Origin of the sequence: Micromonospora sp. NPDC005215, assembly GCF_040607915.1 — a bacterium.
Lineage (GTDB): Bacteria > Actinomycetota > Actinomycetes > Mycobacteriales > Micromonosporaceae > Micromonospora.
The window spans coordinates 1-56,286 of the sequence record NZ_JBEXHQ010000048.1; the positions used below are offsets into that span (position 1 = coordinate 1).

Annotated in this window: 51 protein-coding genes and 2 tRNA genes (1 of these 53 only partly in view); 39 read left to right on the plus strand and 14 right to left on the minus strand. The window is 70.8% G+C overall.

Translation table 11 applies throughout. The features are described from left to right. The first annotated feature begins 168 nt into the window (after window positions 1-168). The 8 genes from ABZU25_RS27665 (at window position 169) to ABZU25_RS27700 (ending at window position 5,087) form a co-directional block, all read left to right on the plus strand. A complete protein-coding gene (locus ABZU25_RS27665) occupies window positions 169-600 on the plus strand; it encodes a RidA family protein (protein WP_355032288.1) in 432 nt (143 codons plus the stop codon). After that, entirely contained in the window at window positions 597-1,121 is a 525-nt protein-coding gene (locus ABZU25_RS27670; RefSeq protein WP_355032289.1) for a 3-hydroxyanthranilate 3,4-dioxygenase, read from the plus strand. Before ABZU25_RS27665 ends, ABZU25_RS27670 begins: the two co-directional genes overlap by 4 nt. Next, complete coding sequence (locus ABZU25_RS27675; RefSeq protein ID WP_355032290.1) at window positions 1,121-2,131, plus strand: amidohydrolase family protein; 1,011 nt, start codon at window positions 1,121-1,123, stop codon at window positions 2,129-2,131. The genes ABZU25_RS27670 and ABZU25_RS27675 overlap by 1 nt, the downstream gene beginning before the upstream one ends. 28 nt (window positions 2,132-2,159) lie before the next feature. Beyond that, on the plus strand, window positions 2,160-2,378 hold the full coding sequence (locus ABZU25_RS27680) for a type II toxin-antitoxin system VapB family antitoxin (RefSeq protein WP_347661496.1): 219 nt from the start codon (window positions 2,160-2,162) through the stop codon (window positions 2,376-2,378). Between the two features lie 163 nt (window positions 2,379-2,541). Then, entirely contained in the window at window positions 2,542-2,802 is a 261-nt protein-coding gene (locus tag ABZU25_RS27685) for a PIN domain-containing protein (RefSeq protein ID WP_355032291.1), read from the plus strand. A gap of 55 nt (window positions 2,803-2,857) precedes the next feature. After that, window positions 2,858-4,321: an amidase gene (locus tag ABZU25_RS27690; protein ID WP_355032292.1), complete on the plus strand. Its 1,464-nt coding sequence runs from the start codon at window positions 2,858-2,860 to the stop codon at window positions 4,319-4,321. Between the two features lie 75 nt (window positions 4,322-4,396). Next, the gene (locus tag ABZU25_RS27695; RefSeq protein ID WP_355032334.1) at window positions 4,397-4,693 is read left to right on the plus strand and encodes a hypothetical protein; all 297 of its coding nucleotides are present in this window, start codon (window positions 4,397-4,399) and stop codon (window positions 4,691-4,693) included. Then, window positions 4,680-5,087, plus strand: a complete 408-nt coding sequence (locus tag ABZU25_RS27700) for a DUF5130 family protein (protein WP_355032293.1) — start codon at window positions 4,680-4,682, stop codon at window positions 5,085-5,087. Before ABZU25_RS27695 ends, ABZU25_RS27700 begins: the two co-directional genes overlap by 14 nt. 61 nt (window positions 5,088-5,148) lie before the next feature. Here the strand turns inward: ABZU25_RS27700 and ABZU25_RS27705 are convergent, their stop codons facing one another. Beyond that, on the minus strand, window positions 5,149-5,712 hold the full coding sequence (locus ABZU25_RS27705) for a Uma2 family endonuclease (RefSeq protein ID WP_355032294.1): 564 nt from the start codon (window positions 5,710-5,712) through the stop codon (window positions 5,149-5,151). 84 nt (window positions 5,713-5,796) lie between these two features. Continuing rightward, window positions 5,797-8,346, minus strand: coding sequence for an aminopeptidase N (pepN, locus tag ABZU25_RS27710; RefSeq protein WP_355032295.1), 2,550 nt, complete (start codon window positions 8,344-8,346; stop codon window positions 5,797-5,799). A 219-nt stretch (window positions 8,347-8,565) separates the two neighbouring features. Here pepN and ABZU25_RS27715 point away from each other — a divergent pair, with 219 nt between their 5' ends. From ABZU25_RS27715 to ABZU25_RS27730, 4 genes are all read left to right on the plus strand, one after another. Next, window positions 8,566-9,192 (plus strand): disulfide bond formation protein DsbA, encoded by a 627-nt coding sequence (locus ABZU25_RS27715; RefSeq protein ID WP_355032296.1) that lies wholly within the window; start codon window positions 8,566-8,568, stop codon window positions 9,190-9,192. A gap of 99 nt (window positions 9,193-9,291) precedes the next feature. Next, on the plus strand, window positions 9,292-9,951 hold the full coding sequence (locus ABZU25_RS27720; protein ID WP_355032297.1) for a hypothetical protein: 660 nt from the start codon (window positions 9,292-9,294) through the stop codon (window positions 9,949-9,951). 79 nt (window positions 9,952-10,030) lie between these two features. Beyond that, entirely contained in the window at window positions 10,031-11,230 is a 1,200-nt protein-coding gene (locus ABZU25_RS27725) for a DUF1015 family protein (protein WP_355032298.1), read from the plus strand. Between the two features lie 88 nt (window positions 11,231-11,318). Further along, on the plus strand, window positions 11,319-11,786 hold the full coding sequence (locus ABZU25_RS27730) for a ribose-5-phosphate isomerase (protein WP_355032299.1): 468 nt from the start codon (window positions 11,319-11,321) through the stop codon (window positions 11,784-11,786). 9 nt (window positions 11,787-11,795) lie between these two features. Here the strand turns inward: ABZU25_RS27730 and ABZU25_RS27735 are convergent, their stop codons facing one another. Beyond that, a complete protein-coding gene (locus ABZU25_RS27735) occupies window positions 11,796-12,137 on the minus strand; it encodes a hypothetical protein (protein ID WP_355032300.1) in 342 nt (113 codons plus the stop codon). A 141-nt stretch (window positions 12,138-12,278) separates the two neighbouring features. Here ABZU25_RS27735 and ABZU25_RS27740 point away from each other — a divergent pair, with 141 nt between their 5' ends. Next, complete coding sequence (locus tag ABZU25_RS27740) at window positions 12,279-12,824, plus strand: hypothetical protein (protein WP_355032301.1); 546 nt, start codon at window positions 12,279-12,281, stop codon at window positions 12,822-12,824. 190 nt (window positions 12,825-13,014) lie between these two features. On the opposite strand, the gene ABZU25_RS27745 is transcribed toward ABZU25_RS27740, so the two are convergent. Further along, on the minus strand, window positions 13,015-15,156 hold the full coding sequence (locus ABZU25_RS27745; protein WP_355032302.1) for a M14 family zinc carboxypeptidase: 2,142 nt from the start codon (window positions 15,154-15,156) through the stop codon (window positions 13,015-13,017). A 240-nt stretch (window positions 15,157-15,396) separates the two neighbouring features. Between ABZU25_RS27745 and ABZU25_RS27750 the strand changes: the two genes are divergently transcribed. Both ABZU25_RS27750 and ABZU25_RS27755 read left to right on the plus strand, forming a co-directional pair. Beyond that, the gene (locus ABZU25_RS27750; protein ID WP_355032303.1) at window positions 15,397-15,906 is read left to right on the plus strand and encodes a SigE family RNA polymerase sigma factor; all 510 of its coding nucleotides are present in this window, start codon (window positions 15,397-15,399) and stop codon (window positions 15,904-15,906) included. After that, window positions 15,903-16,745: a hypothetical protein gene (locus ABZU25_RS27755; RefSeq protein ID WP_355032304.1), complete on the plus strand. Its 843-nt coding sequence runs from the start codon at window positions 15,903-15,905 to the stop codon at window positions 16,743-16,745. Before ABZU25_RS27750 ends, ABZU25_RS27755 begins: the two co-directional genes overlap by 4 nt. Before the next feature lie 45 nt (window positions 16,746-16,790). Here ABZU25_RS27755 and eccCa read toward each other — a convergent pair whose 3' ends face one another. Further along, complete coding sequence (eccCa, locus tag ABZU25_RS27760; protein WP_355032305.1) at window positions 16,791-20,813, minus strand: type VII secretion protein EccCa; 4,023 nt, start codon at window positions 20,811-20,813, stop codon at window positions 16,791-16,793. Between the two features lie 116 nt (window positions 20,814-20,929). On the opposite strand from eccCa, the gene eccD reads away from it, so the two are divergent. Further along, complete coding sequence (eccD, locus tag ABZU25_RS27765) at window positions 20,930-22,252, plus strand: type VII secretion integral membrane protein EccD (protein WP_355032306.1); 1,323 nt, start codon at window positions 20,930-20,932, stop codon at window positions 22,250-22,252. A gap of 25 nt (window positions 22,253-22,277) precedes the next feature. Here the strand turns inward: eccD and ABZU25_RS27770 are convergent, their stop codons facing one another. Genes ABZU25_RS27770 through ABZU25_RS27780 form a run of 3 tightly spaced genes read right to left on the minus strand, consistent with a single transcriptional unit; the run spans window position 22,278 to window position 23,662 of the window. Continuing rightward, window positions 22,278-22,637 carry a hypothetical protein gene (locus ABZU25_RS27770; RefSeq protein WP_355032307.1) on the minus strand — a complete coding sequence of 120 codons (360 nt, stop codon included), beginning with the start codon at window positions 22,635-22,637 and terminating at the stop codon, window positions 22,278-22,280. A gap of 20 nt (window positions 22,638-22,657) precedes the next feature. Beyond that, window positions 22,658-23,359: a hypothetical protein gene (locus ABZU25_RS27775; protein ID WP_355032308.1), complete on the minus strand. Its 702-nt coding sequence runs from the start codon at window positions 23,357-23,359 to the stop codon at window positions 22,658-22,660. A gap of 9 nt (window positions 23,360-23,368) precedes the next feature. Further along, window positions 23,369-23,662 carry a hypothetical protein gene (locus ABZU25_RS27780; RefSeq protein WP_355032309.1) on the minus strand — a complete coding sequence of 98 codons (294 nt, stop codon included), beginning with the start codon at window positions 23,660-23,662 and terminating at the stop codon, window positions 23,369-23,371. A 60-nt stretch (window positions 23,663-23,722) separates the two neighbouring features. On the opposite strand from ABZU25_RS27780, the gene ABZU25_RS27785 reads away from it, so the two are divergent. The 7 genes from ABZU25_RS27785 to ABZU25_RS27815 all read left to right on the plus strand — a co-directional run bounded on the left by ABZU25_RS27785 (window position 23,723) and on the right by ABZU25_RS27815 (window position 35,741). Continuing rightward, on the plus strand, window positions 23,723-24,583 hold the full coding sequence (locus ABZU25_RS27785) for a hypothetical protein (RefSeq protein ID WP_355032310.1): 861 nt from the start codon (window positions 23,723-23,725) through the stop codon (window positions 24,581-24,583). A gap of 66 nt (window positions 24,584-24,649) precedes the next feature. Further along, window positions 24,650-24,985, plus strand: a complete 336-nt coding sequence (locus tag ABZU25_RS27790) for a WXG100 family type VII secretion target (RefSeq protein WP_355032311.1) — start codon at window positions 24,650-24,652, stop codon at window positions 24,983-24,985. Window positions 24,986-25,004: 19 nt separating this feature from the next. Then, window positions 25,005-25,298 carry a WXG100 family type VII secretion target gene (locus tag ABZU25_RS27795; protein WP_355032312.1) on the plus strand — a complete coding sequence of 98 codons (294 nt, stop codon included), beginning with the start codon at window positions 25,005-25,007 and terminating at the stop codon, window positions 25,296-25,298. 164 nt (window positions 25,299-25,462) lie between these two features. Further along, entirely contained in the window at window positions 25,463-29,947 is a 4,485-nt protein-coding gene (locus ABZU25_RS27800; RefSeq protein ID WP_355032335.1) for a DUF6531 domain-containing protein, read from the plus strand. A gap of 12 nt (window positions 29,948-29,959) precedes the next feature. After that, window positions 29,960-30,571, plus strand: a complete 612-nt coding sequence (locus ABZU25_RS27805; RefSeq protein WP_355032313.1) for a hypothetical protein — start codon at window positions 29,960-29,962, stop codon at window positions 30,569-30,571. 212 nt (window positions 30,572-30,783) lie between these two features. Further along, on the plus strand, window positions 30,784-35,286 hold the full coding sequence (locus tag ABZU25_RS27810) for an RHS repeat-associated core domain-containing protein (protein WP_355032336.1): 4,503 nt from the start codon (window positions 30,784-30,786) through the stop codon (window positions 35,284-35,286). Then, window positions 35,277-35,741, plus strand: coding sequence for a hypothetical protein (locus ABZU25_RS27815; RefSeq protein WP_355032314.1), 465 nt, complete (start codon window positions 35,277-35,279; stop codon window positions 35,739-35,741). The genes ABZU25_RS27810 and ABZU25_RS27815 overlap by 10 nt, the downstream gene beginning before the upstream one ends. A 12-nt stretch (window positions 35,742-35,753) precedes the next feature. Here the strand turns inward: ABZU25_RS27815 and ABZU25_RS27820 are convergent, their stop codons facing one another. Together ABZU25_RS27820 and ABZU25_RS27825 are read right to left on the minus strand one after the other, a co-directional pair. After that, window positions 35,754-37,004, minus strand: a complete 1,251-nt coding sequence (locus ABZU25_RS27820; protein WP_355032315.1) for a DUF1501 domain-containing protein — start codon at window positions 37,002-37,004, stop codon at window positions 35,754-35,756. Between the two features lies 1 nt (window position 37,005). Next, the gene (locus tag ABZU25_RS27825; protein ID WP_355032316.1) at window positions 37,006-38,274 is read right to left on the minus strand and encodes a DUF1800 family protein; all 1,269 of its coding nucleotides are present in this window, start codon (window positions 38,272-38,274) and stop codon (window positions 37,006-37,008) included. 266 nt (window positions 38,275-38,540) lie between these two features. On the opposite strand from ABZU25_RS27825, the gene ABZU25_RS27830 reads away from it, so the two are divergent. From ABZU25_RS27830 to ABZU25_RS27855, 6 genes are read left to right on the plus strand one after another with little or no spacing between them, the layout of a single operon-like run. Beyond that, window positions 38,541-39,758 carry a glycosyltransferase gene (locus ABZU25_RS27830; RefSeq protein WP_355032317.1) on the plus strand — a complete coding sequence of 406 codons (1,218 nt, stop codon included), beginning with the start codon at window positions 38,541-38,543 and terminating at the stop codon, window positions 39,756-39,758. Then, window positions 39,745-40,926 carry a glycosyltransferase family 4 protein gene (locus ABZU25_RS27835; RefSeq protein ID WP_355032318.1) on the plus strand — a complete coding sequence of 394 codons (1,182 nt, stop codon included), beginning with the start codon at window positions 39,745-39,747 and terminating at the stop codon, window positions 40,924-40,926. Before ABZU25_RS27830 ends, ABZU25_RS27835 begins: the two co-directional genes overlap by 14 nt. Then, window positions 40,923-42,152, plus strand: coding sequence for a glycosyltransferase family 4 protein (locus ABZU25_RS27840; RefSeq protein ID WP_355032319.1), 1,230 nt, complete (start codon window positions 40,923-40,925; stop codon window positions 42,150-42,152). Before ABZU25_RS27835 ends, ABZU25_RS27840 begins: the two co-directional genes overlap by 4 nt. After that, the gene (locus tag ABZU25_RS27845; protein WP_355032320.1) at window positions 42,149-43,354 is read left to right on the plus strand and encodes a glycosyltransferase; all 1,206 of its coding nucleotides are present in this window, start codon (window positions 42,149-42,151) and stop codon (window positions 43,352-43,354) included. Before ABZU25_RS27840 ends, ABZU25_RS27845 begins: the two co-directional genes overlap by 4 nt. Continuing rightward, window positions 43,354-44,718: an oligosaccharide flippase family protein gene (locus ABZU25_RS27850; RefSeq protein ID WP_355032321.1), complete on the plus strand. Its 1,365-nt coding sequence runs from the start codon at window positions 43,354-43,356 to the stop codon at window positions 44,716-44,718. Before ABZU25_RS27845 ends, ABZU25_RS27850 begins: the two co-directional genes overlap by 1 nt. Continuing rightward, complete coding sequence (locus ABZU25_RS27855) at window positions 44,718-46,058, plus strand: O-antigen ligase family protein (RefSeq protein WP_355032322.1); 1,341 nt, start codon at window positions 44,718-44,720, stop codon at window positions 46,056-46,058. The genes ABZU25_RS27850 and ABZU25_RS27855 overlap by 1 nt, the downstream gene beginning before the upstream one ends. Here ABZU25_RS27855 and ABZU25_RS27860 read toward each other — a convergent pair. Beyond that, window positions 46,035-46,694 carry a hypothetical protein gene (locus ABZU25_RS27860; protein WP_355032323.1) on the minus strand — a complete coding sequence of 220 codons (660 nt, stop codon included), beginning with the start codon at window positions 46,692-46,694 and terminating at the stop codon, window positions 46,035-46,037. The two genes, ABZU25_RS27855 and ABZU25_RS27860, sit on opposite strands and share 24 nt — an antisense overlap. Here ABZU25_RS27860 and ABZU25_RS27865 point away from each other — a divergent pair. Both ABZU25_RS27865 and ABZU25_RS27870 read left to right on the plus strand, forming a co-directional pair. After that, window positions 46,684-47,259 (plus strand): hypothetical protein, encoded by a 576-nt coding sequence (locus ABZU25_RS27865; protein ID WP_355032324.1) that lies wholly within the window; start codon window positions 46,684-46,686, stop codon window positions 47,257-47,259. The genes ABZU25_RS27860 and ABZU25_RS27865 overlap by 11 nt on opposite strands. Before the next feature lie 488 nt (window positions 47,260-47,747). Further along, window positions 47,748-48,245 (plus strand): GNAT family N-acetyltransferase, encoded by a 498-nt coding sequence (locus ABZU25_RS27870; RefSeq protein ID WP_355032325.1) that lies wholly within the window; start codon window positions 47,748-47,750, stop codon window positions 48,243-48,245. Between the two features lie 110 nt (window positions 48,246-48,355). Here ABZU25_RS27870 and ABZU25_RS27875 read toward each other — a convergent pair whose 3' ends face one another. Further along, window positions 48,356-48,748, minus strand: a complete 393-nt coding sequence (locus ABZU25_RS27875; protein ID WP_355032326.1) for a hypothetical protein — start codon at window positions 48,746-48,748, stop codon at window positions 48,356-48,358. 360 nt (window positions 48,749-49,108) lie between these two features. On the opposite strand from ABZU25_RS27875, the gene ABZU25_RS27880 reads away from it, so the two are divergent. Together ABZU25_RS27880 and ABZU25_RS27885 are read left to right on the plus strand one after the other, a co-directional pair. Continuing rightward, on the plus strand, window positions 49,109-49,366 hold the full coding sequence (locus ABZU25_RS27880; RefSeq protein WP_355032327.1) for a hypothetical protein: 258 nt from the start codon (window positions 49,109-49,111) through the stop codon (window positions 49,364-49,366). Then, on the plus strand, window positions 49,363-49,746 hold the full coding sequence (locus tag ABZU25_RS27885; protein ID WP_355032328.1) for a hypothetical protein: 384 nt from the start codon (window positions 49,363-49,365) through the stop codon (window positions 49,744-49,746). The genes ABZU25_RS27880 and ABZU25_RS27885 overlap by 4 nt, the downstream gene beginning before the upstream one ends. 89 nt (window positions 49,747-49,835) lie before the next feature. Here ABZU25_RS27885 and ABZU25_RS27890 read toward each other — a convergent pair. Continuing rightward, window positions 49,836-49,909: transfer RNA gene (locus ABZU25_RS27890), tRNA-Gly, on the minus strand. A 329-nt stretch (window positions 49,910-50,238) separates the two neighbouring features. Between ABZU25_RS27890 and ABZU25_RS27895 the strand changes: the two genes are divergently transcribed. From ABZU25_RS27895 to clpX, 5 genes are all read left to right on the plus strand, one after another. Then, window positions 50,239-50,312: transfer RNA gene (locus ABZU25_RS27895), tRNA-Pro, on the plus strand. Between the two features lie 139 nt (window positions 50,313-50,451). Beyond that, complete coding sequence (gene tig / locus ABZU25_RS27900) at window positions 50,452-51,798, plus strand: trigger factor (RefSeq protein WP_355032329.1); 1,347 nt, start codon at window positions 50,452-50,454, stop codon at window positions 51,796-51,798. Window positions 51,799-52,048: 250 nt separating this feature from the next. Then, entirely contained in the window at window positions 52,049-52,690 is a 642-nt protein-coding gene (locus tag ABZU25_RS27905) for an ATP-dependent Clp protease proteolytic subunit (RefSeq protein WP_007464111.1), read from the plus strand. Window positions 52,691-52,700: 10 nt separating this feature from the next. After that, on the plus strand, window positions 52,701-53,363 hold the full coding sequence (locus tag ABZU25_RS27910; RefSeq protein WP_007464109.1) for an ATP-dependent Clp protease proteolytic subunit: 663 nt from the start codon (window positions 52,701-52,703) through the stop codon (window positions 53,361-53,363). A 211-nt stretch (window positions 53,364-53,574) separates the two neighbouring features. After that, the gene (clpX, locus tag ABZU25_RS27915) at window positions 53,575-54,870 is read left to right on the plus strand and encodes an ATP-dependent Clp protease ATP-binding subunit ClpX (protein ID WP_007464107.1); all 1,296 of its coding nucleotides are present in this window, start codon (window positions 53,575-53,577) and stop codon (window positions 54,868-54,870) included. A gap of 24 nt (window positions 54,871-54,894) precedes the next feature. Here the strand turns inward: clpX and ABZU25_RS27920 are convergent, their stop codons facing one another. Next, window positions 54,895-55,521: an XRE family transcriptional regulator gene (locus tag ABZU25_RS27920; RefSeq protein WP_355032330.1), complete on the minus strand. Its 627-nt coding sequence runs from the start codon at window positions 55,519-55,521 to the stop codon at window positions 54,895-54,897. A 41-nt stretch (window positions 55,522-55,562) separates the two neighbouring features. Between ABZU25_RS27920 and ABZU25_RS27925 the strand changes: the two genes are divergently transcribed. Continuing rightward, window positions 55,563-56,286, plus strand: partial view of an EamA family transporter gene (locus tag ABZU25_RS27925; protein WP_355032331.1) — the 5' portion only. 110 nt of this gene lie beyond the right edge of the window; only the first 724 of its 834 coding nucleotides appear in the window; the start codon lies at window positions 55,563-55,565; its stop codon lies beyond the right edge, outside the window.

A 56,286-nucleotide genomic window follows, 5' to 3' on the forward strand; every position in this document is an offset into this window, starting at 1 on the left:
ACCATCGCCCGCCGCAACCGGATCGGTGACCCAGTCCCACGCCGCACAATCTGCTGCAATCGCCGGCCCCGCCCGGCTCCGGGCGGTCAGGCTTGATCCCTCCGCCGGGCGGGCTGCCCGGAAACCCTGCCTTGTCGCGGTCCGCGTCTGCGTGTCGGGTGGTGGGTCATGAGTGTCGATGGCGCTCGGGTTGTCGCCGGAAAGGCCACGCCGCGGGGGGCTTTTCCGCACGTCAAGGTCGCGGGTGGGTTCGTCTTCGTCTCCGGTACGTCGTCCCGGCGGCCGGACAACAGCTTCGCGGGCGTGTCGGTCGACGAGTTCGGTACGACGAACCTCGACATCCGGGTGCAGACCCGGGCGGTCATCGAGAACGTGCGGGACCTGCTGCGCTCGGTCGGCGCGGACCTCACCGACCTCGTCCAGGTGACGTCGTACCTGGTCAACATGAACGACTTCGGTGGCTACAACGAGGTGTGGGCGGAGTTCTTCGACGCGTCCGGTCCGACCCGCACCACTGTGGCCGTGCACCAGTTGCCGCACCCGCACCTGCTCATCGAGATCCAGGCCGTGGCCATTCTGTCCTCCGGAGGTCAGTTGTGAGTGAGATCGCCGAGCCGTTCAGTTTCCCGGGATGGATCGCGGACAACCAGCACCTGTTGAAGCCGCCGGTGGGCAACCGGGAGATGTTCCCGGGCGGGGACGACTTCATCGTGATGGTGGTGGGCGGGCCCAACCAGCGCACCGACTTCCACGTGGACCCGTACGAGGAGTTCTTCTACCAGGTCAAGGGCAACATGCACATCAACCTGATGACCCCGGAGGGGCCGCGTACGGTGCACGTGCGCGAGGGTCAGATGTGGATGCTGCCGCGTAACACCCCGCACTCGCCGCAGCGGCCGGAGGCTGGCTCGATCGGCATGGTCGTGGAGCGGGTCCGCGAGGAGGGCACCCTGGAGACCTTCCAGTGGTACTGCCCCGAGTGCGGGCACAAGGTGTACGAGGTGGAGTTGCAGGTCCGCGACATCGCGGCCGACCTGCCGCCGGTCTTCCAGGCGTTCTACGCCGACGAGGCCGCCCGTACCTGCGCCAACTGCGGCACCCTGCACCCGGGCAGAGGCTGATGCCCGCAGGCGTGGTCGACGTGCACACGCACGTCGTACCGAAGGGGTGGCCGGACCTCGGCGCGGCGTGCGGCGGGTCCGGTTGGCCCTGGTTGCGCGTCGACTCCGAGCGCGCCGCCATGATCATGGTGGGCGAGACGGAGTTCCGCCCGGTCGGCGCCGAGTGCTGGGACGCGGCGCGCCGGCTGACCGACATGGACGACGACGGCGTGGACGTGCAGGTGGTGTCGCCGACGCCGGTCTTCTTCAGCTACGACCGTCCGGCCGACCAGGCGGTGAAGGTCGCCCGGATCTTCAACGACCTGACCCTTGAGGTCACCGCGGCCGGTGGCGACCGACTGGTGCCGTTCTGCCAGGTGCCCCTCCAGGACCCGGACGCCGCGTGCGCCGAGCTGGATCGCAGCCTGGCCGCCGGACACGTGGGCGTGGAGATCGGCAACCACGTCGGCGACCGGGACCTGGACGACGCGGGGGTGGTCACCTTCCTCCAGCACTGCGCCGAGGTGGGCGCGCCTGTCTTCGTCCACCCGTGGGACATGCCGGGCGGTCCGCGCCTGGACCGCTGGATGGCCCGGTGGCTCACCGGGATGCCCGCCGAGACACACCTGTCGGTGCTGGCGATGATCCTGGGTGGCGTCTTCGACCGGGTACCCGAGACGTTGCGGATCTGCTTCGCGCACGGTGGCGGCAGCTTCCCGTTCTGGCTCGGCCGCGCCGACAACGCCTGGCACCGCCGGGGCGACCTGGTCCGTGGCGCGTCCGCCGCACCGCCCAGCAGTTACGTCGACCGGTTCAGCGTCGACTCGGTGGTGTTCGCGCCGCCCGCGCTGCGGCTGCTTGTCGACACGATGGGGGAGGACCGGGTGCTGGTCGGCAGCGACTACCCGTACCCGCTTGGTGAACGCCCGGCCGGCGCGGTCGTTCGCGACGCCGACTTCCTCACCGACACCCAGCGTGACAAGCTGCTTTCTCGCAACGCGCTGCGCTTCCTCGGCGAGTCGGGTATATAACGATTGCCTTCCCGGATATACACCACACATGAAGACCGTTATCGATCTTGACGATGAACTGCTCGACCGGGCCCGCCGCGAGCTGGGCACCAAGAGCAAGAAGGACACCATCCATGCCGCGCTACGCCTGGTCGCCGAGCGGAGTGAGCGTGCGCAGGCCATCCGGGAACTACTCTCGGTCGACCAGGACTGGACCGGTCTGCTCGAGGACGACAAGACACCGCGCGGCGAGCAGGACGCCGCATGATCCTACCGGCCGGGCTCTACCTCATTGACACGTCGGCATGGAGTCGCCGACACCAGCCGATCGCAGGTAAGCGAATCACGACGATCCTCGAGGAACGGCTCGCCGCGACCTGCGTGCCGCTCGATCTCGAAACGGGCGAAGTGCCCGCAACTTCCGGGACGCCATGACGATGCGCGCACGCCGTGCGGAGCTGATGATCGACCTTCCGATCAGCCCGGCCGTCGCCACCCGGGCACATGACCTGCAACTGGCGCTGACAGCTCGTGGCCACCACCGGGCGGCCAGCCCCGTCGATGTCCTGGTGGCGGCCGCCGCTGCCGAATACTCCGCGACCGTCCTGCACTACGACCACGACTTCGACCTGATCAGCGACGTCGGCGGCCCCCGCAGTGAATGGGTGGCCCCCGCAGGCACGTTGGACTGACGGTCGACGACGTGTCGGCCCGCGGACGGCGGCTTCCAGCGGGCAGGATGACGGAATGGCCGAGCCGCACGATCTGACCGCGTTGGAGCAGGCCGCCGCGATCGCCCGCGGTGAGCTGTCCAGCGTCGACCTGGTCGAGCACCACCTACGCCGGGTGGCCGCCCTCGGCGACATCGTGGGCGCGTTCGTCACCGTCACCGAGGACCTCGCCCGGCAGGCCGCCCGCGCCGCCGACGCCGCGCCGACCGAGGCGCGCGGCCCGCTGCACGGTGTGCCGACCGCGATCAAGGACCTGACGCTCACCGCCGGGGTCCGCACCACCTTCGGTTCGGCCGCATTCATCGACTTCGTCCCGCCGGTCGACGCCGACGTGGTCCGGTTCATCAAGGCCGCCGGCCTGGTCAGCCTCGGCAAGACCACCACCTCCGAGCTGGGCTGCTCGCTCTACTCGGAAGGCCGGGTCGCGCCGCCGGCCCGCAATCCGTGGCAACTGGCGTACACCGCGGGCGGGTCCAGCGGCGGCGCGGCGGCGGCTGTCGCGGCCGGGCTCGTCCCGGTCGCCCAGGGGTCCGACGGCGGCGGCTCGCTGCGCATCCCGGCGTCGCTCTGCGGCCTCGTCGGTTACAAGCCCAGCCGTGGCCTCGTCTCCGGCGGGCCGCTCGGCTCCGGCGCGTTCGGCCTGCCCACCAGCGGCCCGCTCGGGCGGACCGTCACCGACGTCGCGGCGCTGCTCGACGTCATGGCCGTGCCGGTCCCCGGCGAGCCCTACCTGTCGCCAACCGCGCCGCCGGGCGGCTACCTGGCCGTCGCGCGCCACGCCGCGCCCGGCCCGCTGCGGATCGGCCGGTTCACCACGCCGATGCTCGCCGACGAGCCGGTGCACCCCGACTGCGTGGCCGCCGTGGACCGGGCCGCCGCGCTGCTCACCGCGGCCGGCCACGAGGTGGTCGAGGTGGCACCGCCGCTCGGGCCGGCGGCGTGGCCACTGTTCGAAATCCTCTGGTACGTGCTGGCGCTCGCCCCGGTGCCGCCCCAGCGGGAGGCGGAGCTGCTGCCGCTGACCCGACTGCTGCGCGCCCGCGGCGCCGAGATCTCCGCCGGCGCCCTGGCCGCCACCCTCGGGGAGTTGCAGGCGCAGGTCCGTGCCGGTGCCCGTCGCACCGCCGGGTACGACCTGCTGCTCTGCCCCACCCTCGCGGCCCCGCAGGCACCCGTCGGCTGGTTCACCGCCGATGGTGACCCGGCTGCCGATTTCGACAGGCAACGCCGCTTCTCGCCCTACTGCGCGATCTTCAACGTCACAGGCGATCCCTCCGTCTCCCTGCCGGTGGGCGCCACGACCGACGGCCTGCCCGTCGGGGTGCTGCTCACCGGCCGGTACGGCGACGACGCGCGGCTCATCGCTACCGCTGCGCAACTGGAGAACTCCAGTGGCGGGTGGGATCGGCACCCCGCAATCTGGCGGGCCGTCGACTCCGCTAACGTGAATGGTGACGGCGTCGGGCGGTCGACATCATGATCGTCCATCCGACCCGGTTGTTCGAGGTCGTCCTTCTTCCGCCTGGGGGCGTTGGGATTGTCTGTTACCGAGACGTTGCTGGTCTTCGTCGGCATCCCGTTGGCCGCGGTGCTGGTCATCGCCGGCCTGTCGTACGCCGGTAGCCGTGGGGGTGCCACCGGCGGTGGCGGTGGCGCGAAGCGCTACCGGCCGGGCCGGCCCTTCGACTTCACTCCGGTCTGGTTCCTGGGCCGTCCGGAGCAGCTGGCCGACTCGGCCGGCACCGCGCTGACGGCGGGGGCGCAGGCGCCCGCGCTGACCAGCCACAAGCTTGAGCAGGCCAGCGTCGACGCGCCGGCCGGTGGAACCGGAGGCGCAAGTGACCGTTGGTGAGAAGCAGGCCGGGTCGGAAAATCCGCCCGAGGTGCTGGACGGGCCCTTCTCGACCCGCCAGCTGCTGCGCATCGACGAGGCGCTGCGCCTGGCCGACCAGGGCACCGGCCTGGTCTTCTCGGTTTTCGTCGGCGGTCTCGACGAGCCGATCCGGGAGCACGCCCAGCGGCTGCACCGCCAGCTCGCCGACCCCGACAAGTCGGTGCTGATCGCGGTGTCACCCAACCAGCGGCAGTTGGAGATCATCACCGGGCGCTACGCGCGCAAGCGCATCCCCGACACGTACGCCAAACTGGCCGCGCTCTCCATGGCCGGCGCGTTCAGCGGCGGGGACCTGGCCGGCGGCATCATCAACGGCCTCGACCAGCTCGCCAGCCACGCCGGCAAGGGCTGAGCCCTCCACGTACGACGAAGCCCGGTCCGCCTTTCGGCGGGCCGGGCTTTTCGTGTCAGCGTCAGCGGGGCCAGGCAGAGGGATCGAGGCGCATCGGCCACGGCACGTCGATCTGCACTGGGTCGTCTGGACCGACCGTGCCGAGCAGGTTGTAGTGAACGCCCTTCACCAGCTCGTAGCGGTATATGACGGGGCCGAAGTCGCCGCGCTCGACCCGCCAGTAGGCGGGGATGCCGGCCTCAGCGTAGAGCGACGGTTTGGTGAACCGGTCATGCCGACGGCTGCCCGGTGACTCCACCTCGACAACAAGTGCCACATCCGCTGCTTCAATCCAGGTGCCGTCCCTTGGGGCTGTCGGCTTCAGCACCGTGACATCAGGGATGAGGTTGCCCTCGACTGCTCTGAGCCCTGCTTCCCGGATAACCCGCCATCCGGCCGGCGCCGTTGATCGAAGGGCCGCCCGTAGCTCATCCGCCAGTTCCTGATGCCCGTAACCAGGGGGTGGCGTCACGTGCAGGCTCCCGTCGATGATTTCGTAGCGGTTCCCGTCCTCAGGCAGGTCGGATAGATCCTGCTCGCTCCAGCCCCGCTCCGGTGGGTGCCACGGGTAGGTCGGCTGTGCCATCACGTCCACCTCCTTCCATCACGATAACGTCCGGGGCCGGCGCGGGCTCCCGCCCACGCCGGCCCCGGGCCGCGTACACGCTGCTCAGGCGCTCTCAGCGTCCTTCGTGCGGGCCTTGAGCGCCCGCACCACGCCGTCGCGGCCCTCGGCGACCAGCCGGCGCAGCGGGCCGGGATGCCCGTCACCGGCCAGCCACGCGTCGGTGGCCGCCACCGTGTCGTCCTCCACCAGGTAGATCGGGTACGCCAGCTGCGCGAACTCCTGCGCGGGCTCGCTGTCCCGGGTGGCCCACACCTGGCCGACCGCCGCGAAGTACCGCTCCCGGTAGGGCGCGATCAGGTCCACCTGCGCCGGGTGGGCGAGGCCCTGCAGGAGCGCCCGGTGCCGCCAGTTGGGCAGCGCGTCCGGGCCGGTGAGCAGCGCCCAGACGGTCGCCTTGTTCTCCGCCGTTGGCACCAGCGCGTGCGCGTACGCCGCCTCCCGTTCGCCGCTGGCGGTGCGGTCACCGGCCAGTTCCGCCTCGATCTCGGCGGGACCGGCCGCGCCGTTGGCCACCAGCGCGGCGAGGACCGACCAGCGCAGCTCGGTGTCCACTGTCAACCCGGCCGGCGCACCGACGCCGTCCAGCCAGCCGCGCAGCGTGGCCAGGTCCTCGTCGGAGCGGGCCGCCGAGGTGAACGCACGAGCCCAGGCCAGCTGGAACCCGCTGCCGGGCTCGGCGGCGGCGAGCGCGTCACGGGCGGTACGGCCCAGCTCGGCCCAACCGGTCGGTGCCCAGGCCGGATCGGCGTAGAGGGTGATCGCGGTGGTCGCCTGTCGCAGGGTCGCGGTGACCAGGTTGATGTCGGTCTCCGCGGGCAGCCCGGTCAGCGCCAGCGCGACGTAGTCGCGGGCCGACAGCTCGGCGTCGCGGATCATGTCCCAGGCCGCCGTCCAGCAGAGTGCCCGCGCCAGCGACGACTCGAAGCCACCGATGTGCTGCACCACCGTCGCCATCGACCGCTCGTCGAGGCGCAGCTTGGTGTAGCTCAGGTCGTCGTCGTTGAGCAGCAGCACGTCGGCGGCCCGGACGCCGCGCAGCTCGGCGAGGTCCGTCCGCTCGCCGGTCACGTCCACCTCGTGCCGCTCGCGGCGCACCAGCCGCCCGTCGGTCAGGTCGTACAGGCCCACGCCGATCCGGTGGGTCCGCAGCGTCGGGTACGCGGCCGGCGCCTCCTGCCGGACCGCCACCTGCTCGTACGTGCCGTCCGCGCCGATGGTCACCTCCGGACGCAGCGTGTTGACCTGCGCGGTCTCCAGCCACTGCGCGGCGAACTTGCGCAGCTCCCGGCCGGATGCGGCCTCCAGCTCGGTGAGCAGGTCGTCGAAGGTGGCGTTGCCCCAGGCGTGCTTGCCGAAGTAGGCCCGCAGCCCGGCCACGAACGGCTCTTCGCCCACGTACGCGACGAGCTGCTTGAGCACGCTCGCGCCCTTGGCGTAGGTGATGCCGTCGAAGTTGACCTCGACGGCCTCCATGTCCGGCATCTCGGTGTAGACCGGGTGGGTGGAGGAGAGCTGGTCCTGCCGGTAGCCCCAGTTCTTGCGGATGGACAGGAACGTCGTCCACGCCTCGGTGAACCGGGTGGCGTTGGTGTTGCACCAGTGGCTGGCCCACTCGGCGAACGACTCGTTCAGCCACAGGTCGTTCCACCAGCGCATGGTGACCAGGTCGCCGAACCACATGTGGGCCAGCTCGTGCAGGATCGTGTTGGCCCGCTGCTCGTACTCGAAGTCGGTGACCTGTGAGCGGAACAGGTAGTGCGACTCGGCGTGCGTCACGCAGCCGAAATTCTCCATCGCGCCGGCGTTGAAGTCGGGCACCCAGAGCTGGTCGTACTTCGGCAGCGGGTAACGCACGCCGAACTTCTCGTGGAAGAAGTCGAAGCCCTGCTTGGTGATCAGGAACAGGTCGTCGGAGTCCAGGTACTGCGCCATCGAGGCCCGGCAGAACGCCCCCAGGTCGATGCCGTCGTGGCTGTCGCGCACCTCGTGGTACGGCCCGGCGCACATCGCCGTGATGTAGGTGCTCATCCGGGGCGACTCGGTGAAGTGCAGCGTCTTGAGCCCCTCACCCGCGGGCTCCTCCCGCTGCACCGGCATGTTGGACACCGCCCGCCAGTGCGCCGCAACGGTGGCGTGCCAGGTGTAGACGCTCTTCAGGTCGGGCTGGTCGAAGCAGGCGAACACCCGCTGCGCGTCGGCCGTCTCGAACTGGCTGTAGAGGTACGTCTCGCCGTCCACCGGGTCGACCGTCCGGTGCAGACCCTGCCCGCTGTTGGAGTAACCGAAGTCGGCGTCGACCACCAGGGTGTTGTCGCTGTCCAACCCGGACAGGACCAGACCCTTCTCGGCTGACCAGTCGGAGAGGTCGACAGGCGTGCCGTTCAGCGTCGCGGACCGCACCGACTCGGCGGCCAGCTCGATGAACGTGCTCGCGCCGGGCTCGACGCAGCGGAACCGGACCTCGGTCGTCGACCGGAACGTGCGGCCCTCGGCCGCCAGCACGGCGCTCGACAGGTCCAGACTGATGTCGTACCCCGTCACGTTGAGCAGGCGGGCCCGCTCGGTCGCCTCGACCTGCGTCAGGTTGCGCACTCCCGGCACTGTTTGTCTCCATCCCACATCTCGCCGTACGCCCGGCGGCGCCCGTTCGCCAACCGCTCGTGGCGGCCAGCCCGATCCGAGTCTTCCATGTACGGGCAGCCCGCGGTGGCTGAGGTCACGCTCTCATTCCGGTGCCGCTCGAGGTGCTGCGGGGTGAAGATTCCCCTGAGACGCCGGACTGCCGGCGCCCCGTCGCGAAGGGACCTCACAGTGACCGATCGTGTCACCGCCGACATGTGGTTCGACCCGGCCTGCCCGTGGGCGTGGATCACGTCCCGCTGGCTGCTCGAGGTCGAGCAGGTCCGTGCCGTGGACATCCGTTTTCACGTGATGAGCCTCGCCGTGCTCAACGATGGCCGGGACGAACTGCCCGAGGACTACCGGTCCTTCCTCCGTACCGCCTGGGGTCCGGTGCGGGTCTGCATCGCCGCCGAGCAGCGGTACGGCAACGAGGCCCTGCGCCCGCTCTACACCGCGCTCGGCACCCGGATCCACCTCGGCAAGCAGGAGCGGAATCGGGAGCTCTTCGTCGCCGCGCTGACCGACGCCGGTCTGGACCCGGCGCTGGCGGCGGCCGGCGAGAGCACCGACTACGACGAGGCGCTGCGGGCCAGCCACGAGGCCGGCATGCGCCCGGTCGGGCAGGACGTCGGCACTCCGGTCGTCCACGCGCCCGGCCCGGACGGCAGCCCTGTCGCGTTCTTCGGCCCGGTGATCACCCCGGCCCCGAAGGGGGAGGCCGCCGGCCGGCTCTGGGACGGCGTCCTGCTGGTCGCCGGCACCCCGGGCTTCTACGAGCTCAAGCGCACCCGTGAGCAGGACCCGATCTTCGACTGAGCTGCGGCGGGCTGCCCTGTCGACGCCAGGCGTGGGCAGGGCGGCCCTCCGGGCGGCGCCGCTCCGCACCGCGTCCGCTCGGCGTGTCGTGGGTCGGCGGTGCCGGCCCCGTCACCGGGAGACTGGCTGGTCGTTGGCCTGCATGTCCGCCGCAGCGACCCGCAGGGCCGCACCCCGCAGTTCGTGGAGGCATTCCCGATGGCCAAGCACCGTGCGTCCGGTGACGATCAACTGACCCGGCCGGGGGTCATCGAGACTCCCGGCGCGGCCTACTGGTCGGTCGACGACTCCCGCTGGCCGGCGGTCCGCCCCGACCTACCCGCCCACGTGGTGGATCTGCTCGCCCCGCCCATCGTGGTCGGCGTGGCCCGGGTTCCGGTGACCTCCCGGCTGACCCCGGCCGAGCCGGCGGCACCGCTGGCCGATCCCGCGCCGCCGGTGGCACCCGCTCTCGAGCCCCTACCGCCGGTCGCGGCGGTGGCTGCCGCCGTCGCGTCGGCCCCGGTCCTGCCGTCGGCTGCCGCGCCGGCCGAACCCGCGCCGCCCCCGCCGGCACCCGCCGCCCCGCGTCCGGTGCCGACGCCGCCGCTGAGCCCGCGGCCCGTCCCGGCCCCGCCTCCCGAGCGTCCGGTGCCGGGGCCGCCCGCGTCGCCCCGCCGCGCCGTGAACACCGGGCCGGCCGCGACCGGTCGACGGGGCAACGCCGGACCGGCAGCGGCGGGCAGGCACCGCCGGGGCGCATCCGACCGCGCCAGCTGACCGGCTCGGCACTTTCATCTGGTGGACCCCGCGCGGGTCCCCGTCGGCGGCGACACCGCCGCCGGTAGCGTCACTGGGCATGACGGTCGTGCATCCGATCTCCCGGGCGTGGGTCACCACTGGTGGCACCGGCGCGCAAAACTACGACGAGTTCGCCGACGACGCGGAGATCACCGCGATCATCGAGGCGAACCCGCACAGTTCTCTCGGCATCGAAATGCCGCATCGCGCCCCGCAGAGCCTGGGCAAGTCGTTCCTCGACGCGCTGCCGGACGCGGTGGCCCGCCTGACCGAGGCGAAGGCCGACGGCAGCTACACCCCCGCCGAGCAGGTGGTGGTGCTCTACCGGATCAGCGCGCCCGGCGAGGAGTCGGCGTACGGGCTGTTCGCGATGGTGGACACCGACCAGATCTCCACCCGGGCCGACGAGCCGGGCCTGGTCATCCGCAACGAGGACGTCTTCATCGCCAAGGTGCGCGAGCGGGTGGCGTTGGCCGACGCGCTGGGCCACCTGCTCTCACCCGTACTCCTGCTGCAGACCGGGCGCGGCGACGAGCTGCACGCCGCCCTCGCGGCGGCGACCGAGACGGCCGGCGCGCCCGCCGCGACGGACACCGACCAGGCGGGCCGCACGCATGCCATCTGGCTGCTCGGCCCCGGCCCGGAGCAGACCACGCTGACCGCCCTCGCCGGTGGTGGGGAGCTGGTCGTCGCCGACGGTAACCACCGCAGCCTGGCCGCGCAGACCGGCGGGCTGCCGCGCTTTCTGGCCGTGGTCACCACGCCCGCGTCGGTGGCAATCCAGCCCTACAACCGGCTGGTCAGCGAGCTGACCACCACGCCGGCCGAGCTGCTCGACCGGCTGCGCGCGGCGGGCGCGGAGGTCGAGCCGATCGACGGCCCGGTCGAGGTCCCGGCGGCCGGCGGCACCGTGCATCTCCGCCTCGGCGACCAGGGGTACGCGGTGCGGCTGCCCGCCACGACCGCCGGCGACCTGGAGAACCTGGACCACGCCCTGGTCGAGCGGCTGCTGCTGCGCGACGCGCTCGGTCTGGACCCGGGCGACAAGCGGATCACCTACGTCGGCGGTGACTACCCGGCGAGCTGGCTCACCGGTGAGGTCGATGCCGGCCGGGCCGAGCTGGCGATCCTGATCGCGCCGGTGACCGTGGCGGACTTCGTCGCGGTGAACCTGGCCCGGGAGAAGATGCCCCGCAAGAGCACCTGGTTCACCCCGAAGGCGCGCGGCGGTCTGGTCGTCGCGGAACTGCCACGCTGAGCGGTCGCCCACCCGACCGTGTGACGAACCCGGCTCTCCGACGCCGCCCGTGCGGCGTCGGAGAGCGCGGCCTGAGAGACTGCGCGGTATGCGCGTCTACCTGGGATCCGATCACGCCGGTTTCGAGTTGAAGGTGCACCTGGCCAACCACCTGGCCAAACAGGGGTACGACGTGGTCGACGTCGGCCCGCACGGCTACGACCCGGACGACGACTACCCGACGTTCTGCCTGCACACCGGCGACCATGTGGTGGCCGACGAGACGGGCCTTGGTGTGGTCATCGGTGGGTCCGGAAACGGTGAGCAGATCGCCGCGAACAAGGTCGCCGGGGTCCGCGCCGCGCTGGCCTGGAGCGTGGAGACCGCCCAACTGGCCCGTCAGCACAACGACGCGAACGTGGTAGCTATCGGCGCCCGCCAGCACACGCTTGACGACGCCACCGGCATCGTCGAGGCATTCCTGAACACGCCGTTCTCCGGTAACGAGCGGCATGCCCGTCGGATCACCCAGGTGGCCGAGTACGAGCGGACCCGACAGCTGCCCGAGCTGCCCTGACCGGCCGGGTCAGCGCGGCGAGCGGGGCAACTCCTCGCGGGGCACCCAGTTGCGTCGGACGACCACCACCCGGGCCTCCGCCTCGGCCAGGTCGTCGTCGGTGGGTCGGGCCGCGTCCCGGGCCCGTAGCGCGGCGCTGAGCCCCACCTGGGACGAACCGGAGCCGACAAGCCCGCGCAGCCCTCGCTCGCCGTCGCGCTCGTCGCCGCCGGAGTGCCGGCGGCGCGGGGGCGGATCGTCACCGTCGTGCGCGCCGGTGGTGCTGGCCGTCGGGCTGTCGGTGCTCCGACCGGCCGGCTCCGGGTCGGGGTGGTGGCGTAGCCGTCGCCGTCGTCGGTCGGGGTCACCCATCAGCCGACCGTACCCTGCCCGGTGTGCGATTCGGCACTGTCGTGCCGGTCCGTGTCTCGGGCGGGGTCGGCGACCTGTTTGCCGGCTGGTTACCCTCGGAATCCAGGCGGTGCTGTTGCCGTCGGTCAGGGGGAGGACGAGATGGCAGACCAGACGCAGCCGTGGGCGGAGCGGACCGTGGAGGTGCCACCGCAGGCCGGCGTCGGGGTGCCGCCGCAGCGCGACGGGTTCCGCCGGGGCGTGGCTCCGGTGGGTCAGCCGCGCAGCCCGCGGACCGAGCCGTTCCCGGTGGTCGAGCAGGAGCCGACCGGCACGGGCTGGCCCGGTGAGCCGGCCCCGCGTCGGCCGCTGGGCTGGCGGATGGCGCAGCTGCGGCGCGGCGGTGAGTGGAGCGCGGCGGCTGGGCTGTTCGCGTTCGTGTGCTGGGGGATCTGGGCGCTCTCCGGCCAGGGTGACCTGAGTGGCCCGCTGCTGGTGTTGGTGCTCAGCCTGCTGGTGGCGATCGGCCTGTTCGCCCTGTCCCGGTTGGTCGGCCGGGTGGTGTGGGAGCGGCAGCTCGGACGGGTGCGGCGCAGCGCCCGAGGTGCCCACCTGGCGACGGCGGTGTTCCTCGTCGGCCTGGGTGTGGCGTGGCTCCAGCAGACCGAGTGGGTCGTCTCGGCCTGGAACTGGATCTCCTCGAACTGATCGTGGCCGCGTACGGGCGGGTCGGCTCGACGCCGCCCGCCCGTACGCCCGGTCGCGGCACGCCGCGACACCGGTCGTCTCCCCACCAGGCAAGGCTGCTGCTTACCCGGCCGGCCACTGTTCATCCGTGGCCGGCCGGTCCGACTGTCACCCCGTTCGGGGTCGTTCGATCACGGCACCGCCGGGAGGATCAGGCGGCGGGTTGGGCCGCCGCGTGGTCGCGTGCCACCCGGACCAGTTCCACCAGCCCGCCCGCGTACTCCTGCGACTCGCCGTGCGCCTCGTCGAACGGCGGCTGGAAGCCGACGCCCTCCCACTCGCCGGTCCCCGGGTTCCACCGGTCGTTGCCGACCTCGAAGTCCCAGGCGAAGATGCCCAGCTCGTAGTAGAGCTGGTCAGCCGAGTTGCCGGCCGCCGAGTAGAGCACGTCGGCGACCGGACCGGTCTGCGACGGCCAGGTGACGGTGCCGCGCTCCTGCGCGATGGCACCGACGATCCGCCGGGCGCTGTCGAGGAACAGCGTCGACTCGTCGATCGACGGCCGGGGCAGGGTGACCCTGCCGTCGGCCCGGTACGCCCCCGGCGGCCACATGAAGTACCCGCCGTAGGAGTGCACGTTCATCGCGAACCTGATGTTCGGGTGGGTCTGGGCCAGCGCGATCACGTTGCTGCTCTCCGCCTCGGACAGCTCGGCGGTGCCCGCGTAGGTGCCTGACAGGCAGTTGGCGCTGGCGCCCACGTACCCGTCGAAGTAGGACCCGACGGTGTAGTTGCGGTTGACGTCAACACCCCACGAGGTGCGGTTCTTCGGGTCCCGCGCCGGTCCGGTGCAGTGGTTGACCAGGTTCTTGCGCTGCATGTTGAAGTCGTTGAACGAGTAGTTCGCGCCATCCGGGTTGACCGTCGGGATGACGAAGATGTCGACCTGTTCCAGCAGCTCACGGGTGGCGGGGTCGGTCCGGGAGTTCGCCAGCATCCGCTCGGCGAACTCCAGCGTCACCAGCGGCGTGGCCCACTCCCGGGCGTGCTCCTGGGAGTACGCGAGCACGCCGACCCGGGAGCCGTCCCGGTGCACGCCGAGCCGCAGCGCCTGCACCGTCCACGGCCGGGCCGGCACCTCGCTGCCCTGCAACCCGTCGTCGAGCCGGGCCGGGCCGGCGACCGGCATGGGCAGCCCGGCCGAGCCGTCCTCGACGGTGGCCCGGAACCGGTTCGGCTGGCGGGTGTTGATCGCCGTGGCGACCTCGTCGGTGCTGCTCACCGTCTTGCCGGCGGTGTCGGTGGCCAGTGACACAGTGAGCACGCGATCGCGGTAGCCGACAGTCAGCGGCCGGTTGGGCCGGCCCGGGTCGACAGTGCGCACCTGCACGCCGTTCATGCCCTGGTCGCCGAAGCGGACCGACTCGACCACCACGGCCGCCACCGCCGGGTCCCCCAGGTACGCGACCGCGTTGCGCCGGTACCCCTGGGTCTTGTTCGGCAGGTCGATCACGTCCACCAGGTCCCGATACTGACGGGCCAACCGCTTGATCCGCGCCTGGATGTCGATCGGCGTCAGGTACGCGTCGATGAAGTCCTTCTGGTAACCGGCCGGCAGCGGCGGCGGTGTGGCGTTGGGCCAGAGCGTCGGGGTGATCACCCGGCTCACCCCACCGAGGCTGGAGGTGGCGCTCAGCTGCACCGGCCGACTCGGCACGGGTTGGGGGAGCGCGTAGTGGTACTGGTACTCACCGGAGTCCTCGAACCGGAACAGCGGGAAGGACCCGGTGGCGCCGTCGGCCGTTCGCCAACTGACGGTGATCTCCACGTCCGGGTCGTCGGTGGCGGTGGTCGCCACCTGGGCCTGGAGGAACGTCTGCCCACCCGTGGTCCACCAGTACGCCTGCTGGACCTGGAGGGTGTCCACGGCGGAGGCGGTGGTCCGCTGCCCGGCGGCCGGAGCGCGTAGTCCGGCCGCGGTGCGGGCCTGTGCCGCGCGGACGCTCTCGGCGTAGTGCCGGCTGCCGTCCCCGGCGCGCTGCACGATCTGCACGGCGGTCGCGCCCTGCGCGCTCAGTTCGGCGAGCTGGGTGCCGGTGAGCACCAGGTCGGCGAGGATCCGCCCGTCCCGGGCCCGGGGCCGGTTGGCCAGATCCGCGCCGGCGGCGACCAGCCGGTCGAGCTGTGCCTGATCGCGTAGCTGTACGCGGACCACTGCGGTTTCGGTGGCGCTCAGGGTGATCGGTGGAGCGGGATCGGCGGGTGCCGCGCTTCCCGGGCCTGGGTGGGACAGCACTGCGCTGAACAGGATCGCTGTGGTGGCGGCAGCTGTCCACCGTCGTCGGACGATCATGTGCCCTCCTGACGGACATCGGTGTACCTGGTCCTTACACCAGTGCACAGATCGACACCTGTCAAGGTGAGGCGGCGCGCCCGGCGTCTTCCCGGCGACGCCGAATCGGATTGGGCTGCCTGCCCGGCGTCGGGATTGTCGCTGTGCGGCGTTAATCCCTCTGACACGTACGCGGGTTCCGGAGCAACCTCCCGGGCCGGACCCCGCGTGACTATCTCAAAACGGGGATCGGAGGCCTGAATGAGCGATCGCGACGAGGCGTTCGCCGAGTACTTCGCGGCACGGTCCGCTGCCATGCGCGCCACGGCGTACCTGCTGTGCGCTGACTGGCACCGGGCGGAAGACCTGGTGCAGACCACGTTCGTCAAGCTCTACCGGGTCTGGCACCGGATCTCGCGGCACGAGGTGCTCGACAGCTACGTCCGGCAGATCCTGGTCCGGACGTTCCTCGACGAGCGGCGTCGCGGCTGGTGGCGGCGCGAACGGGTGGGGAGCGAGGACGCCGAACAGGTGATCGCGCCCGACTCGCCGGAGAGTCGGCTGGTGCTGCTCCAGGCCCTGGCCCGCGTCGCACCGCGCCAGCGGGCGGTGCTGGTTCTCCGCTACTGGGAGGACCAGTCGATCGAGGACGTCGCGGCGCTGCTGGACTGCTCTCCAGGGACGGTGAAGAGCCAGGCGGCACGCGGGCTCGACACGTTGCGCGGCCTCCTGGCACCCACCTACAGCGGGATCGAGATGGGGGAGCGATGAACGGACAAGAGTTGCGCGACGCGTTGCGCACGGAGATGGCGAGCGCCACCCCGCCACCACCATTGAGTACGGGTGCCACGCTCGTCGCGGCACGGCGGGCGCACTTCCGCCGACGCGCGGTGTGGGCGTCGCTCGGATCGGTGGCCGTCGTGCTGGCGGTCACCGGCTTCGCGGTCGTCGCCACTCCGGACGACCACGTCTACCAACCGGCGGGTCAGGGGCCACTGGCCCCTCCGGACGCGTCGGGAGACACCAAGGAGCCGTGGCCGACCGGGCCGGACGGTCAACCGCAGGAGGACCGGACCGCGCGGGCCGGATCCCAGTACGACCGGGGGGTCCACCTGCTCAACGAGGTGGTCTCCGTGGTGCCCGCCGGCTACACCGCGCCGGAGGACCCGGCGAACCAGCCCGCCGACCAGCGGATGTTGCGGACCCACCAGGCGCAGTTCGAGGCCAAGGTGGACGGCGTCGACAGGTGGAGCTACCTGACCTCGGTCGCCGTGGCCCAGGGTGATCGCACCGGACACGTGATCGTCGAGGTGCACGATGCCGGCAACCAGCTGCCGACCGAGCCGTGCGCCCTGGCCCGCGACTTCTGGGGCATGCAGGGCGAGTGCCAGGTCGAAACGGTCGGGGCGGCGCAGGTCGGCGTGGTGGTCCGACCGGGCAACGACGACCGGCTCGACCAGTGGTCGGCGTACCGGCACCCGGATGGCGTGGTGGTCTACGTGGCGCAGGGCGCGAAGCTCGACGAGACCCGGCCGGCGTTGAACACGTTGCCGTTCTCCGTGCCGCAGCTGGCCGCCCTCGCTGTCGACGAACGGTTCCACCTGCGGTGATCCGTCCCCGCCAGGGTTTCGGCCCGGGCGGGGACCGGCGTCCGCCTACTCGACGTAGGCCAACTGCACGAGAGTGGTGCGACGGCCACGACGCACCAGCCGCCCCCGGCCGGGTGGTTGGACCGAGAGGTGGGCCTGCGGCCAGAGCTGGCCCTCCTGCCGCTCGCCGGAGAGCAGCAGGCCGGCGCAGCCGACCTCCTTCATCCGCTGCGGCACCGGCTCGTGGACGGCCCGGCCGGCACCGCCGCTGCGCCGCGCCAACACCAGGTGGAAGCCGAGGTCCTTGGACTGCGGCAGGAACTCCAGAAACGGTGCCAACGGACCGGCACCGCCACCGGAGAGCAGGTCGTAGTCGTCGCAGAGCACCACGACTTCCGGTCCCTTCCACCACGACCGGTTGCGGAGCTGCTCGACGGTCAGGGTGTCCGGAGGTAGCCGGTTGCGAATCTCGCCGGCGACGCCCTGCACCAGCCCTTGGGCGGCGGTGGCGGTGCCGGCGTACGCGGCCAGATAGTCGTCAGGCACCGCGTCGAGCATGGTGCGCCGCAGGTCGATGACCGCGAAGACCAACTCCTCGTCGGTGAACTGCGCCGTCAGGTCCCGGACCAGCAGGCGGAGCAGGGAGGTCTTGCCGCTTGCCGAGTCACCGAAGACGAGCAGGTGCGGGTCGGTGCCGAACAGGTCGAGCATGGTGGGTCGCAGCTCCGCCTCGTCCAGGCCGAGCCGGACCCGCCCGTCGGCGGGGAGCCCGGTGGCCACCTCGCCGTACCCGATCATGGTGGGTAGCATCCGGATGGCCGGGGCCGACGGGCCGGTCCAGGCCGTCGCCACCCGGGACACCAGATCGTCCAGCCCCTTCGGCAGGGTGGTCACGTCGTCGCTGCCGTCGATGCGGGGCAGCGCGATGTGCGCGGTCAGGGCGTCCTGGGTCAGGCAACGGCCCGGGGTGTCGGCGCGTAGGTTCTCGGCGGCCTGCCGCTTGATGGTCGAGTCCAGCGGGTCGTTCAACCGGAACTCGATCTTCGAGCCGATCACCGCCTGGAGCTGCATCCGCAGGTCCGACCATCGACCAGCGGTCAACACCAGGTGTACGGCGTACCCGAGCCCCCGGGAGCCGATGTCCTGGACGAGATCGGCGAGATCCTCGAACTCCGTCTTCAGCACCGGATAGTTGTCGATCACCAGCACGACGTCGGCGGCGGCCAACTCGGGCAGCCGGCCCTCCCGGTGCATCCTCCGCATCGTGTCGATCGAGTCGATGCCGTGTGCGGCGAACAGCTCCTCCCGTTCGGCCATCAGCATGCTGACCTCGGTCACCGTCCGGCGAATCCGGTCCGGATCCAGCCGGCCGGCCACGCCGCCGACGTGCGGCAGCCCGGCCAGCGCGTTCAGCGCGCCGCCACCGACATCGACGCAGTAGAACGCGATGTCCTGCGGGGTGTGGGTCAGCGCGGCACCGGCCACCAGGCTGCGCAGCAACGTCGACTTGCCGGTCTGCGGCGCGCCGAGCACACAGACGTGCCCACCGGCGCCGGAGATGTCCAGCACGAACGGTTCCTGTTTCTGCTCGGTGGGCCGGTCGAGCAGGCCGAGCGGAATCCGCAGCCGCCCGCGCCGCTCCACCGGGGCCACCAGGCCGTACGCCGGATCGGTCTCCAGCGGGCCGACGACGGCGTCCAGCGGCAGAGCGGCCGGTAGTGGCGGCAACCAGATCCGGTGCGCCTGCCGCCCGTGCTCGCGCAACCGGTCGACCACCACGTCCAGGGTGCTCGGCGCCGAGACGCTCTCGTCGGCCTCGGCCGACTCCTCCGTCGTCAACGGCTTCGGCAGGTGCCGGGCCACGTTGTACATCAGGAAGACCGTCGGGTCGGGTGCGGCGTCCACCACCTCCTCGCCGGCCGGCGGCCGGTACGTGCCGGAGACGTACGCCGCCTTGAACCGCTCGAAGACAGTGGTGTCGACCTTCAGGTAGCCCGATCCGGGCAGCGGGGGCAGCCGGTACGCGTCGGGCACCCCCAGTACTGTGCGGCTCTCCTGCTCGTTGAAGGTGCGCAACCCCAGCCGGTACGACAGGAACGACTCCAGCCCACGCAGTCGGCCCTCCTCCAACCGCTGCGAGGCGAGCATCTGGTGGATGCCGATCGACCGGCCGATCCGGCCGATGGCGATGAACAACTCGATGAAGTCCGGTTTGGCGGTCAGCAGCTCACTGAACTCGTCGATGATCACCATCAGGTTGGGCAGTGGCGGCAATGGCCGGCCCGCGTCACGTCGCCTGTTGTACTCGGTGATGTTGGCCAGTTGTCCGGCGTCGAGCAGAATCTGCTGGCGGCGCTTCATCTCCCCCTGGATCGCGTCGTGCAGCCGGTCCACCAGGCCGGCGTCGTCGGACAGGTTCGAGATCATCGCCGAGGTGTGCGGCAGGTGTTCCAACCCGGCGAAGGTCGCGCCGCCCTTGTAGTCGACAAGCACCAGGCTGAGCCGCTCGGGCGGGTGGGTCATCGCCAGGGTGAGCACCAGTGTCCGCAGGACCTCGGACTTGCCCGAGCCGGTCGCGCCGACGCAGAGCCCGTGCGGGCCCATGCCGCCCAACGCGGCCTCCTTGATGTCCAGGTGCACCGGGTTGCCGTCCGTGCCCACCCCGAACGGCACCGTGAGGAAGTCCGAAAGCATCCGGGGCGCCCACAGTGCACGCACGTCGTAACTCGCCTCGTCGACGATGCCGAGCAGCCCACGCAGATCGACTGTCGCCTCCAGCGGGGCGTCGTCCACAGTGTCGGCCACCAGCCGCAGCGGCGAGACCCGCCGGGACAGCAGCTCCATCTCCGCAAGGTCGAGCTGGTCGACAGTGCCGGCGGGCGCGCCGCGCAACCGCTCGCGCTCGGCCAGGATCGCCTGCGCCCGAGTGTCGGTGACCTTGCGCAGGTCCTGCACTGTGACCCGATCGTCCTCGCAGAGCACCCGCACGTCCACATGGGATGGCTCGTGCTGCTGGTCGTCGACAAGCACCACCACCGCCATGCCCAGGTCGTCGGGGGCGAGACCGGCTTCGAGGTGACCGAGCGGGTCAGCCCGCCCGGCGGAGATCTGGTCGACCACGACGACCAGCCGACCGCCCCGGAACCGGTGCTGCGGGTCGCCCAGTCGGCGGGCCCGGTTGACCTCACCGACGCGCCGGGACAGCTCCGCGGTGAGCAGTGCCGCCAGTGCCATCGGCTCGGAGGCCACCAGCCGCTGCGGGGCCGGCCCGTCGTACTCACTCGGGTGCAGGCAGTGGGGAAGCCACTTCAGCCAGTCGAACTCCGGCCCGGCGGTGCCGCCGAGCAGCCACGCGAGGCGTACGTCGTCCGGGGCGTGCAGGGTGGCGAGCTGCGCCACCAGCACCCGCACCAGGTTGCGGGTGGCGGCCGGGCTGCCGACGACCGAGACCACCCCGGTGACCGGCACCGCGACCGGCATGCCGTCGAGCAGTCGGTCCCGGTCCACCACCAGCCGGGCGGCGGCCAGGGTGACCGGGTCCAGGTCGACCATCGGGTTGTTCTCGTCGGCCTGGAGGGTGACCCGGCGCCAGAGGCGATCCTGCCCGTGCCCGACCCGCAGCACCAGGAAGTCCGGGTCGGCCAGCCGTCGCTCCCACCGGCGGTGCGGGTCACGGAGCAGGTCCGGCAGCACCTCCGGGGCGGGGTGCCGGTGCTGCGCCGCGGCCCGCTGGGTGACCGCGTCCGCGCGGATCTGGTCGCGGATCCGGTCGACATACTCCAGGTACCGCTGCCGTTGTCGGGCGAAGCGGCGGGCCGCGCCGGTGCGTTGGGTGACGTACGCGGCGATCCCCCCGAACACCGTGGCGACCAGCATGCCGAGCCCGGCGATCATCATGATCGGGTTTTTGTTGGCCATCATCATGAGCAACATGCCGGCCCCGCCCATGATCGGGAGGAAGACCTGCATGACGCCCGCGAACCCACCGCCGCCGTCAGGCACCGCCGGTGGTGAGACCACGTCGAGCGCGGTCGGCTCCGGCTCCGGTGGTGGGACCCGGGCCGGTCGGTGGATCACCCGCTGCGTCATCGCGACCCCTTCCGGGCCGAACCGATCAGTGCCTCGGCCGGGTTACCGGTAGTGCTCCGACTGCCTAGAGTAGTACCGGTCGACACACTGAGCCGACCGTGCGGGGACGGAGGGTCATGGCAACCCGATTCACCCGAGTGACAGTGGTGGCCGGCGGGCGAAGCCTCGATATCAGCCTGCCTGCGGCCCGACCGGTGCTGGAGTTCGTGCCGCAGGTGTGCGAGCTGCTCTCGCTCACGCCCGAGGCCGCCGGGCGCTGGAAACTGTCCACTGTGGCCGCCGGCGGGTTGGACCCACGCCGCTCCCTGGACGAGGCCGGCATCATCGACGCCGAGACGCTCTACCTGACCCCACCCGAGCAGGCGCCCCTGCCGCCGTTGGTCGACGACGTGGTGGACGAGGTGCAGACCACTCTGGACGATGACGGCAGCGAATGGCGTGACGCCGCCCGGATGACGGGAAGTGCGGCACTGGCCGGTGTCGTGGTGCTGGCCCTCACGTACGCGCTCACCACCATGCCGGTGCCGGTGACCGCGGCCCCGGCCATGCTGTTCACGGTGGCCGCACTCACGGTGCTGGCTGGCCGCCTGCTCGGCGCGCCCGGAGGCACGCTCCTGATCGCCGCCGCCGTGCCGGCCTGGCTGGTCGCCGGCATCGCGGTGGCCCGAGCGGCCGACTGGCCCGAGCCGGCCTGGTTCACCGCCGGTGCCCTCGGTGCCGGCCTCGGTGCCGCCCTGTTCGTCCTGGCGGGGGAACGATGGTACGGCGTCGCCGCCGGCGGGCTCGCGGTGACGGTGCTCGGCGGTCTCGGCACCGCGCTGCTCGCCGCCGGGCTCGACCCGCAGCAGACGGCGGCCGTGGGGTCTGTCGTGGTCGTCTTCGCGGTGGGGCTGGCACCGCAGCTCGCGCTCAGCTCGGCCCGCCTCGTCGATCTGCTGCGCCGCCAGGAGGAGAGCCAGTGGGTCGGCCGGCACCTGGTCGCGGCGGCGGTCCGGCGAGGTCAGAGCGTGCTGTCCGGTGCCGTGGTCGGCGTCGCGCTGGCCGCAACCGCCGCCTGCGTCGTGCTGCTGACCGGCCCGGCCGGTGTCGGCGGGTTGCTCGGTGCGGTGCTGGGGCTGGTGTTCGCGCTGCGGTCGCGGGTCTTCACCCGCTTCGGTCAGGTGCTGCCCATGCTCGTGCCGCCGGTGACGGCGGCCACCGTGGCGGTGCTCGACGTCGTCCGGCTCACCGACGCCGACGAGGCGGTGCGGGCCTGGTTGGCCGTGGTCGGCGTCCTGGTGGTGGCGGGCGCGGTGCTCTGGGCCGGCCGTCCCCGGCTGGACGACGTCGGTGCCGCCCGGTTGCGGCAGCTCTTCGACCTGGCCGAGGTGCTCGCGGTGGTCAGCCTCGCGCCGTTGGTGATCGCGGTCTTCGGTGGCTTCGACTGGGCGGCCGGCTGAGCCGGGGGCCGGCCGCATCCGCTGATCAGCCGATCAGCGCGGTCGGCGCGGTGCGCGGCACGATCGCCGTGCTCTGCCCGGCCAGGTCCGCCGGCCCCGCCGATCGCACGAGGAACGGACGCGTCGCGTCCGACGCCGGCTGCGTGGCGACGGGTGGGGCCAGCCCTCGTTTCTGGCGCTGCTGGGCGAGCAGGCCGCCGATGCTGGTGATCGCCCAGACCGCGACCAGCAGCAGGGCACCGACAACCAGGCTCGCGATCACCGCCGCGTAGGGACGGCGCAGCTCGCGTGGGCCGCGCCGCGACCCGTGCAGCAGCGCGGCCTTGGCGGTCGCGGTACGCAGTGCGTGTGCCTCGACCACCACCCGGTCCCGCCCGTCAGCCACTGTCGCGCCCAGCCCGATCGTCAGTCATGGTCGTCGTCCCGTTCGGCCTGGTCGTCCCGCCTGGCCTCGTTGGCCGCCGCCACGTCATCCGAGTCAGCTGGCTTGATGCTCTGGGCCACCGCCACGATCACGTCGGTGAGCACCTGCTCCATCTCGGGGTGTGGCGTCGCGGCGCTGAGCACTGCCGTCCAGGTGGTGCCGGGCAACGGCAGGAACAGCTGCAACACCGTCGAACGGACCCGGGTCAGGCCGCCCGGCGGCACCGTGGACGCGGCGTCGCGGTGCAGCACCCCAGGCCCGGCCGGCGTCTCGACCTCCTCCGCCGTGCCGGTGCGCGGCAACGTCTGCCGGACCAGGGCCAGGCCGGCCGGCTGGGGCGCCGAGTTGAACCAGCCCAGGTGCAGCCCGGCGCTGCCCACCGCGCCGGAGGACATCCGGCCCAGTTGCACAAGGCTCAGCGACGCGCCGGCACGTTGACAGTCGGCGACGAGTTGCTCGACGAACTGGAGAACCGCCCGGCGCTCGGCGGCGCGTAGCCGCTGCCCGAAGAACCGGTCGTCGACCATCCGGGCGGCGTTGCGCTGCCAGGACTCCGGATTGGTGTCGAGCATCGCCCAGTCCGAGGGGACCCCGATGAACCACGCGAAATCCGGGTGCGGGGCATGGGGGTTGAGCTTCAGGTCGTGCGCGGGCAGCGGATCGAGCATGGAGACGTCGCTCACGCGGCACCCCTACGATTCGGTCGGACGCAGCGCGGCGGCGGTCTGGGTGTCGAAGTCGGCGACCATCTGGCCGATCGCGCTGGAGAGCCCGCCCCACTCGCCGATGTTGTTCATCAGCTCGAGCAGGCTGGTCTTCCATTCGTCACGGAAATCGGAGATCGCGCCCTGGATATCGGAATGGTCATCGGTCAGGCCGTCGCAGTCGACCACCCCGCGATGGTCCGTCTCCAACTGATCAGCAAGGGTGGTCAAATTTCCACCTAGGCTCACCAGTGTCGCGTAAGGATACTGAACGTACGTCATCCCGCCTCCCCGTCATCGCTCACCAAGGCTAACAACTCACGTCGATACGGGGGGACCCCGATGACCGAGTACCGACAGATTGGCCGGACGATGGTGCGAGCCCTCGACCCCCGCATCACCGCACGGGTCCGGGCCGAGCGGGAGCGGGGGGAAATCCTCTCCGCCCGGCTCCGGCCGTGCGTGATCGCCGTGGTCGGGCCGGGCTCGGGCACCGGCCGCTCGACCGTCGCGGCACTTGTGACGTCGGCGCTGGCCCGCCACCAGGGCACCAGGGTGCTCGCCGTGGACACCGGCCACGATGGGGGCCTGCACGCCCGGCTGGCGCTCCGGTCCGGTGGGTCCACCGAGGTGGTGCTGGCCGGTCTCGGCCTGCGTGGCGCCACCGCTGGTCGCCGGCCGGCCGTGGGTCACCGGTGGCTGCGGGAGCGCCTCGCGCTGGCCGAGCGGGCGATGCTGTTGGCCGGCCCCCCGGGCGACGCCGAGCCCCCGGTGACGGCAGCCGAGTACGGCACGGTCTCGGCCACCCTCAGCCGCTGGTTCCCCGTGCGGGTCGTCGACACCCCGCCGCTGACCGGGGATCCGGTCGTGCCGGCGGTGCTGACCCGTGCCGACCGGGTGGTGCTGGTGGCCCCGAACGACGAGCGCGGCCCCCGGTTGCTTGCCGACTCCCGGTCCTGGATCGCCCCCCTGCTGCGCGAGCCGTTCGAGCGGGTCGGCGTCCAGGTGCTGGTCGGCCAGGACGCCCAGCCGGCCGTTGCCGCGGCCGGGCAGTCGCCCGGTGACCTTCCGACCTTCGTCCTGCCGTTCGACCCGGCGCTGCGGACCGCCGATGCGCTGCGCTGGGCTGATCTCGCGAGCGGCACGCAGGAGATCATTCTCGACCTTGCCGCGCAGATTGTGCGAGATATGCGACTCAGGTAGCGCACAAAGGTCGTTGGGTGTCTATGTTCGAATGACTGTGGGTCGAGTTCACGGGAGGGGCTTCGGATGGGTGCGAAGTTTTCGATCACCGACAATGCGGTCAACCAACACTCGTCAAATCTAGACACTTCGGTCGCTGCGCTCAACAGTCAGGCGCGGTCGTTCATCAGCGCGATCGAGCCGCTGCCGGCGGTCTGGAAGGGCTCTGCGTACCAGAGCTGGGACCAGCTGACCCAGCGGTGGAACACGGCGATGGCCGATCTCAACAAGGCATTGACCGACATTACAAGCCGGGTCGGTTCGGCGGGACAGCTCTACGACACCTACCACTCGGAGCAGACCAGCCAGTTGCAGTCGACCATGGGGTCGGCCAACTGGGACAGCGCGAAGTTCCGGGGCTGACGGGAAGGTTACGGGGATCATGGGTGACGTCTTCAGTTACGACGAGTCGACCGCCGGGTCGGCTCAGGGCGACATTGCTTCGGTCGCCAACGGGGTCCAGGCAAGTCTCGATGATCTGACCAATTTCGTCACCCGGGTCAAGGCCAACTGGGAGGGCGACGAGATGGAGATCTACAACGGTATTCAGATGCAGTGGACCACTGCGGCGGACACCGTGAAGCAGATTCTCGACTCGGTGAAGGGCGCCCTCGGTCAGACCACGACGTCCGTGCAGGAGATGCGCGGCCAGGTGCGGGGGACTCTGCAGGGCTGATCCATTCGTGCGGCCGCGTCCGGGCGTCGATCGAGGTCCGGGCGCGTCGTCGTGGTGGTACGTGGTGCCGGCGAATGGTTGGCCCGCGTCGAGCTGCGGACTCGTAGGCGTGGACACGGGGAGGTCCGGTCGCGATGGCTGAGTTTCCGGCGCACTTGTTCAAGATGGATGGTGATCCGTCGGCGATTCGGTCGTCGGCGGGGCGGTGGGAGGGTTTTGGTTCGGCGGCGTCGCAGGCGGCGGCGCAGATCACGGGTTTGGATACGAGTCAGTTCGTGGGTCCGGAGGCGGATCTGTTCCGGGAGGGGCTGAACGCCCAGATGCCGGGGCATTTGCGGGTGACTGGTGATGCGTTTGGTCGGGTGTCGGCGGGGTTGGTGGCGTTTGCGGGTTCGTTGTCGTCGTTGCAGGATCGGATGCGTCCGGTGGCGCAGTGTGCGCCGGGTTTGTGGGCGGCGTTGCAGGCGGCGCGGGGGCGGTCCGATCGGGCGAAGCAGGCCGATGAGCGTCACGAGCAGGAGGTGGCGGATCGGCCGGTGCAGGAGGCTGCGGCGGCGGAGCCGGACACCTACCGCTCGGATGCCGGGGCGGCGGGTGCGGCGTTGTCGCAGGCCCAGCGGGACTGGGACGAGTGCGTGGCCCAGGCGGGGGCGTTGCGGGGTGAGTTGGCCACGGCGGTGCGTGATTGCGTGCGGGTGGTCAGTGACGCGAAGGGTTTGCGGTTCAAGGAGAATCCGAAGTGGTGGGATCTGAAGGGTCAGTTCACCAACTTCGTGCGGGACAATCAGGAGTTGTTGGCGCAGCTGTCGGGCGCGTTGAAGATCGTCTCTTTGGTCGCGGGGTTGTTGTCGTTCATTCCGATCCTCGCGCCGATCATGGGGCCGATCGCGATCGCCGCTGGTGCGGCGGCTCTGCTCATCGATGCCTCGCTGTATGCGGCGACGGGTAAGGGCAGTCTGACCAGTCTGTTGATCGATACGGTGTTGACGGTTGTGCCTATCGGGCGGCTCGCGGCGCTCGGCAGGCCGGTCCTGGCCTTGGCCAAGCGGGGGTTGCCGGCTTTGGCTCGGGGGTTGACGAAGGCGCGGGCGGCGCTGCCGAGTTTGCCGCGTCCGAGCATTCCGCTGGGGTTGCGTAAGTGTGCGGGTGATCCGATCGACGTGGCCAGCGGTGAGGTGGTGCTCGCTCAGACCGACGCCGCGTTGCCGGGCCTGCTGCCGCTGGTGCTGAACCGTAGTCATGTGTCGTCGTACCGGGTTGGCCGGTGGTTTGGGCCGTCCTGGGCGTCCACCCTCGATCAGCGTGTTGAGGTCGACGACGAGGGGGTCTGTTTCGTCGCCGAGGACGGGATGGTCCTTACCTACCCGACGCCCGTGAGCGGCGAAGCCCATACCTTGCCGGAGACCGGCCCCCGCTGGCCGCTCACCCTGAGCGCCGACGGATACCGGGTCGAGCAGCCTGAGACCGGTCGGGCGCTGCACTTCCAGGCGGTGCCGGACCTGCCCGAGCCGGCGGGTGAGGGCGATCCGGTTCGGGTGTTGCCCCTGGTTGCCGTCAGCGACCGTAACGGTCATCGGATTGATCTGGACTGGTCCGACGGGGTGGTTACCGAGATTCGGCACAGTGGTGGGTATCGGATCGCGGTGGACACGCTGCATGGTCAGGTGGCGGCGTTGAGCCTGCTGGACGCGGAGCCCTCCGGTGACGCCCGGACCCTGGTGCGGTTCGGCTACGACGAGGCCGGCCGCCTCGCCGAGGTGATCAACGCATCGGGTCGTGCGTTGCGGTTCGCCTATGACGACGAGGGTCGGTTGGTCCGCTGGCTGGACCGTAACGAGCAGGAGTACCGCTACACCTACGACGAGCAGGGCCGCTGTGTGGCCGCGACCGGTTCCGGCGGTTACCTGTCCGCCCGGCTGTACTACGACCCGGCCGCGCGGAAGACCGCGGTGGGCGACTCGCTCGGCCACACCACCATCTACGAGCTGACCGAACGCGGCCAAACGCAACGGGTTACCGACCCGCTGGGCCATGCCACGGCCTTCACCTGGGACCGGTTCGATCGGAAGCTGTCCGAGACCGATGCTCTCGGGCGGATCACTCGTTGGTCCTACGATGACGACGGCAACCTGGTCGAGGTCACCCGCCCGGACGGCAGCCGGGCGACGGCCGCGTACAACGAGCTGCGTAAGCCGGTCGTGGTCACCGACGTCGACGGCGCACTCTGGCGGCGCGAGTACGACGAGCGCGGCAACCTGACCGTGATCACCGACCCGATCGGCGCGGCCACCCACTACCGCTACGAGGACCCCGGTCACCTCACCGAGGTGACCGACGCCCTCGGCAACACCCTGCTGGTGACCACCGACCCGGCCGGGTTGATCAGCCAGCTCACCGACTCGGTGGGGGCGGTGACGAGTTACCGGCGCGATCGGGCTGGGCGGATCGTCGAGTTCACTGATGCGGTCGGCGGCATCACCCGTTTCGGCTGGACCGCCGAAGGCCAGCCCGCCTGGCGGCGCAGCCCGGACGGGACGAGCGAGGAGTGGACCTACGACCCGGAAGGCAACCTGGTCACCCACACCGACCAGACCGGGGCGACGACCGAGTTCGAGATCGGGCACTTCGACCTCATGGTGGCGCGTACCGGGCCGGACGGCGCGCGGTTGGCGTTCGGTTACGACACCGAGTTGCGGCTCACCTCGGTCACCAACGCGCAGGGACTCGTCTGGCGCTACGACTACGACCCGGCGGGTCGGCTGGTCGCCGAAACCGACTTCAACGGGCGCACCCAGTCGTACACCCTTGATGCCGCCGGCCAGGTCGTGGCCCGGACCAACGGCGCCGGGCAGGGCATCGAACTGGTCCGCGACCTGCTGGGCAACGTCGTGGAGAAGCGCACCGCCGAGGGAGTCACGACCTACGGGTACGACCCGCTCGGCGAGCTGCTGCACGCCAGCTCCCCTGAGGTTGATCTTCGGTTCGAGCGGGATCCGTTGGGTCGGGTGTTGGCCGAGATCCGGGACGGTCAGGTGGTCACCTCGACCTACGACGTGCTCGGCCGACGGACCCAGCGGCGTACTCCGTCGGGGGTGGAGAGTGCCTGGGAGTACGACGCCGGGCACCGGCCGGTCGCGCTGCACACCGGCGGCGCGACGGTCAGCTTCACCCACGACGCGGCCGGGCGGGAGACCCAACGCGCGGTCGGCGCTCTCGCCCTGACCCAGAGTTGGGACGCCAACCACCGGTTGCTCTCCCAGATCCTCACCGCGAACGCCGCGGGGCCGACAGCGGTCCCGGACCTGGTCGCCCACCGGGCCTACCGATACCGCGCCGACGGCTACCCGATCGACATCGCCGACCAGCTCACCGGCGAACGCCAGCTGGAGCTGGACCGGGCCGGCCGGATCACCGCAGTGCAGGCCGCCGACTGGACCGAGCGGTACGCCTACGACGACGCGGGCACCGTCGCCAGCGCAACCTGGCCCGGTTCGAATGACGCCGGCGCGGCTCGGGGCGAGCGGGAGTACACCGGCACCCTCGTCCGCCGGGCTGGAGACGTGCGCTACGAGTACGACGCGGCCGGTCGGATGACACTGCGGCAGCGCAAGGAGCGTTCGACAAAGCCCTCGACCTGGCGTTACACCTGGGACAGCGAAGACCGGCTGACCGGCGTGACCACGCCGGACGGCACTCGCTGGCGCTACCGGTACGACGCGCTCGGCCGTCGGGTCGCCAAACAACGCCTCGACGCCGACGGTGCCGTGGCCGAGCAGGTCGACTTCGCCTGGGACGGCCCATGCCTGATCGAGCAGACCCGCCGCGGCGGCGACGGCGACAAGACCAGCACCTGGGAGTACGCCCCCGGCACGTTCACCCCGATCAGCCAGACCGACGGCGCTGCCGATCAGGACGAGGTGAACCGCCGCTTCTACGCGATCGTCGCCGACCTGACCGGCACACCCACCGAACTGGTCGCCCCGGACGGCGCGATCGCCTGGCAACAGCGGACCACCATCTGGGGCATCCCGACCCAGGTCAGCAGCGCAGGGGCAGACTGCCCGCTGCGCTTCCCCGGCCAGTTCCACGACCCGGAGAGCGGCCTCAACTACAACCTCTACCGGCACTACGACCCGGCCAGCGCGCGATACGTCAGCAGCGATCCCATCGGCCTGCTCGGCGCCAGCGACCCGTACGGCTACGTCAGCAACCCCACGGATCTCGTCGACCCGCTCGGCCTCGTCCCATGCGCCCTACGGCCGGGTGGCCACGTCGTCAACGACGTCGCGCCGCACCGCAACCTCTCGCCCGGGGTCAACCGGGCCCCCGGTAACAAGAACAACGCGACCGACCTGCAGGTGCAGAGCCACCACATCATTCAGAACGAGTGGGCCGTCGTAAACAAGGTCCTCGACTATTCCCGCGGTGCCGCGCCAGCGATCCTGCTCCGTACGTCGAGCGGCGAGGCGCACGCGCTGATCAGTGCCGCCCAGTCGGCGCGGCGGAGGGTGGGGGGCTTCGCCACCAGCATTCAGGACGAGTTCCGCGCATCGTATCGAGAACTGTTGAACGCCGGTGTACCGCAGGACGTGGCCCAGAAGGCAATCAAGGACGCATTCAAGTATTTCAACCAGATCGGCGCCATCTAGGGGGAGCGTTTCGTGGACGACGATCGGAAGGCGATCTCCCAACGGGTCGAGGCGCAGATGGGCGTCCGGCCGCCGGAGGCCCTGCTCGATGTATGGACGGGCGTGCGGCCGGTGGACGACGAAGGCGACGTCTACATCTACGGTCCCGACGAGATCGCCGACCGCAACCTCGCGTACGAGGTCCCGGAGTACGCACCGGGCCTGCTGCTGATTGGCAGCGACGGCGGGGGAGACGGCCTGTTCGTCGCGACGAACGACCCCGATCCCGAGGTCGTCCTCATCGATCTCGGGGCGGTGGGCACGTCCGACGGCAGGCGCGCTGGTCGGTTGTCGGTCCTGGCAGCGGAGGGCTTCCGCTCGATCAATTCGGCGGAAGACGCCAGGATTGAGCCAGCGGCCGGGCCGATCGACGTCCTGGTCACCCACCGTCCCGGGGTGAAGGCACTGGTGGAGATCCGCAAACTGTTCCACCTCTCCCTGCCGATCAGCGCGCTCACCGCTGCGGACGCCCATTACCCGATGGTGGTCCTCACCGATGTCTACTACGGCAAGTACGCGGAGGCCATCAACCAGGTCAACCTGCGCTACGAGTGCCTGGCTGTTCGCCCACACGTCGCCGCGTGAGCGACACCAATGGGGCGCGTCCGGTTTGTTCCGTGCTTCCGTCGCCGTCTGATCTGGCGGTGCGGGCTGCCGCGCAGACTGTGCGAGATATGCGACTGAAGTAGTCACCAAAGTTCGTCGTGTGTCTATCTTCGACACGTAGTGCGGCTGGTTGGCGTGGACGCGGGGGAGGTCCGGTCGCGGTGGCTGAGTTTCCGGCGCATGTGTTCAAGATGGATGGTGATCCGTCGGCGATTCGGTCGTCGGCGGGGCGGTGGGAGGGTTTTGGTTCGGCGGCGTCGCAGGCGGCGGCGCAGATTACGGGTTTGGATACGAGTCAGTTCGTGGGGCCGGAGGGGGATTTGTTCCGGGAGGGGCTGAACGCCCAGATGCCGGGGCATTTGCGGGTCACGGGTGATGCGTTTGGTCGGGTGTCGGCGGGGTTGGTGGCGTTCGCGGGGTCGTTGTCGTCGTTGCAGGATCGGATGCGTCCGTTGGCGCAGCGTGCGCCGGGTTTGTGGGCGGCGTTGCAGGCGGCGCGGGGGCGGTCCGACCGTGCCGAGCAGGCGGATGAGCGTCATGAGCAGGAGGTCGCGGATCGGCCGCCGGAGCAGGCTGCGGTGCCGGACACCTACCGGTCGGATGCCGGGGCGGCGGGTGCGGCGTTGTCGCAGGCGCAGCGGGACTGGGATGAGTGTGTGGCGCAGGCGGGGGCGTTGCGGGGTGAGTTGGCCACGGCGGTGCGTGATTGCGTGCGGGTGGTCAGTGACGCCAGGGGTTTGCGGTTCAAGGAGAATCCGAAGTGGTGGGATCTGAAGGGTCAGTTCACCAACTTCGTGCGGGACAATCAGGAGTTGTTGGCGCAGCTGTCGAGTGCGTTGAAGATCGTTTCTTTGGTCGCGGGGTTGTTGTCGTTCATTCCGATCCTCGCCCCGATCATGGCGCCTATCGCGATCGGCGCCGCCCTGCTCGCCTCCGCGATCGACCTGTCCATCTACGCCGCCACCGGTAAGGGCAGCCTGAAGACGATCCTGATCGACGTCGGGCTCAATCTGCTGCCCGGGGTGGGCAAGCTGGCTCGGCTCGGCGCGGGCGCGCTCAAGGGCGGCCGAATCGCGCATGCCTTCTCCTCGGTCGCCGCGCGGGGTCGCAACATGGGCTCGGTGGCCCGTGCGGGGTTGGCGAATCCGCGGGCCAACGGGATCGAGGCGATCAAGCGGTTGGCCCGGCTGGACCCGATCGACATCGCCTGCGGCGACATGGTGCTCACCCAGACCGACGTCGAGCTGCCCGGTGCGTTGCCGCTGCTGCTGTCCCGCACACACCTGTCGTCGTACCGGATGGGGAGCTGGTTCGGCCGGTCCTGGGCCTCCACGCTCGACCAGCGCATCGAGGTCGACGACACCGGGGTCTACGTCGCGACCGCCGACGGGATGACGCTGATCTACCCGGTCGGCGCGGACGGTCGTCCCGACCGTCTGCCGAGCGAGGGGCCGCGTTGGCCGTTGGAGCAGGATCCGGCGGGCGGCACCTACCGGGTCACGAATCCGGTGCAGGGCTGGACGTGGCACTTCGGGTCGGTGCCCGGAAGCCTGCCGGCCCAGCTCCCGCTTGTCGCGCTGACGGACCGCAACGGTCACCGGGTCGACGTGCGCCACGACGACAGCGGCGCGCCGGTCGAGCTGGTGCACTCCGGTGGCTACCGGGTCCGGGTGCGCACCGAGGAGAACCGGATCGTCGGGTTCGACCTCGGCGGGGACGACACCGATACCGAGTTGGTCCGCTTCGGCTACGACGAGGCGGGTGACCTGACCGAGGTCGTCAACTCCTGCGGGCTGCCGCTGCGTTTCGACTACGACATCGACGGACGGATCACCCGGTGGGCGGATCGCAACGGCACCGAGTACCGCTACACCTATGACGAGGACGGCCGCTGCGTCGCCACCTCCGGCACCGGCGGCTATCTGACGGGGCTGCTGCGCTACGACACCGAGGCCCGCGTCACCACTGTGGTCGACTCGCTCGGCCACGCCACCGTCTACCAGCTCAACGAGCTACGGCAGGCCGAACAGGTCACCGATCCGCTGGGCAACGTCACGGCCTTCACCTGGGACCGGTTCGATCGGAAGCTGTCCGAGACCGATGCTCTGGGGCGGACCATTCGTTGGTCCTACGATGACGACGGCAACCTGGTCGAGGTCACCCGCCCGGACGGCAGCCGGGCGTCCGCCGCGTACAACGACGTGGGTCAGCCGGTTGTGGTCACCGACGTCGACGGGGCGGTCTGGGAGCGCGAGTACGACGAGCGCGGCAACCTGACCATGATCACCGACCCGGCCGGCGCTGCCACCCGCTACGCCTACGACGAGGTCGGTCACCTCAGCGAGGTGACCGACGCGCTCGGCAACGCCCTGGTGGTGGCGACCGATCCGGCCGGGTTGATCAGCTCGGTCACCGAGCCCACCGGCGCGGTGACGACCTACCGGCGGGACTCGGCCGGACGAGTTGCCGAGGTGATCGACCCGGTCGGCGGCACCACCCGCCTGGGCTGGACCGCTGAGGGGCGACTCGCGTGGCGGCGTGGCCCGGACGGGGCTAGTGAGGAGTGGACCTACGACCCGGAAGGCAACCTGGTCGCCCACACCGACCAGACCGGGGCCACCACCGAGTTCGAGATCGGCCACTTCGACCTACCAGTGGCACGTACCGGGCCGGACGGTGCCCGGCTGGCCTTCGCCTACGACACCGAGCTGCGGCTGACCACTGTCACGAATGCGCAGGGCCTCGTCTGGCGCTACGACTACGACCCGGCCGGGCGGCTGGTTACCGAAACCGACTTCGACGGCCGGACGCAGACGTACACGCACGACGCCGCGGGCCAGGTCGCGGCCCGCACCAACGGCGCAGGGCAGAGCATCGAGATGGTCCGCGACCAGCTGGGCAACGTCGTGGAGAAGCGCACCGTCGAGGGCATCACCACCTTTGGGTACGACCCGGTCGGCCGGCTGCTGTACGCCACCGCACCCGAGGTCGAGCTCCGCTTCGAGCGCGACCCGTTGGGCCGGGTGCTCGCCGAGATCCGGGACGGCCTGGCCGTCACGTCGTCCTACGACGTGCTCGGCCGGCGCACGCAGCGGCGTACCCCGTCCGGGGTGGAGAGTGCCTGGGAGTACGACGCCGGGCACCGGCCGGTGGCGCTACACACCGGCGGAGCGACTGTCAGTTTCGCCCACGACGCGGCCGGACGGGAAACCCGGCGGGCGGTCGGCAGCCTCGCCCTGACCCAGAGTTTCGACGCCAATCACCGGCTGCTCTCCCAGATTCTCACCGCGAGCCCCGCCGTCGACGGCGGCGTGCCCGACCTGGTCGCGCACCGGGCCTACCAGTACCGCGCCGACGGTCACCTGACCGGCATCGCCGACCAGGTCACCGGCGAGCGGCGGCTGGAGTTGGACCGGGCCGGCCGGGTCACCGCCGTGCAGGCCGCCGAGTGGACCGAGCGGTACGCCTACGACGACGCCGGCAACGTGGCCGGAGCCACCTGGCCCGGTGCGGATCACGACGGCGCGGCCCAGGGCGAGCGGGAGTACACCGGCACGCTCATCCGGCGGGCCGGGGACGTGCGCTACGAGCACGACGTCGCCGGCCGGGTCACGCTACGACAGGTCAAGCAACGGTCGACCAAGCCGCTCACCTGGCGCTACACCTGGGACAGCGAGGGCCGGCTGACCGACGTGACCACTCCGGACGGCGCCCGGTGGCGCTACCGGTACGACGCGCTCGACCGGCGGGTCACCAAACAGCGACTCGACGCCGAGGGTGGTGTGGTCGAGCAGGTCGACTTCGCCTGGGACGGCCCGCGTCTGATCGAGCAGACCCGGCACGGTGACGACGGTGACACGACCAGCACCTGGGAGTACGCCCCGGGGACATTCACCCCGATCGGTCAGACCGACGGCTTGGCCGATCAGGACGAGGTGGACCGCCGCTTCTACGCGATCGTGACCGACGTGGTCGGCACACCCACCGAGTTGGTCAGCCCGGACGGCGAGGTCGCCTGGCAGCAGCGGACCACCATCTGGGGCATCCCGATCCATGTCAGCGCCACGGGGGCCGACTGCCCGCTGCGCTTCTCCGGCCAGATCCACGACCCGGAAACCGGCGCCTCGTACAACTACCACCGTTACTACGATCCCGCCGCAGCCCGGTACCTCAGTGCTGACCCGCTCGGCCTTGCTCCTGGGTCAAACCCGTACAGGTATGTGGTCAACCCGTTCCGATTTGTTGATCCACTTGGCCTGTCGCCGTACCAGGCGGCTGGTAGGATCCCCATTTATCGGGGCACGTCGCGAGCCTTGGAGAACCACATTGTCAGTGAGACTGGAAAGGTGATGAGCGACGCGGCCCAGCGCGCATTCATGGAAAGTGGTGGCGTTGTCGACGACGCCGCGCGCGCGTCTCAGGATGCCCACCAGGCTGGCGTCCGGGCATGGGGCAGTGAGCAGAACTACGCGCAGGCGCATGCGGAGTTCGGCACGGAGATGGCGGAGATTGGCGAGCGCTCGATGGTATCTTTCACCAGCAACATCGATGCGGCAAAGAACTTTGCCGGACCGAACGGGCAGATCTATCAGGCGATGGTCAACCCGAGCGAAGTAATCTTCCAGTCTCTGCCGGGAGCCGGGGAGTCTGAGGTTCTGGTTCGCAATATGATCGACGTGCTGCCATGGCCGTGACCCTTGACCTCGGGGGCGCGCCATTCGTCTACTTCCCGGCGGGCGAGCCCTTGGCCATCCCCGGCGAAGTTGTCAACAGCGACCCGCTCGAGGACCGTTCGCTCATCGACCACCCGCGCCTTCGTCGGATCCTGGTGCGCGTGCATCCCTCGATGCCGGCGCTGCCCTACGTGCTGCACTGGAGCGATGGCTCGGATCTCCACGCCGTCGATGACCGGGTAATCAGTGGTGTGGTTGATGCGAAGGACTTCCACGGTGCGTTGGTGGCCGAGGTGCGTTCCGTCGTCTGCCGCAACTGTGCCGCGATACTTCGGGTGGCCGTGGCGGAAACGGCTATTTCGATATTGAGTGGCAACCTGGCTCCCCGAATCGCCGAGCACGAGTTCCGACGGAATTGCCCGGTATGCGGGGAGCGCTCCATCCCGCACGTCGTGGAGTACCTTGACGCTGCGTAGCGCGACCGGGCGTTAAGCACGGAACAGCGGCAGCGGCTCACCCCGGTAGCCGAGCAGATACTGCTCCGGGTCCGCCCCGAGCACCGTGTCGAGCACCGCCCCGAACACGTCCCGGAAGTCGGTAGTCGCCTTCAGGTCGCCCTGGTCCAGGTCGGTGAGGCTGGGCGGTTGACCGTGGAAGCCGCCGGCCACCCGCGCCCCGGCCACCAGCACCGGCCCGGCGGTGCCGTGGTCGGTGCCGTCGGAGGCGTTGGCGCGTACCCGTCTGCCGAATTCGCTGTAGACGACCACCGCGACCCGGCGGCCGGCGTCGCTGCCGGCCATCCGGTCCACGAAACCGGCCACCGCCGCGTCGAGTTGGCCGAGCAGCGCCTCCTGCGCGGCCCGTTCCCCGGCGTGCGTGTCGAAACCGCCGAGGCTGACCGAGTACACCCGGGTGGGTACCCCCGCCTCGACGCAGCGGGCGACAAGCGCGAGTTGCGCGCCGAGCGCGCCACCGCCGCCGGTGCCGGTGGCGGTGGCGACCGGGGTCGCGTCGGTGGGGCTGGCGGCCGGTGCCACCGCCGCCCGCACCAACCGGCCCATGTCGACCAGATCGGCGTACGCGGCGGCGGCCCGGGCCTGCATCGCCGACTCGCCGGCCTGCACTCGGCCGAGCGACGCCACCATGGCGGGCGCGACCCAGTCGGGCAGCTCCAACCCCTGGTAGCTGACGCAGGCGCCGACCCGCCGCCGTCCGACAAGCAGTGGCGGCAGTACCGGTTCGAAGCTGACCGCCGCCTCGACGGGGGCTTGCGTCTCGTCCAGCCAACGCCCGACCCAGCCGGTGTCGGCCGGGCCGCTCGGCGCAGCGGTCTGCCAGATGTCCATCGACCGGAAGTGGCTGCGGTCCGGTTTCGGGTAGCCGACCCCGTGCACGACGGCGAGCCGACCGGCCGACCAGAGCCCCTGTAGGCCGCGCATCGCCGGGTGCAGACCGTTGTCGCTGTCCAAGCGCAGCACCTGCTCCTCCGGGTACGCCAGCTCCGGGCGGGAGGCCCGGTAGGCCGGGTCGGCGTACGGGATGACGGTGTTCAACCCGTCGTTGCCGCCGTAGAGGGTGACCAGGACGACGGTCTCCACCGGACGCCGGGCGACGCGCTGCTCCGGGTCCGCGCTGTCGAGCAGCCGGGACAGGGTGATCGCGCCGGCGCCGGCGGCGAGGGCACCGCCGCCGGCCACCCCGGAGGCGAGCAGGAATCGTCGTCGGGTGAGTCGGTCCATCTCAGGTCACCTGGTATTCCGGGCTGACCAGCCCGAGGGTGAGCATCAGCCGGGAGTTGGTGGTGCCGCGCAGCACCTCGTACGTGCGGTCGGTCCAGGTGTCCACGCAGAGCAGGTGGGCCACCTCCTCCGGGGTCATCCGCTCCGGGCTGAGCTGGCTGGCCAGTTTGCCGGCCAGGGACAGTTTCAACCGGGCGGCGGCCGAGGTCAGCCAGGCCACCCCGGCCGGCCAGCCGCCGACACTGGGTGGGGCGAACGGGCGTTGCCCGAGGCCGCCGAGCCCGTCGAGCAGCCCGGTGATCGTCTCCGCCGGGAGGGTGGCCGGTCGCAACCCGAGTTGGCGCAGCGCGCCGACCAGCCATTCGACCGGTTGTTTGACCATGGTGGCGCGGGTGGTCGGGAACATCTCGTCGGCCAGCAGCACCCGCAGCATCGGCAGCGGCTCGGGGAAGGCGGCGACCATCTCCTCCCTTGTGTGTTCCGGGATCGGCTGGGTGTTGGAGGCGTACCGGTGCCAGAGCCGGGCGGCCACGAACCGGGGGCAGGACTCCTGTGTCAGCACCAGGTCGACCAGGTTGTCGGCGGTGAAGTGTCTGGTCACGCCGAGGATGCTCGACGCGCCGTCGTGGTGGCGTCGAGGGTCGAAGACCGACTGCCGCCCGGCGAGGTCGATCCGCCACCCGGTCAACGCCAGGCCGGCCTGTTGCACGTCGGATTCGGTGTAACGCCCGAGGCCGAGGGTGAACAACTCGAAGAACTCCCTGGCGAGATTTTCGTTTGGGGCTTCGCGGCTGTTCAGTTGGCCGTCCAGCCAGTAGACCAGGGCTGGATCGACGATCATCCGATGGGCCATGTCGCGAAAGTCCCGGGATTCCCGTAGGGCGAGGTGTTGCGCCAGCATCAGTTGCGGGCTCTTCACCTTGACGATCGAGGTGGCCCAGTGGCCGTGCCAGAAGAAGAGCAGTTTCTCTACGGCCTGGTGGTCGGCAACGGTCATCCGATCCAGCCACCACTGGGTGAGGGTGCCGGCCTGCGCTCGACGCAGCCCGTCGGCGTCGACCCGCTGCGCCGGGGTGGGCTCGGGTGTGCCGACGTACGGGTCGGGGCCGAGCGGTGGCATGGGTGCCCGGGTGGCGCCGATGTCAGGCCCCGTGGGGGTGGTCAGCGCAGCCAGGGTGGCGGTGAAGCCGGCCCGCCGCGCTGCCGCCAGCTCGTTGGCGGTTGGCCCGAACCCCGTTCGGCGCAGCAGCAGAGCCACGTCGTCGGTCATAACGACACCATTGTGGAACCCTCAACAGGGAAGCGGCGTTTCACCATCATCCGGAATTCCGCCCGTCGGCGACGGGTCGAGCCGCGCCCCGACGATACGTCCCCGACGGATGTACCGCATAGAGTGTGGACGATCGGTAATGGCGGCGGTGATCCGATGTCCGATTACTGACTTCTGTCGCCCGTGGTATGTATTTCGCTCAATATGTTCGCTATCATCGGCGGCTGCATCGCCGATCGTCCACACTCTCACGGGGGTACGAGGTGATGGATCAGCCGGTTCCACCCACCCTGCGCCAGTCGTCCGGTCAGTCGCCGGTCGCGCTCGCGGGTGCCACGGCGGGCACCGACACCTGGCCGGGCGTCCCGGGGCAACGCGTCGAGCCCCGCCCGGTCCCACCCGTCCAGACCGGACGTTCGGTCGCGCTGGTGCACGAGTGGTTCACCGCGACCGGCGGTGCGGAACAGGTCTTCCGGCAACTCACCGAGGTCTTCCCGACCGCCGAGCGGTTCGCGCTCTGGAGTGACGACGACGCCGACCCGCCACCGCTGCGGGTGTCGTGGCTGGCCCGGACACCGCTGCGCGGCAACAAGGCGGTCGCCCTGCCGTTCATGCCGCTGGTCTGGCGGACCCTCACCCGCGACCGGTTCGACGTGGTGATCTCCTCCAGCCACGCCTTCGCGCACACGGTCCGGCTCGGCAGTCCCGACCGCACCCGGTACCTCAGCTACGTCCACGCTCCCGCCCGCTATCTCTGGAACCCGGGGGTCGACGACCGCGCGTCCGGGCCGATGCTGGCCGTGCCCCGACGACTGATGCGGGCGCTCGACGTCGGGCTCAGCCACCACGTGCACAGTTACGCGGCCAACTCCGTCGAGGTGCGCGACCGGATCCGGCGGCACTGGGGGCGCGACGCCTGGGTGATCAACCCGCCGGTCGATGTGGACTTCTTCTCCGCCGCCCCGACCGCAGACCGGGCGCAACCGCGCGACTACCTGCTGGGCGTCGGGCGCTGGGTGCGCTACAAGAACTTCGACCTGATCATCGCCATCGCCGAGGAGGCCGGCCTACCCCTGGTCATCGCCGGCTCCGGGCCCGAGGAGGCCCGACTGCGGCGCCTGGCGCACCAGGCGAGGGTGCCAGTCACCATCGAGGTCCAGCCGGACCGCTTCCGGTTGCGGCAGCTCTACTGGGGCGCCCGCGCCCTACTCTTCCCCGTCCACGAGGACTTCGGCATCGTTCCGGTCGAGGCGCAGGCCTGCCGCACCCCGGTCCTCGGGCTGCGCCGTGGTGGCCTGCTGGAAACGGTCGTCGACGCGCAGACCGGCGTCCTTGTCGACTCGCTCGACCCCCGTGACTACGCTGCGGCGACCAGCCGGCTCGACGAGCTGGACCAGGCGCGGATGCCCGTGCAGGCCGAGCGGTTCTCGACACAGACCTTCGCCCGCCGGGTGACCGAGTGGGTCGAGCATGAGTGTGGCTGACCCGATGCGGGTGCTGCACGTCACCCACACCGCGCAACCCGGTGGGGCCGAGCTGGCCCTGGCCCGCCTGCTCGGTCAGCCGCACCCGTGGCAGGCGGCCCTGTACGCCCCACCCACCGGCGTCGCCTTCGACCAGCTCCCCGCCCAGGAGGTGGCGCAGGCCCGGGATCTGCCGACGCTACCCACCGGCGGCACCCGAAGTGGGGCGCCCCTGCTGGCGGCCCGCTACCTGACGGCACTGCGGGACGGCGCCCGGGTGCTGCGGCGCAGCCCACTGTTTCAGCAGGCCGACCTGGTGCACGCCAACACCGCCGCTGCGGCGATCATCTGCGCGCTCGCCGACCGAGCCGGGCGCCGGCCCCTCGTGGTGCACCTCCGCGGCCCGTTGACCGTCGAGAGCCTCGGCCCAATCGGGCTGCCCGCGTTCCGTCGGCTGGCCATGCGGCGCGCCGACGGGATCATCGCCAACTCCGGGTTCACCCTCGCCAGCGTCCCGCCGGGCCCCCGGGTTCCGGCCCAGCGGACGGTGATCCAGAGCCCCAGCGGGATCTCCGAGCGGCTTGCGCACCCCGAGGTTCGGCCCCAGGTCAGGGCCATCGGGATGGTCGGCCGGCTCCAGCACTGGAAGGGCCAGCACGTCTTTCTCCGCGCGTTCGCCGCGAGCCTGCGCGGCACCGACGTGCGCGCGTACCTCTGCGGTGCCCCGCTCTTCGGCGAGGAGGCCTACGAGACGCAGCTGCGGGACCTCGCCGCCACGCTGGGCATCAGCGAACAGGTCACGTTCCGCGGGCACGTCGACGACATCAACGGTTTCCTCGACTCGATCGACATCCTGGTGCACTCGTCGCTCGGGGCCGAGCCCCTGGGCCAGACCGTGCTCCAGGGGTTGGCCCGGGCGCTGCCGGTGGTGGCCACCGAGGGCGGTGGGCCGGGGGAGTGGATCCGCTCCGGGGTCAACGGAATGCTCGTCCCGCCCGGAGATCCAGACGCGCTCGCCTCGGTGCTGCGTACCCTGGTGGCCTCGCAGCGGCTACGGCATGACCTGGCGACCGCCGCCGCCCACACGCCGGGCCTGCTGTCCGACGCGGACTGCGTGGATCGGCACGCCGAGTTCTTCGAGACCGTCCGCCGCGCCCACCGGCCGGCCCGCGCCCGGGACGCCGCGTGAGCGCAGAGGCACTACGGATCGGGTACGTCCAGGTCCGCCCACCCGGGCTCACCGAGACCTTCATCCCCGCCGAGATCCAGGCGGTGCGGGCGGCCGGGGCGACGGTCGAGATGTTCGTGGCCAACCCGGACGGCAACCGTCGGGCCGAGCCGCGCCGGGCCGCCGTCCAACTGCTCCGCCGTCCCGGCGCGCTCCCGGCCGACCTGCGCCTGCTCGGGCTGCCGTCGCGGGCTGCCGGGGGACGGGGGTTGGCGCGTGGCCTGCTGGCCAGCGCCGCGGCCACCGCCCTCGCCGACGAGATCGCGCGCTTCGACCCGGACGTCCTGCACGCCCACTTCGTCAATCTGCCCACCGCTGTCGCCCTGCTGGTCGGGCGTCGACTCGACCGGCCGGTGACGGCGACCGCACACGCCGCCGACTTCCTGCTCGACCCGGACCCGGCCACTCTGCGTCGCCGGCTGGCCCGACTGCGGCACCTCTTCGTCGTCTCCGCGGCGACCGCCGGCCAACTCGCTGACCGCGGAGTGCCGATCGCGACGATTCCCCACCGGGTCGTCCGGGCCGGCGTCGACGCCCGACTCCTGGACACCCCGCCCACAGTGCCCGCGCCCACGCCGGGCACCCCGACGAGGATCGTCACCGTCGCCCGGCTGATCCCGAAGAAGGGGATCGACACCACAATCGACGCGGTGGCCCGGCTCGTCCAGGCCGGGCATCCGATCCGGTACGACATCTACGGCGACGGTCCACTGCGGGACCAACTGCGCCGCCGGATCGACTCGGCGGGGCTGGCCGACGCCGTGGTGCTGCACGGCGCGGTGCCGCATTCGGTGGCCACTGCCGCACTCGCCAGCGCGCAGGTCGCCGCCCTGCCCTGCCGGCCCGCCCCGGACGGCGACCTCGACGGCATCCCGGTGTTCCTGATGGAGGCGGCCAGTCAGGGCGTCCCCGTGGTCACCACAGCGGTCTCGGGCATCCCCGAACTCGTCGGTCCGGACAGCGGCTGGCTCGTCCCCCCGGACGACCCGGTCGCCCTCGCCGCCGCGATCCGGGCGGTGGTCGCCGAGCCGGTCACGGCCCAACGGCGCGCCCAGGTGCTGCTGCTCCGGCTCCGGTCGGAGTTCGCCCCGGCGGCGCAGGCCGACCGGTTGCTGTCGGTCTGGCGGGACCTGGCCGGCTCGACCCCGACCCGACCGACAGTGCCGTGCGAAGGCGGGCACCGGTGACCCTCAGCGTCGTCTCGTCGTACCTGCCGATCCCTCTCGACCGGGGCGATCCCGTCCGGGTGTCGATGATCTTGCGGGCGCTGGCTCAGGTGCCGGACTGCACCCTGCTGGTGGTCCGCCGCCCGGACACCACCGCCGACCAGGTGGAGCAGTTGCGCCAACTGCTCCACCCGATGCGGGTACGCACCTTCGCGGCCACGCCCTTCCGCTACGACCGCCTCGGTCCGGCGGGGCGATACGCACAGGCCCTCGCGTCCGGTCTGCCGCCGTGGATCCGGAGCCGCTACAGCGCCGACCTGCACGACGAGCTGCGGCGACGCGACGGTGCGGCGATAGCCCTCGGCGAGGCGGCCGGCGCCTACTTCCCCGGGACCCGGTTGCGCTGGCACTGGGACAAGGCCAACGTGCTCGCCGCCAGCGTCCGGCAGGAGATCGAAGCGGCGGGCGACCTCGCGTACCGGCTGCGCGCCCGTTACCTGACCGCCGTCTCGACCCGATTCGAGCGACGGGCGTTGGCGTCCTGCGCGACCGTCTCGGTGACCAGCGAGGACGAGGCCGAGCGGCTGCGCCGACACCACGGCCGGGCGGCCACCTTCGTGTTGCCCAGCTGCGTTCCGCTCCCGTCCGGCCATCAGCCTCAGCCCCAGGAGCGGGAGTTGGTCTGGCTGGGCACCTTCGCGTACGAGCCGAACCTGAGCGGCCTGCGGCGCTTCCTGGCCGAGGGCTGGCCGGCGCTGGTCCGGTCCGGTTACACCCTTACCCTCGTCGGCTCGGGTCTGACCGCGCCGGTCCGCGCCGAACTGGGTCGGCACCCCGGGGTCCGGGTGCGTGGTTACGTCGAGGATCTGCGCGCCGCCCTCGCCAACGCCCGCGCCGGGGTGGTGCCGCTGTGGAGTGGGGCCGGCGTCAAGCTGAAGACCCTCACCCTGCTGGCCCACGCGGTCCCGGTCTTCACCACGACGGTCGGTGCCGAGGGCGTGCCGGCGAGCCCCGCCGTCCGGATCGCCGCGGACCCGACCGCGATGGCCGCCGAGCTCCTCGCGACCACCTCGACCGCCCTGGACGCGATGGCCGCGGAGGCGACGCGGCTGGTGGGCCAGGAGTTCTCCGAGGCCCGGTTCGCGGAACGCCTCCGCACGGCGCTCGGCACCGGTGGTTACCTCGCCGATCGGGGTGCCGCCGGCACCGAACCCGCACGGTGATGGCCGTCGACCGGCTGGTCGCCTCCACCGCCGCCAACCTGCTGATCCCGGTCAGCGGGCTGCTCGTCAGCCCGTTCCTCTCCCGGGAACTCGGGCCGGAGGGGCGCGGGCTGTACGCCGCGCTCACCGTGCCGATCGTGATCTGCGGCTGGCTGGGCACCTACGGTCTGCAGGACGCGCTGACCTTCCACGTCCGGCAGAGCCGGCTGTCCCGGCGGGACGCGGCCCGGGTCAGCCTGTTGGCCGCCGTGCCGCTCGGTCTGGTCGCCGTGCTGCTACTTGGCGTGTTGAGCCTCTTCGTCTTCGACCGGGCGGAGGTCGACCGGCAGCAGTTCATGGTGCTCGCGCTGCTCGCGCCGCTGCACATCCTGGCGAACCTGGCGATCGGCGCCCTCACCGGTGCGGCGGACATCGGCGGCGTCAACCTGATGAAGGTCGTGCCGGCGGCGCTGCGGACGATCCTGCTGGTCATCGCCTGCGTGGCCCTCGACCTGAGCGCCTTCTGGGCCGCCGCGCTCTTCCTGACCGCGACGGCCAGCGGAGCGCTCGTCGGGCTGCCCCGGCTGCGCCGCCGCCCGGTGCCAGCGACGTGTACCGGACCAGCCGATCGGGCCGAGCCGATTCCCGTCCGGTCACTGATCCGGTACGCGCTCACCTGCCTGCCGGGGGTCCTCGCGGCGACCTCCAGCGCCCGACTCGACCAGGTCGTCGGCCTACCGCTGCTCGGTGCACGGGAACTCGGCTTCTACGCGGTGGCGGTCAGCGTGGCGGAACTGCCGACCGTCGTCGCGACCGCCGCCCGGACCGTCCTGATGGGCGGGGCGGGCAGCGAGGACCACGAATCGGTACTGCGGGTGGCCCGGGTCGCCGTGCCGGTGGCGGCGCTCGGATGCACGGTCCTCGCCGCGAGCGCGGGTCTGCTGGTGCCACGGTTCTTCGGCGCCGCGTTCGCCCCCGCCACGCTGCCCACCGTCATCCTCTGCGCGGGCACCGTCGTGTTCACCTGCGTACAGATCTTCAGCGCCCTGCTGCTCGTGCACGACAAGGCGGGCCGATCGTCGGTTGCCCTCGTCGTCGGCTCACTCACCGGCGTACTGCTGCTCGTCGTGCTGGCCCCGCTGGGCGCGGTCGGCGCGGCCCTCGCCAGCCTGGTGGGGTACGCCGTCGCGGCCGGCATCGCGGCCCGGTCGGTACGCAGGTTGCCAGCGGTGCCGTCACTGCGAGCGGTGACCGTGCCGTACGCCGCGGACCTCCGTCACCTGCGCGCCGGGCTCAGGCAGCGGTGGCGGGCTCGCCGGACCGGACCGCCCGAGGCACGGAACGCGGCCAATTCACAGTCAGCCGGCACAGGCGGGGGAGTTTGATGGGTACGGTGTCCAGCGGCCAGACGAAGGGTGCCCTGCTCCGGGCCAGCAGACTGATCCGACCCGACCCCGGCAACGCCGAGTGGCTCGGCACCGCGGGCGTCGTCGTGCTGCTGGTCCTCGCCTGGATCAGGGTGACCCTTCCCCAACTCGTCCAGATCCTGCGGAACGGGCGACCGGCCTTCAACTCCGCAGTGGAGTCGATGCCCCCTGCCGGCCGCGTCCTGGGTGACGTCACCACCGCGGCGTTCATCGGCCTGGCCCTCCTCCTCACCGCGTACGGGCTGCGGCAACGACGCCCGGATCGCGTGTGGGCGCTCGTCGTGGTCCTCGCCCCGCTGGCCGCCATCCACCTCGCGGGGCTGGTGAACGGGCAACCCCCCGGGCCGGTGTCCCTGGCCCTCCCGATCGCCGTTGTCGCCATCTGGGTGCTCCGACCCGGGGCGCAGGCGCTGGCCGCGATCGGTGTGCTCGGTGCGGCCACCGCTGTCGTCGCGATGCTGTTGGCGGTGGTGCGGCCGGACCTGGGGCTGCTCACCGGAGCCGACGCGGGCAACAAGGGTTGGGCGATCGGCGGGTTGCTGGCTGGCCCGTACCCACACTCGAACGTGCTCGGGCTCATCCTCGCCCTCAGTCTGCCGTTCGTGTTCGGCATCCGGCCCACGGCGTCACGTCGGGTCACCCTGGCGTTGATCCTTGTCGCGTTGCTCTGGACCGGTTCCCGGACCAGCCAACTCGCGGCCATCGTCGTCGTGTTGACCTGGGGGCTGCTCCGCTGGCGTACCGGTGGGCGGGTCGACCGGTCCGAACGGGGCCGTCGCCGGCGACTGTCGCTGCTGATCGGCGTCCCGCTGGTCGTCGCGCTCGGTCTGACCGTCTTCAGCCCGCTACTGACGACCGACCCGGCCGGTTTCACCAACCGGGGCCGGACGTGGCGTGCCCTGCTGAGCCGATGGACGGAGCGGCCGCTGACCGGCCACGGCCCGGAATACTTCGAGCGGCAGCCGGACCTGGCCGCGGCGCTCGGCGGCCGGTACACCCACGGGCACAACGTGCTCGTGCACCTGCTGGCCATCGGGGGGCTGCTCACCGTCGTGCTGTTCGCGGTGCTGCTGTACCAGGTCTGGCGGCGGTCGATGCTCCTGGCCGGGGCCGGCAACGTGGGGCCGGCGCTCTTCCTCGTCGCGCTGCTGTGGGTGTCCTGGCTGGAGGCATCGCACGTGTCCGTCACCCTCGCCGGGTACCTGACCTGGCTGCCGCTCGGTCTGATCGCACGAGCCGGGCTGCCCAGCCCCGCGCCCGAGCAGACGACCGGGTCAGAAGATCAGGACGTCCCGTAGGTAGTTGGCGACCCGGCGGAGCTGGTTGGCGCCACCGACCGGCGCGGTCATCCGCAGCACCAACTGTCTGTCGATGTCGCCGCTGCCACTGCGCCAGTACGCGACCACCACCAGCCCGTACCGCTGCGCGCCGTCGACGGTGAGGCTGCTGGTCTCGGCGTACGCCGAGGTGGGGCCACTGCGCACCCACTGCAGCCCCCAGGCCTCCTCGCCGGTACGCATCGCGGTCTGGCGTGGCCCGTCGCAGGGCGCCGGGCAGTCGCGCACGACCAGCTCACCGCCGAGCTCGGCTTCGCTGCCCGCCGGCGCGCCGCACTGGTGTCTGCTGAGCCCGGCGGCCCGCTCGACGGACCTGCACTGCCAGGTCGGCGGCACCTTCACCGGAAACGCCAGACCGTCCAGTCCGTTGAGGGTGAGGATCCGGTCAGTGGCGGCGAAGCGCACCCACTGGGCAGGCCACTCGCCCTGGGCCGGCGGTTCGAGCCCGGGGCTCAGCGGCGCGGAGGCCGGGGCCGGTGCGGGCAGTGCCGACTGACCCGCCGTGGGCTTCGGTTGTGGGGGATCCGTGCCGGGGTCGAGCAGCAGGACCAGACCACCACCGGCGACGAGGCCGAGCACCAGACCGATGACCGGCATGGCCCACCGGCCCGCGCGGGATCTTCTCGGCTCCGACGTCGGAGCCGGCTCCGGTTCGGCTTCCGGTGTGGGTTTCGGGCCGGTGGAGGTCGAGCGAGGCCGCCTGTCCTGCGCTGGCGACGGGACGGCCCACACCGGCATCGAGGCGTGCTCCGTCGGCGTCGGCGTTGGTGGCGTCGGCGTCGGCGTCGGTAGTGGTGGCAAGGCCGGTGGTGGTGGCAAGGTCGGTGGTGGGGGCAAGGTCGGTGGTGGGGGCAAGGTCGGAGTTGTCGGCTCGACGGCCGGCGGTGCCTGGTCGTCCGTCGACGTCGGCCGAGGGGCGCGCGGCGGCGCCGCCTGCTCGGCCGGGGGCCGCTGGTCGGCCGGCGGCGTCGGCGTCGCCTCGGTCCGTTTCGTCTGCGTGGCCTCAGCCGGTGGCTTCCGCGTGGCCTGTGCCCGTGGCGTCTGCTCGGCCTGTCGCGTCTGCTCTGCCCGCGGCGTCTGGCGCGGCACCGGTATCGATGCCTGCTGTGCGTGCTCCGTCTCAGCGGGCGGATCGTCCGGCTCGGCGGGAGCCGGCTGGTAGGTCATCCCGAGGGCGGCGAAAGTGCGCTCGGCCGTCGGCAGGAGATCTTCCGGGTACGCGACCCAGGGAGTGGTGGCGGAGAAGTCCGCATCGACCCAGAGCGGGCTGCCCGCCTCCGAACGAGCGATCGCGTGGCTGGTGGCCGCGAAGGCGTCCCGCCACCGTGACTCTCCAGCGATGCCGACGTCGAGCACCACCACCACGAGAGACTGCTGCCCACCATCGACGGCGGACCAGATGCCGCCAATCTGGCAGACACCCAGTCTCCGGATCCGTTGGTACGGACCAATTGGCTGCATGTGCGACCTCTTCCGCTTGCCCACGTGATGATATCCATGCCGACCCATCCGGACTGGCCCGGCGAAGCCCCGGAGCCGAGGAAGTCTCTGCCTGGATGACGACAGTCAGCGATCAGGTGGCCGTTGGTCGGCCGCCCCGGCGCGCACACCCCCGGACCATCCCGCACCCACCGGCGATAGCCTCGGCCCATGAGCTGGCTGCCCGATGACTTCGTCCACCCCGTGCACGTGCCAGTGCCCAACACGGCGCTGCACCTGCGGCCGATCCGGGAGGCGGACACCGCGCTCGACTACCCCGCCGTGATGGGCTCCCGGGAGCGCCTGTGGGAGATCTTCGGCCCGGCCTGGGCGTGGCCCCCGGAGACGATGACCTATGAAGAGGACCGCATCGACCTGCTGCGGCACGAAAAAGAGATCGCCGCGCACCAGTCGTTCAACTACGCGCTGTTGGACGAGGAGGAGACGGCGATCCTCGGTTGTGTCTACATCGACCCGCCCGAGCGCACCGGCGCCGACGGCGAGATTTCCTGGTGGGTGGTGAACGACCTTGTCGGCAGCGCGGCGGAGCGTGCGCTCGACGCGCTGGTGCCGCAGTGGATCGCCGCCGACTGGCCCTTCCGGCAGCCCCGCTGTCTGGGCCGCGATATCACCTGGCACGACTGGCTCGCGTTGCCGCGCGCCTCGTGACCCGGCCGAGGTGATTCGTGCCGGCGTCCTCGCGCGGGGTCGGGACGCGGCCGCGGCGGTCACCTGTCGCGTCCGGGCGCGGCGGCTCGACCGGCGTTCGGTCGATGACCTCAACGGCGTGCCGTGAGGGGCACGAGGACGAGGATGACGACGCCGAGCGCGGTGGCGCCGACAGCCCACCACCAGAAGAATCCCGAGAAGACCGAGGCGATCAGGAGCCCCACACCGAGGCCCGCCAGCAGGCCGAGGGCGAACAACGTCCGTGCGGGCAGGGCGAGGTGCGGCAGGCGTCGTACCACGAGCACCTCCAGCCAGGTGCCGCCCGACGCCAGCAGTGCCGCGCCGACCACGTCCACGGCCGACAGCCCGTGACCTTCGCTGAGGGCGACGAGGACCCTCCCCTCGTCGCCGGCGGGGACGAAGAGGACGAGCACGCCAGCGGCGACGAGGAGAGCGGCAATGGCGACCTGCCTGCGCGGGGCGCTATCGACATCGCGTGACATCGCCACAGTCTCGGCCATCCGCGACCGTCTTCACAGGAGCCGTATCGGCGAACCTCGAACCTCTGACACCTTGCCTGCGCCACATTCGGCCGAGCACGGGTTGGGCCTACACGTTCGTAGTGGACTGCCCCGACCGTGTTTCCGGCCGTTCAGCCTCGTGGTTCCTGGTTCGTGGAAGGCCAACGCGAAGAGCGGTACGGTCGGTCCGTGCGCGTCGAACTGCTGGTGCCTGCTCGCCGTCGGGGCGTCCGGGTGATGCGTGCCGGCGGGGCCGTGGGGCGTCCTTCGACATCGGGAACGGGATGAGGAATGTCGGCCAGTGATCACCGCGGGCCCGATGGTGGATCCGAAGCTATCTTCGTGAACGACGACGCACGGGTCGCCTGTACGGCATGCGAGCAGGACTGGCAGACCTGGTACCGGGTCCGTGCCGACGGCCGGGTGTTCCTGCTGTGCCCGGAGTGCGATTCGATCTGGCTGCCGGGCGACGATCGTCATGCGGGTCCGACGCGATATCTGGATGAGCTGTTCGGCCCGCAGCCGAAGTTCTTCAACGCCTGGGAGTTGATCGAGGAGTGCGAGCCGCCGTCGGCTGACCGGGAGCGGATGCGGAGTTGAGCCTCGATATCGCGGTGTGGACACCGGACGATGACGCCTACGCCGGTCGGAACGTCGTCGCGGATCCGGCGGGCACCAGCACCGGGGTGGGAGCCGAGAGCTTTCGTCACGAGCTGTGGGGTTCCGCGGCCGCTCGACGTCTCGGGGCGACGTTCCTGCCGCAACTCGCTGACATCACGATCGAGAACCGCGGGAATCTCGTGGTGCCGCCCGGCCAGCTCGACGCCTTCGAGCAGGAGTGCGTGCTCCTGGCCGAGAACGTCGAGCAACTCTCCGCCGGCACCGGATACGACGCGGATCGCATCCTGCACTGCCTGACCAACGTGCGGCACGCTGTGGAGCGCGCCAAGGCGGTGCACGGCGGCATCATCATCTGGTAGCCGTGTCAGGGACGGTCGTCGGGGCAGCGTCCCTGACGCGAGGGCGGCAGGATCGCGGTATGCGGCCTCTGACCTGGGCCGGAGGCCGTTGGAGCGGGCGACGAGAATCGAACTCGCGTAGTCAGTTTGGAAGACTGAAGCTCTACCATTGAGCTACGCCCGCGTGCACCCCGCCAGAACGGGGCGCCCGGACAGCGTACCCAATGCCTCTGCCGACCGCGCAGCCACGCCACCGCCCGGTGGCGCCGGGTTGTGCGCGCGTCGCGTCGCCACACCCCGAAGATCCACTTGACAAGCAGGGATGTGGTGGTCTCCCCCCGCCCGGATACCCGCGAGATCCGGGAAGGCGTGTGGATCTTGATCCCCAAGGCCGCCCGGTCGCCCACGGCGCGCAGGCCCGCGGGCGTTACGGGGTTTTAGGGAGATATGTCCGGGTGGGGGGTGCCCCGGCACCGCCGGAGTCGTGCCGACGGCATAGACTGCACGTCGCCACGGGGTGTGGCGCAGCTTGGTAGCGCACTCGCTTTGGGAGCGAGGGGCCGTGGGTTCAAATCCCGCCACCCCGACTGTCGTCTGCGGCCAGGCCGCCCCGGGTGCCGCCACCGTGCGGTTCCCGGGCGCTGCCGGAGCGTCAGGCCGGCTCGCCTACACTCGATGGGCTGAATCACGCCCAGACTCAACTGAGATCCGTCAAGGAGTACGCCTGTGAAGAGCACCGTCGAGACTCTGAGCCCGACGCGCGTGCGGCTCGCCATCGAGGTGCCGTTCGTCGAGCTCGAGCCGAGCCTCAAGAAGGCGTACCGGGAGATCGGTTCGCAGGTCCAGGTTCCGGGCTTCCGCCGGGGCAAGGTGCCGACCGCGGTGATCGACCAGCGGGTGGGCCGCGGCACCGTCCTCAACGAGGCGGTGCAGGAGGCCATCCCGGAGAACATCCTCGCCGCGGTGCGCGAGCACGACCTCAAGACGCTGGGGCGCCCCGAGGTCGAGATCACCGAGTTCAACGACGGTGACTCGCTCAACTTCACCGCCGAGGTCGACGTCCGTCCGGAGATCACCATCCCGGACGCGTCCTCCATCGAGGTGACCGTCGACGAGCTGCAGATCGACGAGAGCGAGATCGACGAGCAGGTGAAGAACCTGCGGGAGCGTTTCGCGACCCTCAAGACCGTCGAGCGGGCCGCCGTCGAGGGCGACTTCGTCCAGATCGACCTGAACGCCACAGTCGACGGCGAGGACGTGCCGGGCGGCCAGGCGAGCAACATCTCCCACGAGGTGGGCAGCAAGCAGCTCCTGCCCGGCCTGGACGAGGCCGTCGTCGGCCTCGCCGCCGGCGAGGACACCACCTTCACCACCCAGCTCGTCGGCGGCGACTTAGCCGGTCGGGACGCCGAGGTGGCGGTGACCGTGCGCACGGTCAAGGAGAAGGAGCTGCCGGAGCTGAACGACGAGTTCGCCCAGATGGCGAGCGAGTTCGACACGATCGAGGAGCTGCGCGGCGACCTGCGTGACCGGGTCACCCAGGGCAAGCAGGTCGAGCAGATCTACGCCGCTCGGGACAAGGCTCTGGCGCAGCTGGTCGAGGCCGCCGAGATCCCGGCGCCGGAGGGTGTCGTCCGCGAGGAGGTCGAGAGCCGCAAGCAGGCGATGATCGACCAGCTGGAGCGGATCGGCGCCTCCATGGAGGAATACCTCGCGGCCGAGGACAAGACCGAGGAGCAGATCGACACCGAGCTGACCGAGGCGGCGACCGAGGGCGTCAAGGTCCAGCTCCTGCTGGACACGTTGGCCGACGCCGAGGACGTGCAGGTCTCCGACGACGAGTTCGGGCACGAGATCGTGCACCGGGCGCAGCGCGCCGGGATGGCCCCCCAGCAGTACTACGACCAGCTGGTGCGCTCCGGCGCTGCCGCCGCCGTCTTCGGCGACGTGCGGCGGGGCAAGGCGCTCGCCGCCGTCATGGAGCGGATCACGATCAAGGACGCGGCCGGCAACGGGATCACCCTCGACGCCCTGCGTGCCGCCAACGAGGCCGAGCACAACCACGACCACTGATTGATCGTCGGGTGCGGCCGCCGTCCGCCGCTGTGCGGTGGACGGCGGCCGAATCCATTTCTGGGTACGCCCGGAAGTCAGCGTTGCCGGGTACGCCCGGAAGTCAGCGTTGCCGGGTACGCCCGGAAGCCCGCGCCGCGGGTGCCCCCGACACAGCTGCGCTGAGAGCGAACAGTGCCCCGACCGGGACTCTGCCGCCCCGCACAGCGGTTAGTGTCGGGAAAGACGGTACGGAGAGCGAAGGGCTGCCATGACCGACATGCACATCCCCAAGAAGTCGCTCCGGGCGATTGACGCGCGCGGTGGCGACTCCATTGGCAACCTCGACGACTCGGTCTACAACCGGTTGCTCAAGGAACGCATCATCTTCCTGGGCAGTGAGGTGACCGACCAGGTCGCCAACCGCATCTGCGCGCAGCTGCTGCTGCTCGCCGCGGAGGACCCGGACCGCGACATCAACCTGTGGATCAACTCGCCGGGTGGCTCGGTCTACTCCGGCATGGCGATCTACGACACCATGCAGTTCATCGACAACGACGTGTCGACCGTGGCGATGGGCATGGCGGCCTCGATGGGCCAGCTGCTGCTCTGCGCGGGCACCAAGGGCAAGCGGTACGCCCTGCCCCACGCCCGGATCATGATGCACCAGCCGTCCGGTGGTCTGGGCGGCACGGCGTCCGACATCGCCATCCAGGCGGAGCAGATGCTCTACACGAAGCGGATGTTCCAGGAGCGGGTCGCGCACCACACCGGCCAGAGCCAGTCGCAGATCGAGGCGGACTCGGACCGGGACCGTTGGTTCACCGCCCAGGAGGCCATGGACTACGGCTTCATCGACAAGGTGATCATCGGAGCCGCTCAGGTTCCGGATGGCGCCGGGACCCTGAGCTGAGGAGCTGACGATGACCGATCTGAGCTTGCCGCCCCAGTTCGCGGCCGTGCACAACCGTTACGTGCTGCCGTCGTTCGTCGAGCGCACGTCGTACGGGGTCAAGGAATCGAACCCGTACAACAAGCTCTTCGAGGACCGGATCATCTTCCTCGGCGTCCAGGTGGACGACGCGTCGGCAAACGACGTGATGGCCCAGCTGCTGACGCTCGAGGGCACCGACCCGGACCGCGACATCATCATGTACATCAACTCGCCGGGTGGTTCGTTCACCGCCATGACGGCGATCTACGACACCATGCAGTACGTCCGCCCGGACATCCAGACGGTCTGCCTCGGGCAGGCCGCCAGCGCGGCAGCGGTGCTGCTGTCGGCGGGCACTGCGGGTAAGCGGATGGCTCTTCCGAACTCGCGGATCATCATCCACCAGCCGGCCACCGAGGGCGGCTACGGGCAGGGCTCGGACATCGAGATCCAGGCCCGGGAGATCCTGCGGATGCGGACGCAGCTGGAGGACATGCTGTCCCGCCACTGCAACCGCCCGATCGAGCAGGTTCGCAAGGACATCGACCGTGACAAGATCATGACGGCCGAGGAGTCCAAGGAGTACGGGCTGGTCGACACGATCCTGACCAGCCGCAAGAAGGGTCTGCTGGCGACTCACTCCGCCAGCTGAGCAGTACCGGGTCAGAGGTTGGCCGGGGCGTCTAGTTCCCGGCCGACCTCTGACACACCCGTTTTGGGGGTCGGAGAATGCCCCGTCAGCGGGTAACGTCGGGTCCGTACCGCTTCGCCGGTTCGGCCGGTGGGGTGAACCAAACCGGGCGGCGCGCGGCGTCCGCAGGTCAGGGCCGGGTCTCCGGCCGATGAGTGCAGGGAGAACGTAGGTGGCACGGATCGGTGACGGCGGCGACCTACTGAAATGCTCCTTCTGCGGCAAGTCGCAGAAGCAGGTCAAGAAGCTCATCGCGGGCCCAGGGGTCTACATCTGCGATGAGTGCATCGATCTCTGCAACGAGATCATCGAAGAGGAGTTGGCCGAGTCCGGCGAGGTGAAGTGGGAAGAGCTTCCCAAGCCGATGGAGATCTGCCAGTTCCTCGACAACTACGTCGTGGGTCAGGACCAGGCCAAGAAGGCGCTCGCGGTAGCGGTCTACAACCACTACAAGCGGATCCAGGCCGAGGCGGCCAACGCGCCCGGCTCCGGCAGTGATGCCGTCGAGCTGGCCAAGTCCAACATCCTGCTGCTCGGCCCGACCGGTTGCGGCAAGACCCACCTGGCGCAGACCCTCGCCCGGATGTTGAACGTCCCGTTCGCCATCGCCGACGCCACGGCCCTGACCGAGGCGGGCTACGTCGGCGAGGACGTGGAAAACATCCTCCTCAAGCTGATCCAGGCCGCGGACTACGACATCAAGCGCGCCGAGACCGGCATCATCTACATCGACGAGGTCGACAAGATCGCCCGCAAGTCGGAGAATCCGTCGATCACGCGGGACGTCTCCGGCGAGGGTGTCCAGCAGGCCCTGCTGAAGATGCTCGAGGGCACTGTCGCCAACGTGCCGCCGCAGGGCGGCCGCAAGCACCCGCACCAGGAGTTCATCCAGATCGACACCACAAACGTGCTGTTCATCTGCGGTGGCGCCTTCGCGGGGCTGGACCAGATCATCGAGTCCCGCACCGGGCAGGGCGGCACGGGCTTCGGTGCCCGGCTCCGGTCGGTGTCCGATCGGTCGACCGATGACATCTTCAGCCAGGTCATGCCGGAAGACATGCTCAAGTTCGGGTTGATCCCCGAGTTCGTGGGCCGGTTGCCGGTGATCACCAACGTGCGCAGTCTGGACCGCAGCGCCCTGGTGCGGATCCTCACCGAGCCACGCAACGCCCTGGTCCGGCAGTACCAGCGCCTGTTCGAGCTGGACGGGGTCGAGCTGGAGTTCGACGAGCCGGCGCTGGAGGCGATCGCCGACCAGGCGATGCTGCGGGGCACCGGTGCCCGTGGCCTGCGGGCCATCATCGAGGAAGTGCTGCTCTCCGCGATGTACGAGGTGCCGAGCAACCCCGACGCCGCCCGGGTGTTGATCACTCGTGAGGTGGTCCTGGAGAACGTCAACCCGACAATCGTTCCGCGCGAGTTCACCGGGCGTCGGGCCCGGCGGGACCGCGAGGAGAAGTCGGCCTGATCCTTCCCACGCCACGCCGGCCGCTCACTCCTGACGCGGCCGGCGTGATCGCGTTCGGCGGTCCCATTCGCCCGACGGGGTGACGACCACCATCATCAGTCTGGCCGGGGCGTCGCTGTCGTTGCGGTAGCCGTGCTCCCGGTCGGCGTGTATCTCGATGGTCTCCCCGGCGCGGACGGGATGGTCCTGCCCGTCGACCCGGACGATCACCGTGCCGTCCAGGATGTGCAGCACCTCGCGGGTGCCGCGCGGGTGGTCGAGGGAACGGTGCGCCTCCCCGGGCACGAGCCGCCAGTCCCAGAACTCGACGAGATCCGGCTCGCCCAACCCGCTCAGCAGGCGGCCTGTGCCGCCGTGCTCGCCCTGCCAGAGCACTGGCGCCTCGCCGGCTGAACTGATCTTCACGGCCCGTTCCTCGGCCGGTTCGAGCAGTCGGGCGATGTTGACGCCGAACGCGTCGGCGACCCGGCACAGTGTGCCGACGCTCGGGTTGGTGCGCGAGCCCTCGATCTGCACGAGCATGCCCTTGCTCACCCCGGACCGGCCGGCCAACTCGTCGAAGGACCAGCCTCGGGCGGCCCGTAGTTCGCGTACCTGGCGGGCCACCGCGGCGGTAACCGCGCCTACCCGATCCGGTCCCGGCTCGGTCATTAAACTATCCCTCGCGGTCAGTATTGTGGTACGACAGACACATGATACCCATTGTCCTGGCCGCGCTGGCCGCCGTCGCGTTCGGTACGGCCGACTTCTCCGGAGGCAGGGCGTCCCGACACGCCGACCCGATCGCCGTCACCGTGATCTCCCAACTGCTGAGTGTCCCGCTGCTGGTCGTGCTGGTGCTGGTCGTGCCCGGGACCCCGCACGTCGGTGACCTCGGCTGGGGGCTTCTCGCCGGGGTGGCCGGCGCGGGCGGTGTCATGCTGCTCTACCGGGCTCTCTCCGGCGGGATGATGGTTGTGGTGGCGCCGGTCACCGCGATCACCGCCGCGGTGGTGCCGATCATCGCCGGTCTCTTCACGGCGTCCTTCCCGGGTGCTCTGGCGCTCACCGGTGCTGGCCTCGCGGTGCTGGCCATCGCCCTGGTCAGCCTGGGAGGAAGCGGCGGCCGGCGAGCCATCCCGCCGCGGCTGGTCGGGCTCGCCCTCGCCGCCGGGGCGCTGTTCGGTGTCTTCTACACACTCCTGGGCCAGGCCGACGAGAGCGCCGGAATGTGGCCGGTGGCGGCGGTTCGGGCAAGCTCGATCGCGTTCGGCCTCGCGCTGGCCCTCGGCACCCGGGCGCGGCTGCGCCTCGGGCGACGGGAGTTGGGCTGGGCAGCGGTCGCCGGTCTGCTCGACAGCGCTGCCAACGCGCTCTTCCTCGCCGCCGCTGCCCGTGGTCACCTGAGCATCGTCGCGGCGGTCGCCGCGCTCTACC

Excerpts from the sequence above, each read along its gene's own strand:
- ABZU25_RS27680 (WP_347661496.1), top strand. The coding sequence starts at position 2,160 with ATGAAGACCGTTATCGATCTTGACGATGAACTGCTCGACCGGGCCCGC.
- ABZU25_RS27740 (WP_355032301.1), top strand. The coding sequence starts at position 12,279 with ATGGCAGACCAGACGCAGCCGTGGGCGGAGCGGACCGTGGAGGTGCCA.
- ABZU25_RS27790 (WP_355032311.1), top strand. The coding sequence starts at position 24,650 with ATGGGTGCGAAGTTTTCGATCACCGACAATGCGGTCAACCAACACTCG.
- ABZU25_RS27690 (WP_355032292.1), top strand. The coding sequence starts at position 2,858 with ATGGCCGAGCCGCACGATCTGACCGCGTTGGAGCAGGCCGCCGCGATC.
- ABZU25_RS27815 (WP_355032314.1), top strand. The coding sequence starts at position 35,277 with ATGGCCGTGACCCTTGACCTCGGGGGCGCGCCATTCGTCTACTTCCCG.
- ABZU25_RS27755 (WP_355032304.1), top strand. The coding sequence starts at position 15,903 with ATGAACGGACAAGAGTTGCGCGACGCGTTGCGCACGGAGATGGCGAGC.
- ABZU25_RS27830 (WP_355032317.1), top strand. The coding sequence starts at position 38,541 with ATGGATCAGCCGGTTCCACCCACCCTGCGCCAGTCGTCCGGTCAGTCG.
- ABZU25_RS27735 (WP_355032300.1), bottom strand. The coding sequence starts at position 12,137 with ATGGGTGACCCCGACCGACGACGGCGACGGCTACGCCACCACCCCGAC.
- ABZU25_RS27730 (WP_355032299.1), top strand. The coding sequence starts at position 11,319 with ATGCGCGTCTACCTGGGATCCGATCACGCCGGTTTCGAGTTGAAGGTG.
- ABZU25_RS27800 (WP_355032335.1), top strand. The coding sequence starts at position 25,463 with ATGGATGGTGATCCGTCGGCGATTCGGTCGTCGGCGGGGCGGTGGGAG.
- ABZU25_RS27750 (WP_355032303.1), top strand. The coding sequence starts at position 15,397 with ATGAGCGATCGCGACGAGGCGTTCGCCGAGTACTTCGCGGCACGGTCC.
- ABZU25_RS27685 (WP_355032291.1), top strand. The coding sequence starts at position 2,542 with ATGACGATGCGCGCACGCCGTGCGGAGCTGATGATCGACCTTCCGATC.
- ABZU25_RS27860 (WP_355032323.1), bottom strand. The coding sequence starts at position 46,694 with ATGCCGGTCATCGGTCTGGTGCTCGGCCTCGTCGCCGGTGGTGGTCTG.
- ABZU25_RS27725 (WP_355032298.1), top strand. The coding sequence starts at position 10,031 with ATGACGGTCGTGCATCCGATCTCCCGGGCGTGGGTCACCACTGGTGGC.
- ABZU25_RS27850 (WP_355032321.1), top strand. The coding sequence starts at position 43,354 with ATGGCCGTCGACCGGCTGGTCGCCTCCACCGCCGCCAACCTGCTGATC.
- ABZU25_RS27875 (WP_355032326.1), bottom strand. The coding sequence starts at position 48,748 with ATGTCACGCGATGTCGATAGCGCCCCGCGCAGGCAGGTCGCCATTGCC.
- ABZU25_RS27855 (WP_355032322.1), top strand. The coding sequence starts at position 44,718 with ATGGGTACGGTGTCCAGCGGCCAGACGAAGGGTGCCCTGCTCCGGGCC.
- ABZU25_RS27905 (WP_007464111.1), top strand. The coding sequence starts at position 52,049 with ATGACCGACATGCACATCCCCAAGAAGTCGCTCCGGGCGATTGACGCG.
- eccCa (WP_355032305.1), bottom strand. The coding sequence starts at position 20,813 with ATGACGCAGCGGGTGATCCACCGACCGGCCCGGGTCCCACCACCGGAG.
- ABZU25_RS27795 (WP_355032312.1), top strand. The coding sequence starts at position 25,005 with ATGGGTGACGTCTTCAGTTACGACGAGTCGACCGCCGGGTCGGCTCAG.
- ABZU25_RS27820 (WP_355032315.1), bottom strand. The coding sequence starts at position 37,004 with ATGGACCGACTCACCCGACGACGATTCCTGCTCGCCTCCGGGGTGGCC.
- ABZU25_RS27920 (WP_355032330.1), bottom strand. The coding sequence starts at position 55,521 with ATGACCGAGCCGGGACCGGATCGGGTAGGCGCGGTTACCGCCGCGGTG.
- ABZU25_RS27745 (WP_355032302.1), bottom strand. The coding sequence starts at position 15,156 with ATGATCGTCCGACGACGGTGGACAGCTGCCGCCACCACAGCGATCCTG.
- ABZU25_RS27705 (WP_355032294.1), bottom strand. The coding sequence starts at position 5,712 with ATGGCACAGCCGACCTACCCGTGGCACCCACCGGAGCGGGGCTGGAGC.
- ABZU25_RS27785 (WP_355032310.1), top strand. The coding sequence starts at position 23,723 with ATGACCGAGTACCGACAGATTGGCCGGACGATGGTGCGAGCCCTCGAC.
- ABZU25_RS27780 (WP_355032309.1), bottom strand. The coding sequence starts at position 23,662 with ATGACGTACGTTCAGTATCCTTACGCGACACTGGTGAGCCTAGGTGGA.
- ABZU25_RS27825 (WP_355032316.1), bottom strand. The coding sequence starts at position 38,274 with ATGACCGACGACGTGGCTCTGCTGCTGCGCCGAACGGGGTTCGGGCCA.
- ABZU25_RS27870 (WP_355032325.1), top strand. The coding sequence starts at position 47,748 with ATGAGCTGGCTGCCCGATGACTTCGTCCACCCCGTGCACGTGCCAGTG.
- eccD (WP_355032306.1), top strand. The coding sequence starts at position 20,930 with ATGGCAACCCGATTCACCCGAGTGACAGTGGTGGCCGGCGGGCGAAGC.
- ABZU25_RS27810 (WP_355032336.1), top strand. The coding sequence starts at position 30,784 with ATGGATGGTGATCCGTCGGCGATTCGGTCGTCGGCGGGGCGGTGGGAG.
- ABZU25_RS27865 (WP_355032324.1), top strand. The coding sequence starts at position 46,684 with ATGACCGGCATGGCCCACCGGCCCGCGCGGGATCTTCTCGGCTCCGAC.
- ABZU25_RS27835 (WP_355032318.1), top strand. The coding sequence starts at position 39,745 with ATGAGTGTGGCTGACCCGATGCGGGTGCTGCACGTCACCCACACCGCG.
- ABZU25_RS27910 (WP_007464109.1), top strand. The coding sequence starts at position 52,701 with ATGACCGATCTGAGCTTGCCGCCCCAGTTCGCGGCCGTGCACAACCGT.
- ABZU25_RS27665 (WP_355032288.1), top strand. The coding sequence starts at position 169 with ATGAGTGTCGATGGCGCTCGGGTTGTCGCCGGAAAGGCCACGCCGCGG.
- ABZU25_RS27675 (WP_355032290.1), top strand. The coding sequence starts at position 1,121 with ATGCCCGCAGGCGTGGTCGACGTGCACACGCACGTCGTACCGAAGGGG.